Here is a 57,671-nt window from a genome sequence, read left to right as displayed (position 1 = left end):
ACAAGGGATTGTTAAAATTTAACGTCGATGATGAGGGCAATATTGTCTACGGCATCGGCGCGATTAAAGGGGTCGGTGATGGGCCGGTAGAGTCAATTTTGTCGGCTCGAAAAGATGGTCCATTTAAAGACCTGTTTGATTTTTGTGCTCGCGTGGATCTGAAGAAACTCAATAAACGCATCATGGAAAAGCTTATCTGTGCCGGTGCGCTGGATAATCTCGGACCTCATCGCGCCGCTATGTTAGCGACCTTACCCGAGGCGATAAGGGCGGCGGATCAAAATGCTAAGGCCGAAGCCATCGGTCAACATGATATGTTTGGTTTGCTCAATAGCGATCCAGAAGATGTGAAACAACAATTTGTTGAATGCACCCCCTGGCCCGATAAGGTGTGGCTGGAAGGGGAGAGAGAGACTTTAGGTCTGTATCTGACGGGCCACCCGATTAATCAGTACCTGAAAGAGCTGAAGCATTACACTTCGGGACGCCTTAAGGATGTGCATCCTACCGAGCGAGGCAAGACCATGAAGGCGGCAGGCTTAGTGGTAGCGACTCGTGTGATGATGACCAAACGTGGCTCTAAGATGGGCTTGGTGACGCTGGACGATAAGAGTGCTCGTTTAGAGGTGATGTTATTTACCGAGGCGTTTGAAAAGTTTAACCATCTGCTGGAAAAAGACCGCATTTTAATCATCGAAGGTGAGGTGAGCTTCGACGATTTTTCCGGTGGAAACCGCATGACGGCCAGAAATATCATCGATATGGGGGAGGCCAGAAGCCATTTCGCCAATGGTGTCGAGGTCGATATCGATGCTGACACTATCGATCAGACCTGGTTGGATAGATTTAAAGAAGCCGTTGAACCATGGAAAAATGGCGCTGTGCCCGTGGTCGTTAATTACGCTCAATCTCAAGCCAAGGCCCGGTACAGGCTCGGTGAGAGTTGGCGTGTTAACCCGACCGATGAGTTGATGCTGGCGTTGGAAACCTTAACCGGGGCCGGTAAGGTGAGGATCCTTTTTTAGATGAGTAAGCGCACCCCTGTCCCGGATTTTGATGTCAGCAGTTTAATAGCAGACTGTGTGGCTAAGGCGTCTGTCGACTCTGGCTCTCAGTTAGTACTCGCTTACAGTGGCGGGGTCGATTCAGAGGTGTTGGCGCTGGGCTTAGCCAACTTTGCCAGGGATAACCCTCAATATCGGTATCTGCTGGTTCATGTCCATCATGGGTTGAGCTCAAATGCCGATGCTTGGGCAGCGCATTGTCAGTCCCAGGCTGCAAAATATAATTTACCTATCGAAATAAAACGGGTAGAGGTAAAAATTGGTCCCAGACTCAGTATTGAAGCCCAGGCCCGCAATGCCCGCTATGAGGCGATAACGTCCTTGATGGCAGCGGGTGACGGCCTGTTAACCGCCCATCATTTAGATGACCAATTAGAGACCGTTTTGCTTGCTCTCAAAAGAGGGCTGGGGCCTAAGGGGTTATCTGCTATGGGGGAAGTTCAGACATTCGATAACAACAAACAGCTACTCAGGCCGCTGCTGTCGATTAGTCGCGAACAGATTGAGTCGCTGGCAGCCAGTCAGGCGATAGTTCATATTGAAGACGAGAGTAATCAAGACAGTAAGTTTGACCGTAATTTTTTGCGCCTGGAGATAATCCCTAAGCTCAAGGCCCGCTGGAGCTCCATTGCCGTGACGGCGAGTCGAAGCGCTGCCTTATGTGCCCAGCAGCAGGCTGTTATCGACGAGGAGGTGAGTAAACGCTTACCTTCATATATTGTGCCTGTCAGTCAGGGGAACGGCACCGCTTTCGAACTCTCAGACTTAAGTGAGCAAGATCTCAATTGGCAACTCTTGCTGCTCAGGGGTTATATCGAATACCTTGGTTTTGCGCCCCTGTCGCAAGTCCAACTGGAGCAGGCGCTATATCAGTTACTCGATGCTAAGCCTGATGCCAAAATCGAGCTTAGGTTAGGCGATACCCTTATCAGACGCTTCAGGGGACGGGCTTATCTCTCCTCGGTTGAAGCTGAACACGCGGAGCGAATAGCAAAATCTGTGTTCGAGTTGGATTTAACCTCTTTGCTATCATCTGCTTCCGTTCGCGCAGGGGAGTGTGTTAAAGCTGGTAATGCTGAAACAAGGCTAGGCTTTGGAGTTTCTGAGTTGGCCACACTTTGGGTGTGTAGCTCCGCCAAGTCCGATAGAGTCCGTTTTCCTAATACTGATGAGAAGGTGAGTGTTCGTTTTTCCGTTGCGGGTAGTACGCGTTGCTCTCCCCATAACAGACAGAAGGGGCGAGAGCTTAAGAAGTTGTGGCAGGAGTATGGCATTCCTCCTTGGGAGCGAGAGAAGGTGCCGTTTATCTTTTACAATGATGTGTTGGTCTGCGCCGTCGGCTACTGGATTGAGAAGGCGTTTATCTGTAGAGATGTCAGTGCTGGTTTAAGCTTTAAAGTCGTAGCTAGTAACTAGTTACTTGACGTTTCCTCTTACTCACCATCAACCCTGAAGCATTGTCGTCCAGCCGCTTTAGCTCGATACAGCGCCCTGTCTGCACGTTCATACAGTGAGGTCGGGGCTTCACCGTTAATCCATTGAGAGACACCTAAACTGGTTTGGATTTCATGTTTTTCAAACAAAGGCAGTGATGCCATAGAGGCTAAAATTCGTTCACATAAGATGCTGGCGGCCTGTTTGTCTCCTCGCACCACGACAACAAATTCATCCCCACCGATACGAAATGCCTGATCGGTATTTCGTATTGCATTGGTTAAAAGTTGGCCAAAGTCAGATAGCACGGTATCGCCAAATTGGTGGCCATATCGGTCATTAAGCTTCTTGAAATTATCTAAATCAAGCACCACTAATGAGAGGTCGTTACAATAGCGCTCAGCCGTTGCAATCGCTTTTTTAAGGCTCTCGGTATAATAGTGACGATTGCCTAACTTAGTGAGAGAGTCGTACATGGCTTGCTGAGACATCTCATGGAACTGGGTTGCATTAAACAGCGGCAAGAGAACCAGAGTCTGTAGTAACTGTAATCGCTGTGCTTGTGATGGCGTTAATGGGGACTTCAAGCTGTATTGAAGGCTTGCGGCCTCACCGGAGCATACCAGTTGTTGCTTAATAACTAGCCCCTGACGTCTTCCCCAGCTAAACTGATAGTGTTTGTAGTTTAGCGTTACACCATGCATCGGCAAATGTTGTCCCATGACTTTGCCGAAACAGGCAAAAACTGTCCTGGGATCTAAACTTTCGTGTAGTTGCTGAATAATTTCCACTAGATCGAGTTCAGTATTATTAACGCTAAATAATTCAGGTTGATACTGATGTTCTTCGGGATAAAACTCTGTCGCTAGGCCAAAGTCCATAATTAGTACTCCATCAATGCCAGTCTTGCTGAGGTTAAGAAACCTCTCAATTGAATGTTTACTAGCAATTAGTATGCCTAATATTTTGTTAATTAAATTTGTCTTTATTTGTCATTGAGTTAATCTTTCTGTAATCAGTACTAAAAATGATGTGTCAGTTATTTGACTTGGAGCCAAAATTTAAATGGAACACAGTTTTCTTATTCAAATTCTTTTGATGCTTGTGGTGGCAATTATCTCGATTGCGTTGCTGAGACGGGCAGGCTTGCCCGCTATCTTGGCCTACCTGCTCACGGGTGTTATCAGTGGTCCTTCAGGTTTCAATTGGTTTAGCCAACATCAGATGCAGTCCGTTGCCGAGCTCGGCGTCGTGTTACTCATGTTCAGTTTAGGTTTGGAATTTTCTCTTCCCAGATTATGGGCGATGAGAAGAACGGTATTTGGTCTGGGTAGTGCTCAGGTCGTCATTACCACTTTACTGGCAACCGGGATCTCATATATGGGGTCACTCACCTTAGTCGAATCTATAGTGGTTGGCTCGGCCATCGCACTATCTTCCACCGCTATCGTACTTAAGTTGCTCAATGAACAAGGCTGGTTAAGGCGGCGTCACGGTGAGCTTTCGGTCAGTGTATTGTTATTCCAGGATCTTGCCGTCGTTCCTCTACTGATCTTGCTGCCACTGCTGGCCTCCGGTGGAGAGGTGTTGTCGGTGAAGACCATAGGCTATGCCATGGCTGAAGGCGTGCTGGCCTTCGTGGCCTTGATGGCTTTTGGTAAGTGGGGCTTGCCGCGCCTATTCGATGAAGTTGCTCGCTCACGCTCCAATGAGCTATTTATGCTGTCTACCCTAGTGGTGGCACTTTTAACCGGAGCCTTGACTCAATGGCTGGGCTTGTCCATGGCACTTGGTGCTTTTATGGCGGGTATGTTGTTAGGAGAAAGCCAATATAAACGTCAACTCGAGGCAGATATCAGGCCGTTTCGTGATCTATTGATGGGATTGTTTTTTATCTCTATCGGTATGCTGCTCGACTTTACGCTCGTTTTTCAGTTTTGGTGGCAGATTTTAGTTCTGCTGGTGGCGGTGATTCTCGGAAAGGCACTCGTTATCTTTGGCCTGTTACGTGCTGCCCGTGAATCATTCAGAACCTCAGTGTCGACGGCCCTGAGCTTGGCTCAGGTGGGGGAGTTCAGCTTCGTAGTGCTGGCGTTGGCGGTGAATTATCGACTACTCGATATCGCCCTGAGTACTAAACTGGTTATGGTCGCGGTGCTCTCGATGGCGGTCGCCCCCTGGTTAGTGAGGCACAGCGTCGATATTGCTCGTTACTTGCAGGGGGTTCGGCCTAAGGTCGAGAAGCCGCCTGCCATTGAGCCGAATATAGAGCATGAAAACGATCTGGTGTTAATTCTGGGCTATGGCCGCGTTGGTCAGACTATTGCCCGGTTTATGAAAACGGAAGCGGTACCATTTTTGGTGCTGGATCTGGATCCCACCCGGGTGTCGGAGGCGAGAAAAGCGGGGGAACCGGTTTATTTTGGTGATGTCTGTAAACGTAGCATTCTTAAACAGGCCAAAATCCGGGAGGCTAAGCTGATTGTATTAACCTTTAGTAATGGTCGGATCCTCGAAGAGGTGTTGCCCTTGTGTCGCCAGCTTGCGCCAGAGTCAAAAATATTGGTCAGAACCCGTGACGATACCGGAATGGAGGAGCTTGAGGAAGCGGGAGCGAGCCAGGTTATCCCCGAAACACTCGAGGGCAGTTTAATGCTGGTTTCTCAAGTGCTGTATCAATGCGGCGTTCCGCTGACGAGAATTTTAAAGCGACTGGAATATGAAAGACGTAACCATTACCAGTACCTCCATGGTTTCTTCTCCGGAGCCGAGACCGACTTCACCCTTGAGCACCTGCATGCTGTGGCGTTACCCAAGGGAGCCAACGCCGTAGGCTTGACCTTAGCCGAGATACCCTGGGAGAAACTCAGAGTAGAAATCCGGGCCGTGAGACGTTCAGGCTCAGAGGTTGAAAGTCCTGAGTTAGATTGGAATATTCGCCCGGGTGATATATTGATTATCTTGGGTAAGCCTCGACGAATCGAGAAGGCCGAACATTTTTTGTTGCAAGGCTAGGGGCTAGGGGCTAGGGGCTAGGGATAGAGGAGTGGCATGTTGCACAATATAATCCTTATTTTGCTGGCGCCCTTATTGGTATTACAGGGGCGATATGTGCGTCGAGTGACCCCCAAGCTACCTGAAGCGGCGGGTGACAGAGATGGAAGCCTAGGTGAGGGAAGGCGACTTAGGGTGTTAGTGGTGGGCGATTCTGCCGCGGCCGGAGTCGGTGTCGATACCCAATCACAAGCCTTATCCGGCTGTCTGTCCCGCGAGCTTGCTAAACAGTATCGGGTTGACTGGCTGCTTATCGCTCAGTCCGGTAATACAACAGAGGATCTTATCCAGACGCTGAAGCAGTTGGAGCCTTGTGAGTTTGATGTGGTATTAAGCTCTTTAGGGGTTAATGATGTGCTCAGTCCGGTTCGGGTGGGTCGCTGGAAAGAGCGGCAAGCGGTACTGATTCAACTGCTAAGGTCGCAATTTGCCGTGAAGCATATTTTGCTCACCCATGTGCCGCCTATGGAGCAGTTTCCTGCTTTGCCTCAGCCACTGAGATGGTGTCTGGGTCAAAGGGCTAAGGCGTTCAATACCCGTCTCGTTGAGTTAAGTCTGGCTGATGATGACTGCGAGCTGGTTAATATTGAGCAGGCCTTGGAGCGCCAGGATATGGCTGTGGACGGTTTTCACCCCGGTGGCAGGATATATCAGGTGTGGGGCGAGAACGCCGCGGGTTTGATTGTCCGGCGCGCGGAGCTATTGGGCTGAATAGATTTTCACAATAGGAGCTAAGAACTGTTTCTTAGCTCTGTTTCCGCTGGCGCTTCAATACAAGAATACATCGAACGCTTTATTCCTGATTATTTTTTTATCTCAAAAAAGTCCCGGATTTCATCAATCTGACACATGGCATCCTGATATCCTAAGTCGATAAGCGCGCTGCAATAAGCCTGTTCGAATAGTAGGTAAGAGACAATACTCGAATCGGTTTGTTGCTTAATCCCTAAGGGTCTCAGCATAGACTTAACCGCAAAGGGCATTTCATTGTAATACTGGGACGCCAATTGACTGAGATCCTCACTGGGCTTGATGACTAAGGTTTGAATATTAGTCAGCGGGAGCTTTTCACAATCCTCTTTGGGGATGAGGGAGAGGGTGTTGTTAATACGCTCTAGCCGCTCGAGATCGCTGTTAAGTGTATCTGAAAATATGGTATCGAGCAGGTGACCCGTAATCGTCGCTGTCTTGGGATGATGCTCCAACTCTTGGGGCATCTGTTTATGGGGACTCTCCAGGTTGATCACCATGATTTTTTTGGCCCCTAAGTGAATAGGGCTGCTCAAGGGCGCGAGTTGGTGCACCGAGCCATCTCCGTAATAACCTTGATTGAGCTTGATCGAAGGAAATATGAGAGGGATAGCGCTGCTTGCCAGCAGGTGTTCAGTATTTAGCTGGGTTCTTTGTCCCCTTCGTCTATCCCTGTGCCACTCCTGGATATCTCGACTGGCTTGAAAAAAGGTGATTGAACGCGAGGTGTTATAGCAGGAGGTATCTATGCTCAGGGCATTGAGTGCACCGCTCGCAATATTCCTGTCTATTCGAACAAAATTGATCAGCTGGTTAAGCAGCACTCGTAAAGGGTCGCTATTAAACAAGCTGCCCGCATTGGTGTTAACCCTATCCTCCTGAATACTCATCAACAGCATCTTACTTAGATGAGCCAGTATTCCAATTGCAGAGGAGCTATAAATTTTACTGGTATGAAAGTTACGCCATACCCATTCCAGTTTTCTTACGCCAAGATGAAAGCAGGAGGCATGAGTTGCAATCGAGGTGCCATTGATTGCCCCGGCAGATGTACCACAGATGATTTTAAAGGGGATCCCATGATTTCTGGGGTAGAACTGCACTATGGCTTTAAGCACACCGACCTGATATGCCGCACGCGCACCACCACCGCCAAGAACTAATGCTGTTTTATCAGGCAAAGTAATCTCCTAATAGTCAATGCGTTGTGTTGAAAAACTGTCATGTCGGAAACATGGGAACCTCAATCCAGAATATGTGAGACTTTGTTAATGTACAAGTGGCTGTGGTAAATTTAATCAACTCTCAGGTGGTTGGATGTTTAATAACCATATCTTCAAAGCCATTATCGACGAGTCCCTTGACCCTAAATGGGTAGTAACGCCGACAAAACAGCTCTGATTAGATATTCAGGACTAGTTAATAAGTCTATATCTCAGGTCGTCAGCTTGCTTTTATTTATCATCTTGGCTTACTTAAGTTGTTATAACAAAAGAAGTTTGCTTTTGTTTTTGCGAATATTGCAACCCGTTGAGAGCTAGGTTGTTATTCTCAGGGTTTCCGTTAGACTGAATTTCGCTCATTAACGAGGAGTTAACAATGTTGCAGCCACTTAAAATAATAATAGCTGATGACCATCCACTGTTCCGCCAGGCCCTAATCAATATATTAGCGCCTAATTTCGACGATGTGCTCCTCTTTGAGGCCGAAACCATATCTGAGTTAGACAAGCTATTGTCCGAGCATGATGATGCGGATCTACTGCTACTTGATTTGAACATTCCTAAAGCACACGGCTTTAATACCTTAATCAGCATCCGAAACTGTTTTCCTCAGATGGGGGTGATAGTGATCTCGGGTCAGGAGGATAAAGTCACCGTGTCCAAGAGTATGTCTTTTGGCGCCGCAGGATTCATTCCCAAATCGACTACCGCAGCGATGATGCTACAGGCGATACAGAGCGTACTCGCCGGTAAACAGTGGCTACCCGAAGGCTGCAGTAACTTCGATACGGTAGAAGCCGATAGTATGAGCAGTAAGATCATGAGCCTATCACCGCGTCAACATCGCATATTAATGATGTTTGCCGATGGGATGTTAAATAAACAGATCGCTTACGATCTAGGACTATCGGAAGCCACTATCAAGGCTCACGCCAGTGCGATATTTTTGAAGCTAGGGGTGCACACCCGTACCCAGGCGGTGATAGCCATGAGTCAACTTCAGTTGGATAAAGCCACTTTCTCACTCGAAGCGCAGTAGTTTTTACGTAAGCTTTGAGCCAGTGTTGCACTCATTAATGCCCTCAATGCAATAGGTTTAATGATTTTGCGAAGGTAGCCATAACCCAATGCCTTTGCTTGCTGAACCACGGCTTCATCTATGGTCGCCGTGATCAAAATACCGGGTAAGGGCAAGTCCGATAGCCCTTGTAATTCATCCATCAAGGCGAGTCCATCCAGTCTGTCATCGAGTTGGTAGTCCACTAACATGATATCTATCTCACTGGCGTGCTTTTTAAATTGCCGCTTGGCCTGTTGCACAGAGTTAGCGCCGTAGACCTTACATTTCCAACCACTGAGCAGCTCAGTCATGCCGGCCAGCACATTGGGGTCATTATCAATACACAGCACATTGACGCCGTGCAGGGTTAAGATGTCGGCCTCACTCTTCTCTATTCGGGCGGTAATCGGCGCTACGATATCTAAGGTGAGACTAAAGATACTGCCGTGACCGACACGAGAAGAGAGGGTTAGCTGCTGCTTTAATAGAGAGGCGAGTCCCTGAGCTATATTGAGCCCAAGACCCAGCCCGTTGACTCCCAGGTGTCCTGAGGGCTGCAGGCGGGTAAATTGTTCAAATATCACTGCCTGCTTATCAAGGGGGATCCCCGGTCCATTATCTACGACTTGAATCTTGAGTTGAGTGCCATGTCGGCGACAGCCGAGAAGAATTTTCCCCTCCCCGGCATACCTGAAGGCATTGCTGATCAGATTTTGCAGAATTCGCCTTAACATCACCTTGTCGCTCGTGACCCAGAGTTCGGTGTCGATATGATGGAAGTCCACATTCGCGCTAGCGGATATTGCGCCGTATTCGTCGACGATGGAATCTAAAACTTCTTGCAGTGGAAAGCGCTCAATTTCGGGAACTAAGGTGCCACTCTCGATACGTGAGATTTCATTGAGATCAAGCAGCAACTCATTGGCCACTTTAAGTGAGTTATCAATATAGCCTATCTGCTGCTTCTGTTTTTTTGATAGCTGGCTGCTCTGTACGAAAGCGGAGGAGAACAGGCGAGCTGCAGACAGAGGTTGCAACAGGTCGTGGCTGCAGGCTTTGAGATATTGACTCTTCTTCTGGTGGGCCTGCTCTACTTTTTGAATAGCGTCGGCAAGCTCTGCATTGGTTTGCTCCAGGCTTAGGTTAGCCTGCTCCAGTTTCCTGGTGCGCTCATAGACCCGGGCTTCAAGATCAAGATTTTTCTCTTTCAGCAAATTTTCGGCTTCCCGGTACATGGTAATGTCCGAGAAGATCATCACGAAGCCACCATCGGGAATGGGGTTGCCCTCGATACGAATAGTTTTTCCATCACCCTGTACCCGCTCGGTACTATGGCGGCTACCCTGACGTAAAAATGCCAGACGCCGTTCGACTTTCTGTTCGATATTCTTATTAAACTTGCCCCCATGACTCAGGTTATATTGGATGAGCTGTTTTACCGGACAGCCGATATAGATGAGATCGTCCGGGTAGTCGAACAGCTCAAGATAATGTTTATTCCAGGCGACCAGTTTCAGATCGCTATCTATAACCGATATGCCCTCACTGGCATTTTCGATTGCGCTGTGAAGTACCGAGCGGCTGAATTCCATTCTATGACTGGAGGCATCCTCGACCAGCTGCGCGACCTCGTTGATGGCGATATCCCGGCCATTTAGGGCGCAGGAGATCACCAGTCGGGCAGAAGCCGAGCCCATCACACTCGCGAGCATGTTTTCGGTGTAAAAAATCAGTGCCTGGTTATGGCTGTTCTTGTCTGAGGGAGGTGACTCTTGTTGACTGAAAAAATCCCTGAATCCTTGCAGTGCCCGCTCTTCCCCCACGAAACGCGCGACAAGCAACTCCAGATCTTCAGGTTTAATATTTTTTTGGACCCCGGAGGGCAAGTTATCGAAATCCGGCCTCTGAATGAAGTGCTCGCTCTGCATCTGCTCATGCACGCTTTGGCGTGTGAGCAGTGAAACCAGCCATACCATCAGAATATTGACGAGCAGGCCTATCAAGGTTGCCATGGTGGTCATCGAATATTCGCTGCCCGCCAGAGGGTGAGGGTAAAAGCCCAGTTGAGGGAGCATATTGAGCACAAGCCAGAGGCTGAAGCCACTGGAGATCCCTAATATTGCCCCGACCAGGGTCACCCTTCGCCACAGAAAAGCGGCAAACAGGGTGGGACCTATCTGGGCTATAGCACCAAATGCGACTTCACCTAATGAAGCAAGCGTATCAGGCGGTGCCAGTAAAAACATCCCATAGCTTAAGAAGATGACGAGCAACACCAGTGCCTTGCGTATACTCAACAGGTGCGAGCGAAAGCGGTGAAAGTTGGTACTTTGAATATTGCTGAATTTAAACAGTGTGGGGAATAGCACCTCATTACTGAGCATGGTGCTCAAGGCTATCGTGGATATGATAACCATAGAGCTGGCCGCAGAAATAGCCCCCAAAAAGCTGAATAAGCCCAGCCAGGCCTGACCATTGAAGGCCGGCAGAAACAGCACGTAGGCATCACTCTTGAGTGAATCGCCATAGAGCAGATTACCGGCCTGTCCCAGAGGAGTGGCAAAGAAGGCGAATACCAAGATATAGATGGGGAAGGTCCAGCGACTCCATATGGCATGTTTCTGCTCTTTCAGTTCGACGATGAGTACCTGAAATTGGCGGGGCAGACAGAGAAACGCGGAGAGGACGATAAAGAGCAGTCCAAACATAGAGACCAGATTCGGATAACTGAATTCAGTTGATGCCGGTAAGCTCTCATTCGCTAAGGTCCAGATTTGCAGTGGAGAATCGAACAGAAAAAATGAGACAAATATGCCGACTGTCAGGTAGGCGATAAGCTTAACGAAGGACTCGAAGGCGATCGCTAACATCATGCCCGGGTGGCGCTCGGTGACGTCTATGGCCCTGACGCCGAAGATAATGGTAAAACCCGCAAGAATAACACTTACAACGGCACCTATCTGCCATGAAGACATGAGATGGTCTTGTCGCAAAATTTCGTAGGAGTTCACGATGGCTTTCAATTGCAACGCGATATAGGGCAAGGTACCAAACAGGGCGACTAAGGTCACGATGAAGGCCAGCAGTTGTGATTTCCCAAATCGGGCAGCGAGCAGATCCGCGATTGAGGTAATGTTAAGCTTCAGGCTGACACGGATAAGCCTTTGAATAAATGGCCAGGCAAAAATAAACAGCAGTATGGGAGCTATATATACCGGCAGGTATGAAAACGAGTTACTGGCTGCTTGCCCGGCGGTGCCTAAAAATCCCCACGAGGTGCAATAGACTCCCAGAGAAAGCGCGTAGATAACGGTGTGTTGCCGATTGACTAACCTGTCCCGGTATCTGTCACCCAGAAAAGCCATCAGGAAGAGTAAGCCGATATAGCTGATACTGATGGTGACTAACAGCCAGTTGGGAAACATACGCTTTAATGGACCTTATTATGAGTTTCTCTTTCGGTGGCGGGCAGAGGAGGTTGAAACCCTATTTGTTATAAAATTTAACATATCATATTTCAGAGCCAATTTTTCGCTAATTACTATCGACTTAAGTATTACCCCCTTTGTCTTGCTACTTCCGTATTAAGACTGCTGCACTAATACCTATTCCCAATTGAGTCAATGGCAGGATTTCTCCATCTTGGCTGCAGACATTAAAGGGGATAGAAGATGCTCATTTCTAAAATTAAAAAGATCGCGTTAGCAGGTTCAATGTGTTTATTTGCCGGTTCAGCCATGGCCGGATACGATTTTACAGTTGGTGAAGATGGCAAGATTAGTTTCGGTGGTTATCTTAAGGTCGATGCACGTTATGTTAACGGTGACGTTGCCTATCGGGATTTCTGGATCGGTACCGGCACGCCGCTGGCCGAAGACGCATCACAATTCAGAATATTTGCCAACGAATCACGTTTTAATACCAAGTACGTCCATGGCGACGTGACCGGTTTTATCGAGATGGACTTTCTCGGCGGCGGCGGTAACCAGGTTGTATCTAACTCGGCCAACCCGCGAATTCGTCACGCCTTCATCAAGTACCAAGGGATCACGGCAGGCCAGACCTGGACGACCTTCATGAATACCAGTGCGATCCCTGAATCTGCAGACTTCGCCGGGGCCACCGTTGGTTTAGCCTTCATTCGTCAGGGACAGGTACGTTTCGATGCCGGAAATTTCCAGGTATCAATTGAAAACCCTGAGAGTGTCGGTGGCGATACCGCCAACGACGATCTACCGGACGTGGTCGCTCGCTACAACCTTAAGGGCGATTGGGGCAACGTGTCGCTATCAGCTCTGGGTCGCAGCCTCAATACAACTACGGGCAATAGTGAAACCGCCTTAGGTGGATCGATAGCCGGCCGTATCAAGACCTTCGGTAAAGATGACTTCAGATTTCAACTCCATCTGGGCGAAGTGGGTCGATATGTCGGCGTAGGTACCGCCTCAGATCTTATCGGTGAAGAGGTTGAGAGTACCACCTCCTACCTCGCTGCATACCGCCACTATTGGACCGATACCTTAAGAAGCACCGTCCTGTATGGCCGTGTTGAAACCGATATTGCCGATGCAGAACGCACTCAATGGAGTGTCAACCTGTTCCAAAACCTGACTCCCCAACTTGCCGTCGGATTCGAAGTCGGCAACTTTGAAATGGGCGATAAGAATGTTGACTCAGATTATGCACAGCTGTCGATGAGATACGCACTCTAAACGCTCCATTTAGGGGTGGGGTAACCCACCTCTCTTTTTTTTAAGAACGACTAGCGCAATTGTGAGCGGCCAGAAAAAGATAATTCAGGTTATCTCAGCAATATGGGGCTAGTGCCAATCATCACTGTGACATCACTGTTGTGTCGTTAATGAATCGAACTGAAGTTCAAGGAGTACGGGTGTGACAGAAACTATCCTGAAAGTAGACCAGATATCTCTCGCATTTGGTGGTGTTAAGGCACTGACCGATGTGAGCTTCGATGTAAACAAAGGCGAAGTGTTTTCCATCATTGGTCCTAACGGGGCTGGAAAAACATCGATGTTGAATTGCATCTCCGGCCGTTATCGCCCCAACAAAGGGGCCATTCATTTTGATAATACCGATGTGACCAATTTAAGGCCCAATGACAGGGCCGACTTAGGCATAGGCCGTACTTTCCAGAACCTTGCTCTCTTCGGTCATATGTCGGTGTTGGATAACATCATGGTTGGCCGACATCACCTGATGAAAAATAACTGGTTAACCGGCCCGCTCTACTGGGCTTCTCCGGCGCAAAAAGAGGAGCTGGTTCATCGCCGTCAGGTTGAAGAGATCATCGACTTCCTGGATATCTCTCATGTGCGTAAGGCGGTTGCAGGCACACTTTCATACGGTCTGCGCAAACGTGTCGAGCTGGCACGCGCCATCGCTCTTAAGCCCAAGCTTATCTTGCTCGACGAGCCCATGGCCGGCATGAACCTGGAAGAGAAAGAGGATATGGCGCGCTACATACTCGACCTCAACGAAGAGTTCGGCATCACTGTGGTCATGATTGAACATGATATGGGGGTGGTAATGGATATCTCTCATCAGGTCATGGTGTTGGATTTTGGTAAGAAACTTATCTGTGGCCTCCCCGATGAGGTGATGGCAGATGAACATGTAAGACAGGCTTACCTTGGATTAGAAGAAGATGAGCAGTTACAGGAGGTGGGCTAATGAATATGCCAAATGAATTGTCAGCCAATCGATTCGATATGGGTGATATGGATACCTTTCCTAAGATCCTCAGGCATAACGCCACGCTCTGGCCCGATGATATTGCCATGCGGGAGAAAGAGTTTGGGATCTGGAGCGAGTTTACCTGGTTAGATTATCACAACCGGGTGAAGTGGATGACCCTTGCCCTTTCATCTATGGGAATAGAAGCAAGCAGCACCATTGCCCTGCTTGGAGACAACAGACCCGAGTGGGTATGGGGCGAGGTAGCGGCTCATGCCATGAGCTGTTTCTCTCTGGGGGTCTATCAGGACTCGTTGCATGAAGAGGTGGCCTACCTTCTCAATCGAAGCAATGCCAGCGTGGTGATTGCTGAGGATGAAGAGCAGTGTGACAAGCTACTTGAACTCGAAGACAGCATTCCCAGCGTCAAGTGTATCGTCTATTGCGACCCCAGAGGCATGCGCAAATATGATGATCCCCGCCTTATCAGTGTTGAAGAGATCTATACATTAGGGCAGCGTATCGATAAAGAGACACCCAGACTCTATGATGCCTTTGTCGATGCCGGTAGGGCCGAGAATATCGCCATCTACTGCACCACATCCGGTACCACCTCAAAGCCGAAAATTGTGCTGCTGCAAGGCAGTAAATTTATCGACCATTGCTGCTCATACCTGCGCGCCGATCCACGAGCACCGGGTGACAACTATGTCTCCGTTCTTCCTCTTCCCTGGATCATGGAGCAGGTATATGCGGTGGGTCAGGCGCTGATCGCCAGACAGATAGTGAACTTTGTCGAAGAGCAGGAAACCATGATGGCCGATCTTCGTGAAATTGGCCCCAGCTTTGTACTGCTTGCTCCAAGAGTATGGGAAGGAATACTGGCCGATGTGCAGGCGCGAATGATGGACTCCTCACGTTTGAAACAGGCGCTGTTTAACTTCGCCATGGACAGAGCGCAGAAAAGTTTACAGCAGGGCCGAAAGTCCCGTCTGGCCGATATTATATTGATGAGGGCGCTGCGAGACCGGCTCGGTTTCTCATTTTTAAAGTCTGCCGCAACCGGTGGCGCCGCCATGGGACCCGATACCTTCCGGTTCTTCCAGAGTATCGGCGTACCACTGCGTCAACTCTATGGGCAGACCGAGATGTGTGGGGCGTACACAATACACATGGAAGATGATGTGGATTACGACAGCGTCGGTGTGGCTTTCGACAGCGCCGAGGTCAAGGTTATCAACTGTGACAGCGAAGGGGTGGGCGAGGTGATCGCCAAAACCTTAGGCATGTTCAACGGCTACCTTGGCGATCAGGAGGCGTTCGATGAAGATGTGAAACAGGGGTGGATGCATACCGGAGATGCGGGCTATTTTAAGCCGTCGGGGCACCTTGTAGTTATCGACAGAATAAAAGACTTAGCCAAGACGAGTCAGGGTATTCAATACTCGCCACAATACATTGAGAACAAGCTTAAGTTTTCCTCCTTTATCGGAGAGGCGGTGATCTTAGGCAAAGAGAAACCTTACCTGTCGGCCATCTTATGCATTCGTTTCAGTATCGTCTCTAAGTGGGCCGAGCAACGTGGCCTCGCCTTTACCAATTACACCAACCTGTCATCACTCCCCGAGGTCTATGAAAAGCTGTCTGAGGAGGTTGAGATAGTGAATGAGTCTCTGCCAGATGCGCAGAAGATCAGTAAATTTATCCTGCTCTATAAAGAACTCGATGCCGATGATGGCGAGTTAACCCGAACACGTAAGGTCAGGCGTGGCGTGATAGCCGATAAGTACGGTGACATCATCTCATCAATCTATAACGATGAACCTCATGTGGATATTGATACCGTGATCACCTTCCAGGATGGCAGTAAGTCACGAATACAGACTCAACTCAAGGTGGCATCGGTCATAGAGACGACAAGCGTATCCGAGTCAGAAATAGAGCAAAGGAGAGCGTCATGAATTTTGAATTACTACTGCAACTCATCATCAATGGCCTGATTGTGGGCCTCTTGTATGGTGTTGTGGGCATGTGTTTTGTTCTGGTCTATAAATCGACTCAGATCGTTAACTTCGCTCAGGGAGAGTTCCTGCTGGTGGGCGCCTGGGTGTGTTGGGCATTCCTAATTTATATGGAGTTGCCGTTTGTGGTCGGCTTCCTGTTGACCCTCTGCTTTATGGCCGTGTTTGGTGTGCTGCTGCAGATGATAGTCCTGCGCCCCATGATAGGTGAGCCGATTATCTCGGTCATCATGGTGACGATTGGCTTGTCGATATTCTTTCAGTCGCTAACGAAATGGATATTTGGCGTCTCGCCTCAGAGCTACCCTAAAGTTTTTGATACTCAGTCAGTCTCAGTTTTTGGCCTCAATATCGAGCTGGCCTATCTGATGAGTACCATCATAGCCCTGTGCATCATGGTTGGCTTTTTCTTCTTCTTTAAATATTCCAAGCATGGCCTGGCGATGCGGGCGACGGCGTTCGATCAGCAGGTGGCTCAGAGTCTGGGGATCTCAGTTAAACAGGTCTTCGCCATGAGCTGGGGTATTGCTGCCACGGTTTCGGCAACGGCCGGCGTGGTGATTGGCATGGTTAACGGGGTTTCAGACTCATTATCTTCTATCGGTATTAAGGTGTTCCCTGCAGTGATATTAGGCGGTTTAGACTCCATCGTCGGCGCCATCGTTGGCGGTGTGATCATCGGCGTGTTAGAGAATGTTGCCGAGTTTTTTGACAGTCAGTATTTACACATTGGCAATATGTATGACATAGCGCCGTTTTACGTGCTGTTAGTCATCCTCTGGTTTAAACCCTATGGCCTGTTTGGTACCCGGGATATCGAGCGCATCTAGGCTCATGTGAAAACATTCTCAGGTAAATTCATGCTTTTAAAGCAGGTTGTAAATACAGTTCAAGGAGTTTTTTATGTCTAGTTTGGCAATGCGTCCATGCGGAGATTTCAGGACCAGTTACAAGAAAGACAACACGATTTTCGAAACTAAGACCATACGTTTGGTGGCCACATTAGCCATCGCAGCCGCTTGTTTTGCACCGCTGGTGTTAGATGGCTATTTTTTAACCCTGTTTATCCAGATCTCATATTTGGGAATAGCGGCGCTGGGACTGAATATCTTAGTGGGTTTCACCGGACAGATATCTTTAGGTCATGGTGCCTTCTTCGGCTTCGGCGCCTTTGCATCGGCCTGGCTCAACACCAGCTTTAACATACCGGTAGCCCTGTGTATCCCGTTAGCAGGTTTTCTGACTATGGCGGTCGGCATGATGTTTGGTATGCCAGCTGCGCGCATTAAGGGCCTTTACCTGGCGATCGCGACACTGGCGGCTCAGTTTATCATTGAAGACTTTTTTGCCCGTGCCGAGTGGTTCTCCGGAGGGTCATCGGGTTCGATGGCGGCGCCGGTGAACCTGTTGGGTTTCGAGTTCGATACAGATCAAAGCTTCTACTATATCGCCCTGTTTGCCCTGGTCTTTATGTACATCTGGGGTTGTAACCTGATGCGTAGCCGCGATGGTCGTGCCTTTGTGGCGGTACGCGACCATTATCTTTCGGCCGAGATCATGGGGGTTAAGTTAAACAAGTATCGTTTGCTGTCATTCGGCATATCCTCTTTCTATGCGGGGATCGGCGGGGCGTTATACGCGCACTATCTCGGTTATGTATCGGCAGAAGGATTTACCATTTTTATGTCGATACAGTTTCTGGCCATGATCATTATCGGTGGCCTGGGCTCGATTAAGGGAACCTTGATGGGAGTCATCTTCATGGTGCTCTTACCGGAGATGTTAGAGACGGGGGTCGGCCTGATGAAATATACAGATTGGGGCAACATCCCTATGGTGACCGACGGTTTAGCCTATATCAAAGAGATGGCGATTGGCCTGGTTATTATCCTGTTTCTTATCTTCGAGCCTGAGGGGCTAGCCCACCGCTGGGCGCAGATTAAGAACTATTGGAAATTTTACCCTTTCTCTTATTAAGAGTTATCCATTCTCTTATTAAGAGCTAACCATTTTCTTATCAGCAATGAAAATTAAGCAGGATCAGGCTCGAGGGGAGTGAGTGAGAGGGCTCCCCAAGAGGCTGCAGCAGTTCGTTTCAAGCAGTGTAAAAGCAAGCCGCAGAAGGACTTTGTTATGCAGTCGAAGCCATTTGCTAACGATTAACTCGTCACGACAAACGTCTAACTAAAAAATACCGGCTAACAGCCACTATATTGAAGGAATATGACATGTATAAAAAATTGATTCTCGCCTCATCTATCGCAAGCGGTGTGTTTGGCATCAGTAGTCAGGCCAATGCCGAAGAGACTATCTTCGTCGGTCATCTTGCCGATATGTCCGGTCCTACGGCATTTGTGGGTAAACCCTATGCCGATGGTGTGAGAGACTCACTCGCCTACATCAACTCCCATGGCGGCATAAGCGGGACTAAGCTCGAATATGAGACTATAGATTATGCCTACAAGGTGCCTCAGGCCATCGCCTCTTATAAGAAGTGGCAGTCACGTAAGAATATGGTCGCCATGCAGGGATGGGGAACCGCCGATACCGAGGCGCTTATCTCTTTCGCCGCTAAAGATCAGACCCCTATCTTCTCCGCCTCGTATTCAGGCCACCTGACCGATCCTAAGGGGCTTAATCCCAACACCAAGAAACCAGCACCCTATAACTTCTTCTATGGGGCGTCCTATTCCGACTCCTGTCGTGGTCTGGTTCAGTGGGCAGCCAAAGACTGGCAGGCTAAAGGCACCAAGGGAAAACCTAAATTTACCCATATCGGTGCTAACCATCCCTTCCCGAATGCGCCTAAGGCGGCTTGCGCCGAGTATGCGACCGAACTTGGGTTTGATGTACAACCTGCAGTGGTTATTTCGATGAAACCGGGAGATTTTAAGGCTCAGTGTTTGAGTCTGAAGAGCTCGGGAACCAACTATGGCTACATAGGTAACTTAGGTGGCTCGGTGCAATCACTGATTAAATCCTGTAATACGGTCGGCACAGAGATCCAGTTTATGTCCAATATCTGGGGCGGTGACAAACTGGTGTTTAAAGCGGCGGGCGAGGGGATTAAGGATTATGTCTTCCCGACCATGACGCCATTTTGGACCGATCAAGTGCCGGGCATGAAGCTGGTTCGCGAGATCTCGAAGATGTCTGATAGCTCAGGCAGTGAAGAGCGTTTGCACCATTACATTCGCGGGATCTGCTCAACCTTCTTCATGAAAGAGTCGATGGAGTGGGCCAAGGCCAATGGTGGCGTGACCGGAGAAAATGTTAAGAAAGGCATGTATGCCCAGAAAAATTGGGTACCAAAAGGCCTCGAAGGTGTGTGCCTCGCCGCAACCTGGACCCCGGAAGATCACCGTGGCATCAACCAGGTGAATATCTATAAGGGTAATTTCAACGGTGGTGATATTCGTGTCGAGAAGGCCGATCAGGTGACGCTTGAACGTCGTGTTGACTGGTTAGGTTATTAATCTTTTTGGGGCGCAAGTTGCGCCCCTCATTTTTGTAGGGGGTATCTATGACACAAGCAGCTCAGATCCAACAGGCAGCGCCCGTGTTATCCATTAACAATATCGAAGTCGTCTACGATGATGTTATCCAGGTGCTAAGAGGCGTGAGTATTGAGGTTCCAAAGGGAAAGATTGTCACCTTGTTAGGACCTAATGGCGCCGGAAAGTCTACCACGCTCAAGGCGATCTCCGGGTTGTTGAAAACAGAAAACGGCGATGTTACCCGCGGTGATATTAGTTTTATGGGACAGCAGATAGACAGAAAAAATGCCGATGAGATCGTTCGTTCCGGTGTATTTCAGGTCATGGAGGGGCGTCGTATCGTTGAAGATATGACAGTGATAGAAAACCTTAAGTTAGGTGCCTATACCCGCAGTGATAATCAGATCAATCAGGATATCGAGATGGTCTTCAGTTATTTTCCGCGCCTAAAAGAGCGGACTGGACTGGCTGGATACCTCTCTGGCGGAGAGCAGCAGATGCTGGCCATTGGCCGCGCGCTGATGGCACGCCCTAAGATGATCTGTCTCGATGAGCCTTCTATGGGGTTATCGCCGTTGTTGGTAAAAGAGGTCTTCGGCATCATAGATAAGATCAATAAAGAGCAGGGGATCACCATGCTGCTGGTGGAGCAAAATGCCAACTATGCCCTTAAGGCCGCCGATTACGGATATATCATGGAGTCAGGGAAAATCGTATTGGACGGTACCAGCGAGCAACTGCTGAGTAACGAAGATGTGAAAGAGTTTTACTTAGGTGGTGGTAACGATAAGAGAAAAAGTTTCAAGAATTTAAAATCTTATAAGCGTCGTAAGCGCTGGTTGTAGCCTTGGTTTTAACCTTGGCAGTATAAAAAAGAATAGTAAGAGGATGGTGATATGAATAGCGTATATGATCCTAATGAGTTGCAGAGCCCAACACAGCGAGAGGGCGATCTGCTCGCTCGTTTACCGACGTTTCTGGCTTATGCCAAACAGGAGTGTGACCACTATCGACATATCCTTAATGATATCGATGTGACCGCTATTTCGAGTCGACAGGTATTAGCCTCGGTGCCTGTCACCAGAAAATCGGATCTGATAGGCCTGCAGGCCAAGAACATGCCGTTTGCCGGGCTTAATGCGTCAAGTTCGACCCCTGACCGTATTTTTCAATCACCCGGCCCCATTTTTGAGCCCGAGCATGACAGCAAAGATTGGTGGCGTATGGGCGCCGCCTTCTATGCGGCGGGATTTCGCGCGGGGGAGCGGGTGCAAAACTGCCTCTCTTATCATCTCAGCCCCGGCGGTTTTATTATGGACTCGGGTGCCAAGGCCTGTGGCTGCAGCGTGATCCCCGCAGGTCCAGGGCAAACGGAACAACAACTGGATATTATCGAGCACCTCAGACCCCAAGGTTACTGTGGCACGCCGTCATTTCTGAATATTTTACTGCAGAAGGCGAAGGAGCAGGGGAGGGATATCTCCTCGATTAACAAGGCGCTGGTATCGGGGGAAGCATTGACACCACCGCTGCAAGCCGCATTCAAAGCGGCGGGAATATCGGTTAGCCAAGCCTATGCCACCGCCGATATCGGTTTAATCGCCTATGAGGCCTGCCCCGGGAGTGGTCTTGTCATAGCCGAAGATATTCTGGTGGAGATAGTCAGGCCGGGTAGTCAGGAGGTGGTTGCCGATGGTGAGATTGGCGAAGTGGTGGTGACCAGCTTTAACCCCGACTACCCACTTATTCGCTTCGCCACCGGCGACCTGTCATCAATCATGCCCGGACTCAGCCCGTGTGGCACAACCAATATGCGTATCAGAGGCTGGCAAGGGCGCGCAGACCAGACCACTAAGGTCAAAGGGATGTTCATCCATCCAGAGCAGGTCGAGCGCATCAGGCTATCTCATAGCGAAGTCGCTAAGGTGAGATTAGTGGTGACAAATATCGATAACAGGGATCAGATGACGCTCCACTGTGAGGTGAGTGACGCCGAGCGCAATGATATCGAGAGTAATGGTGTCGATATGACCCGGATCGCGCAGACTATGAAGGACATCACTAAACTCACGGGTTATGTTGAGCTTGTGAGCGCCGGTAGCCTAAGGGATGATGGAATCGTGATTGAAGATCTGAGATAGCTCTTGGCGACCTGTGGTTATTTGAGCTAAATCCAGTCATAAAAAAACGCCCTCAGAAACCTGAGGGCGTTTTAATGACTCTTCTCTTCAGTCTTGTTTAAGTAAAGCTCTTACTTAGCAGACTTAAGGAAGTCGATAATTTGATCGAATGGGATCTCTTGCTTCTCACCCGTGCGGCGGTTCTTGTACTCGAACACACCGTTATCGATATTACGATCGCCAATTACGACAACGTGTGGCAGACCGACAAGCTCCATATCGGCAAACATCACACCTGCACGCTCTTTACGGTCATCGAATAATACTTCGAAACCTGCGTCCTGCATGTCTTGATAGAGCTTTTCTGCCATATCTTTAACACGATGAGACTTATGCATGTTCATCGGTAAGATACCGACTTTGAATGGTGCAATCGCATCGGGCCAGGTGATGCCGCGGTCATCGTGGTTCTGCTCAATTGCAGCGGCAACCATACGGCTAACGCCTACGCCATAACAACCCATCAATAAGGTTTTCGCCTTACCATTTTGGTCGAGTACGTTAGCATTCATCGCTTTAGAGTAGTTATCACCAAGCTGGAAGATATGACCCACTTCGATACCGCGAAGTAGAGCAATGGTGCCTTGACCACAAGGGCTGGCTTCGCCTTCGATGATGTTACGCAAATCGAATGCTTCAGCTTGTGGAAGATCGCGCTCCCAGTTGATGCCAAAGTAGTGCTTATCATCTTGGTTTGCACCGGCGCCGAAATCGCTCATCACGCTAACGCCATGGTCGATATAGACAGGGATCTCGAGGCCGACTGGACCGATAGAACCTGGACCTGCACCAACAACCTTACGGATATCGGCTTCGTCTGCAAACTCAAATGGAGCCAGTACAGCAGGGACCTTCTCGGCTTTGACTTCGTTAAGCTCATGATCGCCACGAACAACCAGGGCAACCAGAGGAGCCTCTTCAGTTGCGCCTTTAACGATAAGGGTCTTAACCGTCTTTTCGATGGCGATACCGTGATGCTCAACCAACTCGGCGATGGTCTTAGCATTAGGTGTGTTAACCAGGCTCATCTCAAGCGTAGGCGCTTGACGAGTCTCAGTTGGCATAGGCGCTTCGGCTTTTTCGATGTTGGCCGCGTAATCGCTCTCGGTAGAGTAGGCGATCAGGTCTTCACCGCTGTTCGCCAGTACGTGGAACTCGTGTGACATGCTGCCACCGATAGAACCCGTGTCTGCAATAACCGGGCGGAATTCTAAACCTAAACGAGTAAGAATGTTGCTGTATGCCTGGAACATAGACTCGTAAGTCTCGTCCATGGTCTCTTGATCTAAGTGGAAAGAGTAAGCATCTTTCATCAGGAATTCACGTGAACGCATCACACCGAAACGTGGACGTACTTCATCACGGAACTTAGTCTGGATCTGGAACAGGTTCAGTGGCAACTGCTTATAAGAGTTAACCTCTTTACGCACGATATCCGTGATCACTTCTTCGTGAGTTGGGCCAAGAACGAAGTCACGGTTATGGCGATCCTGAAAACGTAGCAGCTCGGGGCCAAATTTTTCAAAGCGACCCGTCTCAACCCAAAGGTCAGCAGGCTGAACCATAGGCATCAGGATTTCAACAGAACCGGCTTTATTCATCTCTTCACGGACGATAGCTTCTATCTTGCGCAGAACACGAAGCCCCGTCGGCAACCAGCTGTAAAGGCCTGAAGCGTTACGACGGATCATGCCGGCACGTAACATTAATTGATGACTGATCACCTCTGCATCAGCAGGGGTCTCTTTTTGTGTTGAAAGCAGGTACTTGCTAACGCGCATTACCGATATCCAGTTGTTGAAATAAATAGGGCGACATTTTAGCATCTGTGGTGTTTCTGTCTACCAAGTTTATTGCCCCTTGGAATGAAGGGACGTTTCATTTTTGTTTGGTGCAGTTGGCATAGTTGGTTTCAATCACTTGAGGTTATTGCTAACAAAGAATGCCATCTTGCAATTGAGGGTAACTGCTTTGAGTGCAAGTCTGTTCGTTAAGATCGTTTTTATTTTCATATTTGCTATTGTATGCAAGGATATACAGAGAAAACCCAATATTAAAAGCGAGTAAATGGGCGACTAGTCGTGCTTTAAACGGTGGGTTATCTCAACGATAGAATTCAATGGTTATTTAAGTGTTCATTTTACCGCAAAAATCTATTGCTACTAAGCGTTAGCTATTCTAAAACAGCAAAGGAAAAACCATGAGTATCATAAAGGTCAAGACAAAGCTTGATGAGTATAAGCATCGGGCTTATTCAAGTGATATCAATGAATTGTCAGGCCGTACTAACAGAAGCGATATCACTTTCTTTGTCAATAATGAAATATCTAAACGCATGGATTTTAAGCCGGACGATGTATTAGTTGACATTGGATGTGGCGATGGAACTTTGTTAGAAATAGCTGAAAATAAAGGATCTTCTTGTATAGGAATACTTCCAAGTGAAGAGGAAGTTACTCGGGTTCGAGAGCGATTTTTAACAAAACCTGACCTAATTAACATTGAACAAGGTTTAGCATCAAAAACTGACTTGCCTGACGAAGTAGCTGATAAAGTCGTATGCAATGGTGTGTTTCTTCTACTGGATGAGGAAGATGTCAATCTTGCGTTAAAAGAGATAAGCAGAATCACAAAGCCAAACTCACTGGTATACATCGGAGAGTTATGCTTCCGGGATGAAACTGAAGGTAAGAATTATGGTGATTCAATATTAAAATGGCTAATGTGGGTTCTCTTGAATCAAGGGACTGGTGAATTCCTGTCGCGATGTAAACAGACTCTACGAGCTCTTTTTACAACAGAACAAATGCTGATTCTTCCGAAAAATCATTATTATTGTACTCCTGAGGAGTTTATATCCAGAGCTAAGTCATATGGTCTTAATATTAATGAACATTTCCCACATAAGTCCATATCTTCAAATAATGAAGTGATAGTAAGTGCCAGCAGACAAGATTATATCTTCATTAAAGTCTAGCAAGCTTGCATCCCTAATCCATTTTGCAACAGATATGACACCAATGTAGAACAAAACATCTGGAGCTAATGCGGCGAATGCCTTCCGTGGCATTATTTTATTGGCGGTAAGCCGGCCTCAGAGCACTTTAGATTTTAGCTCTCCATCGAGAAGCCGTGTGGTGATCGTATCGCCGGTCTGGGTATCCTTCGAGCTAAGTAGTACCTTTCCGCTTTCATCCTGGGTGATGCTGTAGCCGCGACTCAGGGTAGCCAGGGGGCTGACTGTTTCCAGTTGATGAGCGCTGTTTTTAAGGCTCATCTCGACATCATTGAGTTTCCCCTTTATCCCTTCATTTAAACGGGTTGTCAGATAATCGAGTCGCTTCGACTCTAAGGTTAACCTGTGCTGCGGTGACTGCTGATTAAGCCTGTGGCTTAAATTTTGCTGCTGCAGAGCCGATTTGTGCAATTTGTCGTTGAGTGCGGCGTTGAGGCGTATCTGCATCTCATCGAAGCTCTGCTGAAACTGCTCCAGTTTTCGCTTAGGATCTTGTCTGTGGAGTCTATTTTCCAGCGAGCGGCTGCGCTGCTCGGTTTTCAACTGGTAATGCTGCCAGCTCTGTTTAAGTCGTGCGACGAAGGTGGCGAGCTTTTCGGATTTATTCTCGGCATCCCCGGAGAGGAGCTCTGCGCCCGCTGAAGGCGTCGGCGCTCTGACATCGGCAACATAGTCACTGATGGTGGTATCTACTTCGTGACCAACTGCTGAAACGACGGGGAGGGCGCTGTTATATATCTCATGGGCGAGGTCTTCACTGTTGAAACACCAAAGGTCTTCCAACGAGCCGCCACCTCGGGTCAGTAGCAGTACATCGACCTCCTGTCTTGCATTGGCTATTTGGATGGCCCTGCAGATGCTTTTGGACGCCGATTCACCTTGGACCTGAGTCGGGTAGATGACAACTTCGATGCTCGAGTCTCGCCTTGCCAACACATGGAGAACATCTTTTATGGCGGCGCCGGTTGCCGAGGTGATTACCCCAATTTTTTGAATGTTCGCCGGCAATGGGCGCTTAGTATCCGCCGCAAAGAGACCTTCTGCGGCCAGCTTCATCTTCAGTGCTTCATATTGCTGCGCGAGCAGGCCATCTCCGGCGGGAAGCATGGATTCGATGATGAGCTGATAGTCGCCTCTGGGTTCATAGACGCTAATTGAACCTTTCACCAGAACCTGCTGACCATTGACTGGCTTAAAGGTCACACTGCGGTTTCGCCCTTTGAACATGGCCGAGCGGACCTGAGCGAAGTTGTCCTTCAGTGTCAGATACCAGTGTCCGGAGCCGGGAGCGGCAAAGTTTGAAATTTCGGCATTCAGCCAAATCTTTCCCAATTCACCTTCGAGTAGTTGACGCACTTCGCCATTGAGGCGGGATACGGTATAAACGTTATTTTTTGGCATTTTCATACTAATTTGGCGTCTAATGGCACTTTTTTACCATTTTCCATTTACCAAGTCGAATATGCAAGGTATAATCCCGCCGCAATATTTCACCACCAATCCTACCTATATGGGGAGATGTTGCTAAATGCTACGTTTAAAGAAAGATGCGCTTACCTTTGATGATGTGTTACTTGTTCCTGCACATTCGACTGTACTCCCTAATACTGCCATTCTCAAAACTCGTCTGACCACTAAAATAGAACTTAATACCCCAATTGTGTCTGCGGCTATGGATACCGTGACCGAAGGACGCCTGGCGATTGCTATCGCCCAGGAAGGTGGTTTAGGTTTTATTCATAAGAATATGACGATTGAGCAGCAGGCCGAAGAAGTTCGTAAAGTTAAAAGCTATGAAGCCGGTATCGTTCATAAGCCTGTAACTGTTACGCCGACAACGACACTTGCCGACCTTAAAGTGTTAACTCTGAAAAACGGTTTTGCCGGTTACCCTGTTGTTAATGAGGCTCATGAGCTTGTCGGTATCATTACCGGTCGTGACGTTCGCTTCGTGACAGACTGGAGCCTTACCGTCGATGAGGTGATGACCCCGAAAGATCGTTTGGTGACGGTACCTGAAGGAACTAAGTTAGATGAAGTTCAGGCACTGATGCATTCTCATCGTGTTGAGAAGGTGCTCGTTGTCGATGGTGACTTTAAGCTTAAGGGCTTGATCACGGTTAAGGATTTCCAAAAAGCCGAGCGTAAACCTAATGCATGTAAAGATGAGTTAGGCCGCTTGCGTGTGGGTGCTGCCGTTGGTGCCGGTGCCGGCAACGAAGAGCGTGTCGATGCCTTAGTTCAAGCGGGTGTAGATGTTCTGCTTATCGACTCCTCACATGGCCACTCCGAAGGGGTTTTACAGCGTATTCGTGCAACCCGTGCTAAATATCCTGAACTGCAGATAGTTGGCGGAAACGTTGCAACTGCAGAAGGTGCCTTAGCCTTAGTCGAAGCCGGTGTTAACGCTGTTAAGGTGGGTATCGGTCCTGGTTCTATCTGTACAACCCGTATCGTTACCGGTGTTGGTGTACCGCAAATTACCGCCGTTTCTGACGCAGCTGCCGCAGTTAAGCACTTAGATATCCCTGTTATTGCCGATGGCGGAATTCGATTCTCTGGTGATCTGGCTAAAGCATTAGCCGCCGGTGCATCTTGCATCATGGCAGGTTCTATGTTCGCCGGTACCGATGAGGCACCGGGTGAAACTGAACTTCATAATGGTCGTGCATATAAGTCATACCGTGGTATGGGCTCGTTAGGCGCGATGAACCAGACTCAAGGTTCATCAGACCGTTACTTCCAGAGTGATAATGCGGCTGACAAGCTGGTACCCGAAGGTATCGAAGGTCGCGTAGCATACAAAGGTAAGTTGAAAGAGATCATTCATCAGCATATGGGCGGTTTGCGTTCTTGTATGGGCCTCACTGGCTGTGCAACCATTAAAGATATGAATGAAAAAGCAGAGTTTGTAAAAATCACCTCTGCGGGCATGGGTGAGTCACACGTTCATGATGTGACCATCAGTAAAGAAGCCCCGAACTACAGCCCTGGTTCATAGAAACAGGTGATAATGGGCGACAATGTGTCGCCCATTCTTTATCCCCTTTTTATGCCAATCTCAGGGTTTTTATCTAAACCTGAGATTGATACCAACAAATTAGATAGAAGAATTAAAGGTTCCCCATGAGCAATATTCATGAGCATAAGATACTGATCCTGGACTTTGGATCTCAGTACACTCAGTTAATCGCCCGTCGTATCCGTGAAATCGGTGTTTATTGTGAGCTGTGGGCTTGGGATGTTTCCGAAGCACAAATTAAAGAGTTTGCCCCTAACGGTATCATCTTAGCCGGCGGCCCTGAAAGCGTGACCGCCGATGAGTCACCACGCGCCCCTGAGTATGTTTTCAATGCAGGTGTTCCTGTATTGGGTATCTGTTACGGCATGCAGACCATGTCAGAGCAGCTGGGTGGTAAGGTTATCCAGGGTGTGGGGGAGGGCGAATTTGGTTATGCCCAGATTGAAGTTCAGGCTCCCACTGAGTTATTTAAGAGTATCGAAGATGCTATCAGCGAGTCTGGTAAGCCACTACTCGATGTTTGGATGAGCCACGGCGATAAGGTCTCTGAAATCCCGGAAGGGTTTGTTACAGTCGCAAACACAGAAACTTGCCCTTTCGCTGCAATGGCCAATGAAGATAAGAAGTTCTATGGCGTGCAGTTCCACCCTGAAGTGACACATACCCGTCAGGGTAAACGTATGTTGGAGCACTTCGCTCTGGACATCTGTGAATGTGAGGCTAACTGGAAACCGACATCGATTATCGAAGATGCCGTCGAGCGTTTGAAGAAGCAGATAGGCGATGATGAAGTGATCTTGGGTCTGTCTGGTGGGGTTGATTCATCGGTTGTCGCTATGCTGCTGCACCGTGCTATCGGTGACAAGCTGACCTGTGTATTTGTCGATAATGGTTTACTTCGTCTAAACGAAGCTAACCAGGTGATGGATATGTTCGGCGATCACTTCGGACTCAATATTGTTCATGTAAATGCTGAAAATCGTTTTCTTGAGGCGATGAAGGGCGAAGCCGATCCAGAAGCTAAACGTAAAATTATCGGCCATGTCTTCGTTGAGATCTTCGATGAAGAATCAAAGAAGTGCAAGAATGCCAAATGGTTGGCACAAGGCACCATCTACCCAGATGTGATTGAATCAGCCGGTAGTGCGACAGGCAAGGCGCATGTCATTAAGTCACATCATAACGTGGGTGGCTTGCCGGATGATATGGAACTGGGCCTTGTGGAGCCGCTTCGTGAACTGTTTAAAGATGAAGTTCGTAAGATAGGTCTGGAGTTAGGTCTGCCTTACGACATGCTTTACCGTCATCCATTCCCTGGACCGGGCCTTGGTGTCCGAGTTCTTGGCGAAGTGAAGAAAGAGTACTGCGATCTGCTACGTTTGGCTGATGCTATCTTTATCGAAGAGCTACACAAAGCCGAGCTTTACCATAAAGTGAGTCAGGCATTTACGGTATTTTTGCCCGTACGATCTGTAGGCGTTATGGGCGATGGCCGTAAATATGATTGGGTGGTTTCACTGCGCGCGGTTGAAACTATTGACTTTATGACGGCTCATTGGGCGCACTTGCCTTATGACTTCCTGGGCCGCGTGTCGAACCGGATCATTAATGAAATTGATGGCATCTCCCGTGTTGTTTACGATATCTCAGGTAAGCCACCAGCGACTATCGAATGGGAATAATTAATTTTAAGTAGTATTAAAGGGCTGACGTATCTCATACGCCAGCCCTTTTTTCTACATTAATCATGTTTTTACTTGTGTAGAGCTCACCTGCTCCTCTCCTGTTAAGCCCAACTCTGTTAACTATTTTTATCTGACGCCGATTCGCTAAGCCCTAAAACCTCTCTTATAATTAAACCAATTTCGTTTGCTATTTAGTCAAATAAGTATCATTCAAACAATTTAATTTAAGGCGCATCTATAAGAAGTAAAATAGCTACACATTAATAGACTTGGGGAGCAGAATAGTGAAATATCGTCCGGAAATCGATGGCTTACGAGCCTTAGCTGTTGTCCCAGTTATTCTGTTTCACGCAGGCTTTCATAGCTTCAGTGGCGGCTTTGTCGGTGTTGATGTGTTTTTCGTGATCAGTGGTTATCTGATCACTAGCATCATACTTGCTGAGTTGGAGGATGGAAGGTTCAGCATAGTTAACTTCTATGAACGCAGAGCAAGAAGAATATTACCTGTGCTCTTCTTCGTGATGGCAGCCTGCTTCCCTTTCGCCTGGTTCTACCTGATGCCGGTCGATATGAAAGACTTCATTCAAAGTTTACTGGCCGTATCTACCTTCTCATCGAATATTCTATTTTGGCTGGAGAGTGACTACTTTGATACTGCCGCCGAATTAAAACCCCTGTTACATACCTGGAGTCTCGCGGTTGAAGAGCAATATTACATCTTCTTTCCCCTGTTTCTTATGTTCACCTGGCGTATGGGGAAAGCTTGGGTATTAGCGACACTGGTATTGATATTTTTGGTGAGTTTAGGCATGGGACAGTGGGGAGCGTATCACTCTCCTACGGCCGCATTCTACCTGCTGCCAACCAGAGGATGGGAGTTATTAATTGGTGTGTTTGCGGCATTTTACTTTAATCGACAAGTCCCGGTATTGACTAATGTATGGCTCAATAATCTATTAAGTTTGGCAGGGCTGAGTCTCATCGGATTTTCAATCTTTGCTTTTGACGAAACGGTTCCTTTTCCTGGTGTTTTTGCCCTGGTGCCTACCGTGGGAACCTTGCTTATCATACTGTTTGCACAGCAGGGCACTCTGGTTAATCGTATGCTCAGTCTTAAGCTGTTCGTTGGTATAGGGCTGATAAGCTACAGTGCCTATCTCTGGCATCAGCCAATCTTTGCATTCGTAAAGTACACAAGTTTTACTGAACCTTCAGCGGAGTTGATGATAAGTTTGTGTATGGGTATAGGTTTACTGGCTTACCTGAGCTGGCGATTTGTCGAGAAGCCATTTCGTAATAAATCAGTTTATAGCCGCCAGTTTATTTTTACCTCATCGGCGGTGGTTACTATGGCTTTTATCTCTACGGCCGGCATTTTAAACTTAAGTGATGGATTTAAATCTCGTGATATCTATGCCCGGTCGATGATAGGTGGCTATCAGCCCGATAACCGGGAGTTAGGTGCCGATAGCTGGCGTTACTTGAGGGAGCTAAGTGGTGATGAGAATTATGGCGTGGAGCAAAATAGATATGATCGTACCTTATGGTTTGATGAATCTGACAAAAGGATTCGCTTACTTCTAGTTGGGAACTCACACTCTAAAGATATGTTTAATGTGCTGACCAGTAGCGAGATGACGATGAGTCAGTTTCAGGTTGCCCGCTTTGGCGCCGAGATCTCAAACATAGACGATAACCTCTTTGAGTCGCCAAATTACCGCCTGGCCGATGTGGTCATGTTTGTATCTCAGTATAAGCCTATGGATCTTGATGTATTTGGTCAGGTGATTGAGCGCGCTATCTCAGACGGAAAGAGAACTGCCTTAGTGAAGAATATCTATGAGTTTGAGGAGTTTGGACAGAGAACCTATGCGGATTTCTTATTTAACCTGTTACTAAAGAATGACGGTGCCGAAAATATCTCCTCCGGTGATATCCATAAGATCAATCAAAAACATTTCGAACAATTTTTAGAACGGGATCCCAGCCAATATAGAAAGCAGATAAACACAGAAATAAATACTATGGCACTGAAATATGATCAGGTGTTGGTACTGGACCGCATGGATTATGTGTGTGATAGACCTAAAGAGGTCTGCTATGCCATTACTGATAGCTATCATAAACTTTTCTATGATTATGGTCATCACACGGTCGAAGGTGCCAAGTTCTTTGGATCACGCATCGATAGTGTCAATTGGTTAATGGCGTTATAGATTGTCTGCAGGGTGAACAGTCAGCGAAATATTCATTTAAGTAAAGTGTTACCTGCAGGTCTGAAAAGCAGTAAAGCTAAGCTAAGAGGGGCGCAGAGAGCCCTTTTTATTGAGCCATCTGCACGTAATCTCTGCCCGCAGCCTTTGCCTGATATAAGGCTGTATCGGCATGTTTGATCGCTTCGAATAGAGAGAATTCCTCTGCAGAGTAGGTGCTTACACCGATGCTGACGGTAACCTTGATTGGGGTGGTATCATAACTAAAAGGGTGATGACAGATTTTATACTTGAGAGATAGTGCGAGATCTAAACACTCCTCCTTCGAATTGGCTCTGTGATAGACCAGAAACTCCTCTCCTCCCCAGCGCGCAATGATGCAATCATTTTGACTCTGTTGCTGCAAAAGACTCGAGATGTCACAGAGTAACTTGTCCCCTGCATCATGACCTAAGGTGTCATTCACCCCCTTAAAGTGGTCTAAGTCCAGTATCATTACGCAGTGTACCGACTTTTCTGTTTCGCCGGATGACTTATGATTGCCATTACCTGAGTCTATAGTGTATTCCTTAACATACTCCATAATTGTGGCTATGGCTGCTCGTCTATTGAGTAGGCCGGTTAAAGGGTCGACTCTTGATAGTTTTAAAAGATGTTTGATCTGGTTTCGATGGTGCTGAGCCCACAATGTGACTCCGACTAAGACGCTGATTAACCCGGCGGTTTCAAACAGATCTTCAATAAGGGCGAGCTGTGGTTGGTCTAAATCATAAAAATCATCCAACAAATTGAGCAGATTACCCAGGTAAAGCGCACTGATGCCCAGTAAAAGGGGTGTGTAGATCTGTCGCTGATCATTGGTCGATTCAATTAAAAACAGCAAGCATAAGCAGATGATTACCCTAACGGCCTCCATGCTCGACTCGATACTGACAAGAGCATCAACTAAGGCAGTATTTCGGATAATAATCAAGGTCAGTATTGCAGAGAAGGCGAGTATCAAAAATTGTTTGCTGTAACGAGTGAGCATCTGACTGCCTTTAGCGAAATTCTCTTATCAGTATAGTTAGGATTTAATCGTTCGATTGAGCAGGTATCATTGGTATAATAAAAGATAAGGTTTTTTTGGAGAGTAAAGCTTGACTCAACTTGATAGAGATATCCATTTTATGACACTCGCTATGCAGCAGGCTGACGAGGCCGAAGCGAGGGGAGAGGTGCCTGTGGGCGCCGTTCTGGTAAAGGACGATAAGGTGGTAGCGGTTGGCTCTAATGATTGTATTGGTCAGCACGATCCCAGTGCTCATGCGGAAATGCAATGCTTGCGTGAGGCAGGCAAGTTAGTTGAGAATTATCGCCTACTCGATACCACCCTCTATGTGACGCTTGAGCCCTGTGCTATGTGTGCGGGGGCCATGGTGCATTCACGAGTCTCCCGATTGGTTTTTGGTGCTAAAGATGAAAAAACCGGGGCAGCAGGTTCTGTTGTCGATCTAGTCAGGCACCCGAGGTTTAACCATCAACTGGAAGTGAACAATGGTGTACTCGAGCAAGAATGTAGTGAGCAGCTGAGTCAGTTTTTCCGTCGGCGCCGCAAGGAGAAGAAAGAGCAGAAGAGGGAGTTGAAGCGGCTAGAGGCATTGAAAAACGATAACAATGACCCGACTAGCTAGTCCCTTTTAGCCGTCATTCTGAACTTGTTTAGAATCCACGGCTTTATGCTTGAGGGGCTTACAGCCCTCCAAGCTTTACAGCAGGTTTGCTTTTAAGCATTGGGCTTAGTTAGATGGTTGAATAAACACGAAAAACTGCTTCTGTCGGTTCATCGTACGAAGATGTTTTGATTTCAGTTGTGTTCTGCGTCTCGATGACACCTTGTTCATCAGTTTTCTTTTCATGACAATCATCCTTGTTAGTTATTGTTATTTATTGTTCGTGGCTTGATTTGAGCTATGAGGCTTATCGTTTTTCCGTTCCGTTATCAATCTGTTTCGTGGCCTCAGTTACTCAAGCTTACATATTATAGTAGCCTCAGATAGTGTCAGTTTTATTAATTTATTGAGCACAGTCTCAATTACCAGCCTCGTCAATTAATGATTGTTACGTGGGGAGCCTATTGGGGCTGGGCACCCGAGATATTCTCTTGCTCGCCTCCCATCTTCTCAGCGAGCTGAGATTCTTCAGTTGATGCTTTTTCATCTAGCAGGAGTTGGTTCTGGTTGTCTACCCAGACTAACGTATCATAGTAGCGCCTGATACTGTCGACATAGTGAACGGCCTCATTACCTCTGGCATAGCCGTACCGGGTGCGTTGATAGTATTTACGTTTGTGAAGCAGGGGGAGGACCTCTTTCAGATCCCTCCAGGCGCTGGGATTCAGCCCCATAGATTGCGCCAGCTTACGTGCGTCTTCGACATGTCCATAGCCGATATTATAGGAGGCTAAGGCAAACCACATCCGCTGGTTATCAGGGATAGAGTCGGGTAACCGGTTCAGTATATCATTGAGATACTTGGCCCCACCCTTGATACTTTGTATCGGGTCGAGTCGATTCTGTATACCAACCTGTTTTGCTGTCGGGAGCGTTAGCATCATCAAGCCTCTAACCCCGGTAGGGGAGCGGGCATTTGGATTCCAGTGAGACTCCTGATAAGCGGTGGCGGCTAGTTTTCGCCAGTCGATACCATCGGCATAATGTTGAAAACTTTCTTTATATTTCGGTAGCTTGTTATCGATAGCCCTGAGAAATGCACGGGTATCGACATAATCGAAGCGTTTTACATGGGCGAAATATTTTTCATTGAGGTGCGCCAGGGTTCCCGAGCGTTTTTCATAGTGCCAGAATGTGAGCAGATCACTCATGAGTTGGTCACTGTTTTTCGGTGGCAATAGCCAGACTATTGCCTGCTTCTCTTTAAGTATGGGGCCGGCCCTTAGCTCAGGCATATAGCGCCTGTTGATCTCAAAGGTGCTCGAATCAGCTATTGTATAGGTGATCTCCCCTCTGGCAATCATGGCCATTAGCTCTTCGCTGTCCTTCTCTTTCTCCTGCTCCCATACCAGTTCAGGATAGAGTTTTTGCAGCTGAGATAGGGTTTCAACAAAAGAGGAGTCGGTAATAACGGTAATATTATCTTCCAGCGTCGAGACATCTTTAGGTATCGGCGTACCTTGCTTATAGACCAGGACCTGATTAACCCGATACAGAGGTGGGCCTAAGCGGAATTTCTCCCGGCGAGACGGGGTATCGGCCAATCCTGCTGCAAGCAGGTCTACTTCGCCACTCTCTAGTGCTTTATAAAGCTCACTGATATTGGAGTAAGGTTTCATCTTAAGTTCTAATTTAAGATATTTTGCAAATCGACTTGCCATCTCATAGTCGAACCCGGCCTCACCTTGCCCAGTGGTGACAAATATCTGTGCGCCATAGAGAGTGCCGACATTCAGAGTGGTTTTCTTTATGGGTTCTGGCATCACCTTTGTTTGCTCCACACTCACTTTCTGGCAGGACGCCAGTAAGGTCATAGTGAGTAAGACAAACAAAAGTTTTTTCATGGTGAATTTTAAGGACCTGTTTATTTATTCAGTGATTTTTATCGAGCAAGCCAGCGATTATATCATAATCAGTGCCAAGTGAATAAAAACTCCATTTTTGGCGGCATTTGAGTGATTTAGGCCGATATCTTGTGAAATATTCTTTACTAATTATGGTCGATTTTATTGGTTTGTTGGTATTAAGCCTAAAATTTTTAGCGAGACCTTTTTTAATTAACAGGAAACACTGTTTTCGACAGCGACTACGGATGATTTGTCACTCACATTTCCCTATAATGGCGCCAGATCTGACCCTGCAATTATAATATAAATATATAAGGTGAAATGACGTGATGGAGATCATCCGCGGAGCCCCTGCTTTATCAGCGTTTAGAGTTCAAAAATTAATGGAAGCTTGCGATCATGCAGCGCTCCCAGTAAGTGGAATCTATGCTGAGTATATTCATTTAGTCGATTTGTCTGAGTCGTTAGATGAAAGTGAGACCCAACAACTCGAGAAACTCCTGACTTATGGTCCCGCTATCGAAGCGCACGCACCACAAGGTTCACTTCATTTTGTTACCCCACGCCCGGGCACTATCTCACCTTGGTCATCCAAGGCTACCGATATTGCACACAACTGTGGCCTGGACAAGGTAAAACGTTTAGAGCGTGGTGTTGCTTATTATGTTGAATCTGCAGCACTTAACAGCGAGCAACAAAAGACGTTAAATTCACTGGTGCATGACCGTATGGTCGAAGTAATTTTGACCAGTTTCGATAAGGCTGAGGTGTTGTTTGCCCGCACCGAACCTGCCGAAGTAAAAAGCGTTAATATTTTAGGTGAAGGTCGCCGGGCACTGGAGTTGGCCAATACTGAACTCGGTCTCGCACTCGCGCCCGATGAGATTGATTATCTGGTCGAAAACTTTGTTCGTTTAGGGCGTAACCCCAACGATGTCGAGTTGATGATGTTTGCTCAGGCGAACTCAGAGCATTGTCGTCACAAAATTTTCAATGCCGATTGGACAATCGATGGTGAGGTACAGCCAAAATCATTGTTCAAGATGATTAAGAACACCTTTGAAACCACACCTGAAAACGTATTGTCGGCCTATAAAGATAACGCCGCGGTAATGACAGGCTCAACCGCGGGTCGTTTCTTCCCCAAGCAAGATGGCGTCTACGACTATCACAGCGAACCCATGCATATCTTGATGAAGGTTGAGACTCACAACCATCCTACCGCTATCAGCCCATACCCGGGTGCAGCAACTGGTTCCGGTGGAGAAATTCGTGATGAAGGTGCTACCGGTCGTGGCTCTAAGCCAAAAGCGGGCTTAACTGGGTTTAGTGTTTCAAACCTTAAGATCCCTGGGTTTGTACAGCCTTGGGAAGCCGATTACGGCAAACCTGACCGTATCGTTACAGCATTAGATATTATGACTGAAGGTCCATTGGGCGGCGCTGCGTTTAACAACGAGTTTGGCCGTCCTGCGCTGGTTGGATATTTCCGTACCTACGAGCAGGAAGTCTGCAGTCACAATGGCACCGAGGTTCGTGGTTACCATAAACCTATCATGCTTGCCGGCGGGTTAGGCAACATCCGCGAAGAGCATGTGCAGAAGGGTGAGATCACCGTTGGCGCTAAGCTAATCGTACTGGGTGGACCAGCGATGAATATCGGTCTGGGCGGCGGCGCCGCTTCATCGATGGCATCGGGCCAGTCCAGTGAAGACTTAGACTTTGCCTCTGTCCAGCGTGAAAACCCAGAGATGGAACGTCGCTGTCAGGAGGTGATCGACCGTTGCTGGCAGATGGGTGATGAAAATCCAATCCAGTTTATTCACGATGTCGGTGCTGGTGGACTATCAAATGCCTTACCTGAGTTGGTTAATGATGGCGAACGCGGTGGTAAGTTTGAATTAAGACATGTGCCGTCAGATGAGCCAGGCATGAGCCCACTGGAGATCTGGTGTAACGAATCACAGGAACGATATGTGATGTCAGTTGCGCCTGAAAACTTAGCAACATTTACAGCTATCTGTGAACGTGAACGTGCGCCATTTGCAGTTGTCGGTGTTGCAACTGAAGAGAAAGAATTGATCCTTTCCGATGAGCACTTCGAAAATCATCCAATCGATCTCCCTCTGGAGGTCTTGCTAGGTAAAGCACCTAAGATGAGCCGCGATGTCGTAAGCGCAAAGGCTGATTCGGCCGCGCTTGACCAAAGTGTCATCGAAGTGCGCGAAGCGGCGCATCGTATCTTGCGTCTACCGACGGTCGCCGAGAAGACATTCCTTATCACTATCGGTGACAGATCGGTAACGGGTCTGGTTAATCGTGACCAGATGGTCGGCCCATGGCAGGTGCCAGTTGCCGATTGTGCGGTTACTGCATCCAGTTATGATTCATACACAGGTGAAGCCATGTCCATGGGTGAGCGTACTCCGCTTGCACTATTAGACTTTGGTGCCTCGGCGCGTATGGCGGTTGCCGAGTCTATTATGAACATAGCCGGAACAGACATAGGTTCGTTCAAGCGTATTAAGTTGTCCGCTAACTGGATGTCCCCTGCGGGTCACCCTGGTGAAGATGCCGGTCTTTATGAAGCAGTAAAAGCCATAGGTGAAGAGCTGTGCCCCGAGTTGTCATTGACGATCCCTGTGGGTAAAGATTCGATGTCGATGAAGACGGCGTGGGAAGATAACGGTGAGCAAAAGACCGTGACCTCTCCTATGTCTCTGGTTATCACCGCATTCGGTGTGGTTCAAGACATTCGAAATACCGTGACTCCGGAGCTTCGCAGCGATAAGGGTGAGACAGATCTGCTACTGATTGACTTAGGCCTTGGCCAAAATCGTCTGGGCGGCTCTTGCTTAGCACAGGTTTATAGTGAGCTGGGTGATATAGCGCCAGATCTTGATAAGGCTTCCACGCTGAAAGGTTTCTTCGAAGTCATCCAGCCATTGGTTGCTGACCAGTCCATTATTGCTTATCACGATAGAAGTGACGGCGGCCTTTATACCACATTGGTAGAGATGGCATTTGCGGGTCATACCGGGCTGAATGTCGATATCGGCGCATTGAATGGTAACGATGTCGAGCGTTTGTTTAACGAAGAGCTTGGCGCTGTGATCCAGGTTAGCCGCGAAAACGTCGATGCAATCATTAGTCAGTTTGCAGCTGTCGGAGTACCGTGTCATAAGGTCGCAGAGCTTACACCCGCCGATGTGATCACTATTTGTGACGGAGAGCGTGAAGTATTGAGTGAGTCTCGCACTTCACTGCGTACTATCTGGGCTGAAACCACTCATCAGATGCAAACACTGCGTGACAACCCTGAGTGTGCACTGGAAGAGTTTAAACTTAAACAGGACACGGCCGATCAGGGTCTGACCGTTAATTTGAGTTTCGACCCGAGTGAAGACGTTGCTGCGCCTTATATCCTCAAAGGTGCTGCACCTAAGATGGCTATCTTACGTGAGCAAGGGGTTAATTCACATATTGAGATGGCAGCGGCGTTTGACCGAGCTGGTTTTGAGTCCCGTGATGTTCACATGAGTGACATCTTGAGCGGTCGTATTAGCCTGAAAGAGTTCCAGGGGCTGGTAGCTTGTGGTGGCTTCTCTTACGGTGACGTATTGGGGGCTGGTGAAGGTTGGGCTAAATCTATTTTGTTCAACCAGCGTGCTCGTGAGCAATTCAGTGGTTTCTTCGAACGAAGTGACAGCTTCTCTCTGGGTGTGTGTAATGGCTGCCAGATGTTATCTAATCTTAAACAGATCATACCGGGTACAGAGCATTGGCCACATTTCGTGCGCAATCGCTCAGAGCGGTTTGAAGCTCGTTTTAGCTTGGTTGAAGTTCAGAAGAGCCCATCTTTGTTCTTTGAAGGCATGGCAGGTTCACGTATGCCTATCGCCGTTTCACATGGTGAAGGACGTGCCGAATTTGCATCGCCAGAGGCGTTAGCCGCTGCTGAAGCCTCTGGCACAGTTGCATTGCGTTATGTCGATGGTAACGGCCAGATTGCTACACAGTACCCACAAAATCCAAACGGCTCGCCTAATGCTATTACCGCATTAAGCTCAACCGATGGACGGGTGACGATTATGATGCCACATCCTGAGCGTGTATTCAGAACCGTGGCTAACTCATGGCATCCGGATGAGTGGGGCGAAAATAGCCCTTGGATGAGAATGTTCAGAAACGTTCGTGTTGCCATAGGCTAATACGTTAAAGGGCAAGATACCTTCATTCAAGCTTTCTGAGGGAATATTGGTCATGTAGCGTAATGTTACAGAAAGTAAGAGTTAAGTTAGACTAATTTAACGTTTACTAAAGCCAGAATCATTAAAAAGAGCATCGTAAATTTCGATGCTCTTTTTTTTTGGTTTTTTTACGGTGAAAAAAAGTAATAATAAATAGAAGCTTATAACAGCATTAGAAAACAATGGGGTTCTAAAGTTGGGAAAATGAGTCGTTCGGCGCACTATTAGGAGCAATAAGTATAAATGGGGAGTTCAATAAGGATAAATGGTGAGTTCGCAGAAGTTATTAAGAGGGAAAGGTGCTCATCATCAGTGGTTTATTTGCCGGTAATGAAGAGGGAGGGATCCCTGAAATGAAAAAGCCACCTAGCTCTAAGAGCTAAGTGGCCGTTTTGCGCTAACAAAACTTTAAAATCAATTGGGTCGCAAAAAAACGGTTTATAGCTCTCTTGCAGTATAAAGTTCAACAAAAACACGCTGGTAGTTGCAAACTAGACGATCGAATAAGTTTTTCATATTGGTATCTCCACACAGTAATTAGATGATGTGAGCGGAGTTAGGCTTTTCCGGGCTACTTCACCGGGTTAACAAGCTGCCTCCTCAACACAGGACGTATATTAAGTTGTAATTGATTTCTTATCAAACGAGAAAAATTTCATTAATGGATTACAAAAACTAATCTATAATTATCTGTATTTTATTGCGTTCGGTTGCGTCTTTAGGTTAATCTTATTTGAAACAGTAATTTAGCGTTAGGCTGCAAATGATCTTAAAATGTTACGAGTCAGATTAAATAATCTGTTCATTGATGTTTTGTTGTGTTTTTTGGTTTTTTTGCTGAATGTGCTTGAGTTGGGTTAAAAGAGGTGAAAACTTGATGAAACATACGCCCCTACCATGTCGCTTTGTGGTTGTCAATCTCGGGTTGGGTGTAACTGTGTCCTTAACCACAAAAACCGCTTTGGACAGAGTGTTTGATTGATTTGAATCAATTTTGAATGGTATAAAATAGGGGCGGGAAAGAGCATGTATTTGAGTTAAGTTTTTGAAAAATAATATTTAGCTCACTTTTTAGATATCTTATCTGTATTGATGTCACAAATAAAATAAATAGTGTGAAGTTCGTCGTGAAATCGTGCCGAGTTTGGAATGTTTGCTCAATAACTCGGCGAATTAACAAAAAAATGATGTTTAGCCATTTATGTTGCTTGATTGCGTATAAATGTAACTAAAACAAAATTCCTAAATAGGCATTTATCATAATCGATGGGGATCTCATTATGATAAATGGATGCACCACCTAAGGAGTCACTAATGATTTTAGAAGAGGTTGTTGAGCTGTCGCGCTTTCAGTTTGCGTTGACTGCTATGTATCACTTCTTGTTTGTTCCCTTAACTTTGGGTTTAGCTTTCTTGCTGGCTATCATGGAGTCACTTTATGTGATGACGGATAAACAGATCTATAAAGATATGACCAAGTTCTGGGGTAAGTTATTCGGTATTAACTTTGCTCTGGGTGTGGCCACTGGTCTTGCCATGGAGTTCCAGTTCGGTACTAACTGGTCATATTATTCTCATTATGTTGGGGATATCTTTGGCGCACCGCTAGCCATTGAAGGTTTGATGGCCTTCTTCCTGGAATCTACCTTAGTTGGTATGTTCTTCTTCGGTTGGGACAGATTCAGTAAGCGTCAGCATCTGGCGGTTACCTGGTTAGTCGCACTGGGTTCTAACATGTCTGCATTGTGGATCTTGGTTGCTAACGGCTGGATGCAAAACCCGGTCGGCAGCGTATTCAACTATGAAACCATGCGCATGGAGATGACCAGTTTCGGTGAAGTGCTATTTAACCCAGTTGCTCAGGTGAAGTTCGTTCATACAGTAGCATCGGGTTATGTTGCCGGAGCCATGTTCGTACTTGCGATCAGCTCATATTATATTATTAAGAAACGCGATCTTCCATTTGCACGTCGCTCGTTCGCGATTGCCGCAAGTTTTGGTATGGCATCGATTCTTTCTGTTATCGTCCTTGGGGATGAATCAGGCTACAAAGTGGGTGAGGCTCAACGTGTTAAATTAGCTGCAATTGAAGCTGAATGGCACACAGAACCAGCTCCTGCAGCCTTTACAGCCGTAGGCTTCCCGAATCAAGAGACGATGGAAACCGATTTCGCCATTAAAATCCCATACGCTATGGGTATTATTGCGACTCGCTCTCTCGATGAGCAGGTGACAGGTATTCATGACCTTATCGAAGAGCATGAAGTTCGTATTCGTAATGGTATGAAAGCTTACGCTATGTTGACTGAATTGCGTGCGGGTAATGAAACTCCTGAATTACGTGCAGCGTTCGATGAAGCGAAAGTCGATTTAGGTTACGGTCTGTTGCTGAAGCGTTATACCGATAAGGTTGTCGATGCGACTGAAGAGCAGATTGTTGCAGCAGCAAAAGATTCTATCCCGAGTGTAGCGCCTATGTTCTGGACATTCAGAGTCATGGTTGGTGCCGGTATGGTGATGCTATTAGTATTCGCCGCAGCATTCTGGCAGAGCACTCGTCATCAAATTGATGAGAAACCATGGGTATTGAAAGCGGCGTTATTTAGCTTACCTCTTCCGTGGATTGCTATCGAATGTGGTTGGTTTGTCGCCGAATATGGTCGTCAGCCATGGACTATTTCAGAAGTCCTGCCGACCTTTATGTCTGCATCTAGCTTATCTGTGGGTGATTTGTGGTTCAGTATTATCTCTATCACCTTGTTCTACACAGTGTTACTCGTGATTGAAGCTTACTTGATGATTAAGTTTGCTCGCCAGGGTCCAAGTTGTCTTAAGACTGGCCGATATCACTTTGAAAAGCTTGATGCCTAAGCGGGAGATCTGATTATGTTTGATTATGAAATGTTAAGATTGATCTGGTGGGCACTGATTGGTGTGCTATTCATCGGGTTTGCTGTAACTGATGGTTTCGATATGGGAGTTGGAGCACTTTTGCCTATCATAGGTAAAGATGACACCGAACGCCGTATCATGATCAACTCGATTGCTCCCCATTGGGATGGTAACCAGGTTTGGTTAATCACAGCCGGTGGCGCGCTGTTCGCTGCTTGGCCTATGGTCTATGGTGTTTCGTTTTCAGGGTTCTACGTCGCTATGATGCTGACCTTGTTTGCGTTATTCCTTCGTCCTGTTGGCTTCGATTACCGTTCAAAAATTGAAGATCCAAGATGGCGTAAGTCTTGGGATTGGGCGCTGTTTGTTGGTGGCTTTGTTCCTCCGCTGATCATTGGTGTTGCGTTTGGTAACTTGCTGCAAGGTGTGCCGTTTAACTTCGATGAATACCTGCGTGCAACTTACCACGGTGGTTTCTTCGGGCTGCTGAACCCGTTTGGTCTATTAGCAGGCCTGGTGTGTGTCAGCATGTTTATGTTACAAGGTGCGACCTGGTTACAGATGAAGACAGAAGGCGAGCTACGTGTTCGTGCTGCTAAGGTGTCTCAGTTGTTATCTGTGCTGCTATTTGTTTTGTTTGGCGCTGCAGGTGTCTGGTTAGTCAATGGTATCGACGGTTATGTGATCACATCAACGATAGATACCTATGGTATCTCAGATCCAACGCTTAAGACCGTTGCCATCGAGGCAGGTGCATGGTTGGCTAATTACGACAAGTACCCAGTTACTATGTTGTTCCCTGTACTTGGACTGGCTATGCCACTCTTAGTGCTGCTGTCGAGCCGTCTGAACCGCAGTGGTTTTGCCTTCTTGTTCAGTTCACTGGGGATTGCTGCTGTTATCTTAACTTGTGGCGCGGCGATGTTCCCATTTGTTATGCCATCCTCACTGGAGCCAAACGTGAGTTTGACTATGTGGGATTCGACTGCAAGTGAAATGTCGTTGACTGTTATGACCTGGGCTGCAATCATCTTCGTACCAATTGTACTTAGCTACACTGTGTACACTTATTTGAAGATGTTTGGTCGTCTGTCTCGTAACTTCATCGAGAATAACAAGACATCACTTTACTGATTAGGAGCCAACATCATGTGGTATTTTGCTTGGATTTTAGGTATTTTGCTGGCTTGTTCTTTCGGTATTATCAATGCGTTATGGCTTGAAAATACTGAAAACATGGACAGAGAAGCAGATAAGTAAACTAATGAAAGTGTGAGTTAGTTTTTACTGAATAGCCCCGCAATGTATTAACCTGGCGGGGCTTTTTTGTGCCTCTATTTTGTACTTCTATAGTGTAGAAGCTGCTTTAGTCGCGAAGCTATTACCTGTTACATCTAAAAAACCATAGCTTTATGGATTATCTCATCGAACATTCATCATTCCCGGCTGAAGCCGGTCCTACATGACGTCATTCTAGCTTCTCAAGCTCGCGGGCTGCATCGAGCGCCAATACAAGCTCGGCCTTGCGCGTTCGTGCGACCTCTTGCCAGTGAATGCCCTCAATCGCCCCCACAAGCGCGTAGAGCATGTTTAGTCCGGGCGTTATACCTGCACGCTCCAATCTGACCATAATCGTGACTGGAGCCGATGTGATTAAATCCTCCCTTGTGAAAATATTAATCTCATTGAGCCACTTTGCAGACTTAGGCCCAAGCCCTGGAAGATTTTCAACTTGCATGTGATTCCGATAAAAGTCAGCTAATCATAGGTCGATATTAGCAGCATTGGCATCGGGGAGTATTGAAGTGCGGGATTATTTGCTGTTCCCGGCTGAAGCCGGTCCTACTCATTGGGTCGTCCAGTTGTCGTCAATGCTAGGAGCGGCTTTAGCCGCGAAGCTTGTTGCTTGTTTCAGGATCTAGCTTCAATGTGCGAGGTGCGAGGTGCGAGGTGCGAGGTGCGAGGTGCGAGGTGCGAGGTGCGAGGTGCGAGGTGCGAGATATGAGGTTTGAGCTGTCATTGCGAACTCGTTTCAGAATCCATGCTTTTCATGCTTGAGAGGAGGGGGGAAGTTTGAAAGTTTAAAAGCTTGAGAGCCCAGATGCTTCACGCACTCAGGCTCTCTCAATAGAAATTTTCTATTTAAGCTTTAAATACACTAATCTTCTGCTTTATCTCTATAGCCAGATCTGACAAGCCCTGGGCAGCATCGACGTTTTCACCGGCTCTCTGCTCACCTTCCCGTGCCAGCTCTGTTATCAGGTGCAGATTACGGGTTATCTCATCGGCTACGGCGCTTTGCTGCTCAGTTGCACTGGCAATACTGCTCGATGAGATAGCCAACTCACCGATACTCTCGGTGATCTGGTTCAGTTGAATGCCGGCTTCTTCCCCTTGAGTGGCCGATGCCATACCCAATTGATGGCTCTGTCCCATCTGTTCTGCCGTCGTCTTGACCTGGGACTGGAGTTGAGTGATGGTCAGGCCAATCTCATGAATTGATGTTTGCGTTCTCTGTGCCAGCGTTCTGACCTCATCGGCGACCACGGCAAACCCACGGCCCTGTTCACCCGCTCGTGCGGCTTCGATCGCGGCGTTGAGGGCAAGCAGGTTTGTCTGCTCGGCGATTCCATTGATCACTTCGGTGACCTGACTGATAGCTTCACTCTCTTTGGTCACGTTCTCGACGCTGACATGACTGTTATTAAGTTGGTGACTGAGCTCTGCTAAGCCATTAACCACTTGAGTCAATTGGTTATGGCCTTGACGTGAAGCGGTATCAACCTGCTGGCTCTTGTTTGCACCTTCACTGGCATGGCTGGCTACATCACGAATGGAGGTAGACATCTCTTCGATTGCCGTAGCGATCTGGTCAGTCTGCGCCATCAATGACTGCGCTTCCTCGCCGTTAAGCCTTGCAGTTTGCTGGGCTTCAGAAGCTTGGGTCTCCAAGGTGCTCACGGACTGCTGCAGCGCCATTATCAATTGTCTTAAACTATCGGCCATCTGAGAGGTACTGATGGTTATCATGTCGACTTCATTCTTGCTGTCATTACTTGCTCTGTTGAAGCTTTGTGAAAGGTCGCCTCTACCAAGCAGGTCCAGCTGCTGTTGAAGCTTTTTCAGCGGGCGAAGGCTTTTCATTAGCACAAGGAATAGCATTAGGGTGATTAAGAAAATCCCTACGGCGGACACTGCGACATTGATGCTGAGTAGCTTCAGACTCTCTTCATTAAGCTCGCTGACCTTAGCGAAGCCAACCAATGCCCAATCCCAGCCGGGAATATTGACGCTATAGGCGTACATAGGCTCGTTGTTATCGTTGATGTATTCCCAGGAACCATTGTTGGTTAATGCTTGTTCAATTGTCAGGCCTCCGAGCATCTGAGGAGTCATCTTCTCTCCCGAATTGACGCTGGGGTGGGCGACGACTGATTGGTTACTCTTTCGCATGATCATGAAATAACCCGACTCTTCGATCTTAAGTTTATTCATCGCCTGCTGGAGTTGAGTCAGGGACTCTGTGATATCGAAGCCAATATAGAGGATACCGATAATTTCTCCCTGAACATCGGTAATTGGTCGATATACTGTCATGTAGTCTTTGCCAAACAACTTGGCATAGCCCTCATAGTTTTGACCACTCATTAACGCCGTGTACCCCGGATGACTTTTGCCCAGATAAGTGCCCAGTGCGCGTTTGCCATTGGCTTTTTTGAGTGATGTCGAGATCCGCAGGAAATCGTCGCCATCGCGGACAAATACGGTTGCCGTACCACCGGTCAGATTGGAGAAACGATCTACTTTACTCTTCGAGGCGTTGATCTGCTCTTTCTCATGGGCGAGAGCGGGTGTTATCTTGCCTAAGACTTTGACTGTTTTGTTGGGTTTTCTGAACTGGCCGGGGTACATGGCGCGCAAGACATCGGCGCTGCGACGGGCAAGGGTCAATAAGCTACCGTATTGCACCTCAATCAGATCGGATGTTCCATGCATCTGTGCCTGCATGGCGGTTACGGCTTTCTCTTCGAGAACATCGGCTGCGGTAAAGTAAGAGATACTCCCCGTTATTCCGAATACGAGTACGGTTAATATCAGGGCTAATGTGCCTATCTGTTGTGAAATTGGCCAGTTTTTATAATTCATTTTTTTGGTCCGCTTTTTATTATGTTAAGCGATAATGTAAATCACATTAACTATCAATGATTTGATATAGGTCTAAAAGCGACATTAATTAGGGCAAAATACACTTTTTTCATAAGATTTTTTGCAAGTATGTGAGAAGAGTTTAGAGGGGGATAAGGTAACTGGAACGTACGTACAGCACTATGAGATACAATACTATCTGCACAGAACATATGCACAGAGCTATATGCACAGAATCATGAATACAAGAATGTGAGTGATGAAGCCCCCGATCGAGCTTCATCACAGGTGTAAAGTTAGACCTCTATCTTAGCTTCTTTGCCCAACTGAGAAGGTGTTAACTGCTGTTTCTTTGCCGGTTTCATAATGAGTTGATACATAGTCGGCACCCAAACCAGCGAGAGCAATGTCGTCAGTAGTGTCCCGCCCGCAATAGCGATGGCAAAGGGCGGCCAAAAACCGCCACCGGCAATGATAAGGGGTAGAAAACCACCAATCGTGGTAATGGTCGTGGAACCTATATGTCTGCCACAGCCGGAGACGACGCTGACAATCGATTCTATCTTGCCTGATCTCGCATCGGGCAGCTCTTCGAGTTCAGCCAGAATAACGATCGCCGCATTGATGGCCAGACCCATAAGTCCGAGCAGGCCGATGATCACGGTGAAACCAAATGGATAGCCAAAGGTATATACCGCCAGCAGCCCAAGGCCTGCCGATTGCAAGGCACTGAAGAGAATGATGGCCGTTAACCTAAAAGAGTTAAAGGAGAGCACTACGGTTGCCAGCAGTAAGGTCACGACTAATACGACATTTGAAAGCAGGTTGCCCACGGCTTCATTTCGTTTCGCACTCTCGCCACCCACCTCAATATGATAGCCGGCAGGAAGCACCAGTTTATCTATGTTAACTTTGGCATCGTCGAGCACCTGTTGTGGCAGGACTCCGCTGACTAAGTACGCTTCTATGGTATTGACTCTGTGACCATCTCTGCGGGGGATTGCGCCGCGGCTGACTTCGATTCGGTTGGTGGACAGGGCTGAAAGGGGGATCTCAGAGCCCGAAGGCGAGACGAGATTGATTTCCGACAGTTTAGTTTGCTGCTCCCGTGTGGTGTCATGTAGTCGAACCCTGACTGACAGAGATTCTGTCTGCTCCAGTATACTTCCCCCTTTAATGCCTGTGGTGGCCATCTGGATCTGATTGGCTATCTCAGTCAAATTGAGTCCACTCATTAAGCTGGCATCTTCATTTATTTGAAACCACACCTTAGGCGCGCCGGCACTTAAGGTGGCTCGCGTATGAATAACGTCAGCGGTATTGGATAATATGCGTCTGACTTCATCTCCGATGAGTCTGAGTTGGTCTAAATTCGGGCCAAATACTCTTAACTCTACGGGGGCGTTGAAAGGGGGACCCTGTTCTAACTTCCTCACCAATATCTGTGCCTCGGGGAAATCGAGATCCAGACTTTTCTGAAGCTGTGGAATTAAACGGTTTGCAGTATCGAAGTCGGTAACCTTAACCATGGCCTGGGCATAGTTACCGGCTCCTTGCTGTCGCTGTAACAGGTTGTAATAAAAAGAGGGGGTATTACCACCTACGACCCAATCTATACGGTCTACACCTGGCGTTGTACGTAGTTGTTTATCTATCTCTTCTACGCGACTTCGGGTGCTCTCTATACTCGCATGGGGAGAGAGGTAAACTTCAATCTGGAACATATCTCGATCAGATGGCGGAAAGAACTGCTCTGTCATCTGACCCGCAGCGATAAACCCTAAGATGGGGAAGATACCGATAAAGAGACCGGATAACAGCGGACGTTTCAATGCGGTTCTTAAGCTGAATTTAAATAGCTTGCTGACCAAGGGGAGTTGAATACCCGCCTGATACCATTTTTGCTGTTCACCTTCGACACCAAAGCGCCCGGCAAGACCGGCAATTAAGGTGTGTGAAATAAGATATGACCCCACTAAGGCGAACATCACTGAGATAGCTATGCCACCGACGAACTCACCTGCTGCCCCCGGCATCAATACGATAGGTGCGAAGGCGAGCATGGTGGTGATGGTGGAGCCTGCTAAGGGTAACCACAGGTGATGCAGCGTCTTACTTACCGCATCTAGCCTTGTCATCCCCTGTTGTCTGCGCTGTGAAATGGCATCGACGATAACAATCGCATTATCGACCATGATACCGAGCGCTACCACCAGACCCGTGACCGACATTTGATGAATGGGCAGACCGATATATTTCATGCAGGCAAGGGTGAAGAGTGCCGTGAGCGGCAGAGAAAGGGAGACGATGACCGCATTACGTAGCCCAAGGGTCAGCATCAAGACGATTAATATTATGATAAAACCTAAGAGAAGGCTTCCAACCAGATCACTCAGACGCTCGCTTGTATAACTTTCTTGATCGAACAGCCATTGAATTTCGATGTTTGCGGGAATACTGGCTTGTAGTGCCTCAACTTCATTTCTGACCTTGGCTAACCAGAGGTCGACCCTGGTATTGTTGAGCATGCGGGCCGCGACCATCACCCCTTGCTCTTGTTCGATTAGCGCTATGGAGCTTGCCGGAGATTTGGCTTGCCTTGAGATTGTGGCGATATCCCCTAAGCGGATGATCTGTCCCTGCTCATCTATTTTTAGCGGGACTTGACGCACCCGGGATACCGAGTCTAATTCGCCGGAGACTTCAATGAGTGCTCTGAAGTTATTGTTATTGATCTCGCCCGCAGAGACTTTAGTGTCGGCATTGCCGAGAATTTGGGCAACTGCGGCCGGTGATAGCCTCAGGCGGTTAACTTTGTCCCCATCTAACTGGACTAAGATTTCTTCGGTTGGAGCGCCATAGAGCTTGACGAAATTAGTGCCGCTAAGCAGTCTTAACCTGCTCTGCAGCTCTTTAGCGTAGCGGTTGAGCATATCGGTACGAGCTTCACCGCCACCTTTCCATACAAGCCCCAGGATTGCAGTGCTGGCATAACCGATCTGGTCGTCCAATATGGCATTTTGAGCCTGTTGTGGTAGCAAAGGTTTTGAGTCGGCAACGAGATCTCTCGCTCTTGACCAAACGGGATCGGTATCTATGACACTGTCTTTTAACTCGAGTTGTATCACTGATATTCCGGGGCGTGAGGTAGATTGCACCAGCTTGAGCTCTTCGAGGCGTCTGAGTTGGTTTTCCAATACCTCGGTCACCAGGGCTTCAACGCGTTCGGCCGACGCGCCCGGATAGTGAGTGATCACCGATGAGAAGCGATTGGTAATATCCGGATCTTCCATTCTCGGCAGGCTGGAAATTGCACCAAAACCGGCGACAATGAGTAGTGCGATTACTAAGCTTGCAAGACGTCCGTTCTCTACAAATGCCTTTATCATTGTCTACCTCGATGCCACAGTAGTATTGCGCTTAACTTTTTGCCCCACGACGAGTTTATGCAGTCCCTGACTGATAAACTCATCACCACTGTTCACCGCCCCTCGAATGTATGCCAGATCATTTTTTGTATAGACAATTTCAACATCTCTGCGTTCAATACTAAGAGTCTCCGACTCTTCCGCCGCTTCAGTGGCAGTGATGACATATAGGTTCCACAGCCCCCTGATCCCATCGGTCAGCGATGAGATTGGTACCCAATAACCTGCTTGTTCAATCTCATTTTCATAGGCCAGGTAGGTCAGCTCGCCATTAATGACTGTCGCATCTTGAGGTAACATTAGCCTTAATGGCACTGTGCGTGTAATAGGGTTGACTTCGGCGCCAATCCCGGCAATTTGTGCTGTGTAGTGGGTATCTGCAACCCTGAGCGAGATATCTTGCGTAGCCTTCAGGCTTTGAGCGACTTTAATCGGGACACCGACAAATGCTTGTGGATTGTTATTTTGGATGAGGGTGAATACCGGAGTACCCAGTGCGATCACTTCACCTAAGTTGTTATTCCTTTTGCTTATCACACCGCTAAATGGCGCAAGCAGTGAAGATTTTTCGATTCTCAGTGTATTGGCATGAATGGATGCCTTGAGTCTTTTTTGGGCCGCAAGCAAACTGGCCAGCTGCCCCTTGAGTTCATCGAGTTGCTGCTCTGATGTGTAACCTTGCTGCTTTAATTTCAGACTCCGATTCAGTGTGTTGGTGGCCAACTTAAGATCGGCACTATTTTGTGACAAACTTGCATCCAGCTCCTGCTTCTCAGCCTCCAATAAGCGGGTATCCAGTCGGGCTAACAACTGCCCCTCTTTTACCTGATCGCCGCTATCGACGGCAAGTTGTCTGATTTTTCCTGAAAGCTCGAACCCAATCCCGGTGGTGTTACCTGCTCTAATCGTACCCGTGAACTCCTGGGTATGCAGATAGGAAGTTGAAGGGGTTAACGTCATGGTCGTTACTGCTTGCAACTCCGGCTGTGTTGCATGAGCAGTCACTTCTGCTTCGCATGCGCAGAGAAAGCTAACAAGCAAGAGACTTGTTAATACCTTTTTACTGGCGTTGGCTCTGAAAATACTCATCCTGATACGCATTCCCTGGTTAATCATAAGTAACAAAATCGTTAAACTAGACTGTCTAGTCTATTTTGGAAAAACTAGACTGTCTAGTCTACTTTGTGATTAAATGTGTCTAAGTTATAAGTGTTGTGTTACCAAAGGGTGAATAATGAGCGCCGAACTCTCCTGTTTAAACTTGAGTCGTAGTGAACAAAAAAGGGCGCAGATCCTCGAAGCTGCGATAGAGCTCTTTTGCGGGCATGGTTTTCCTAACACAAGTATGGATGAGGTAGCCCGAAAGGCCGGCGTCTCGAAACAAACCGTGTATTCGCACTTTGGATGTAAAGATGATCTTTTCATTGCCTCAATTAAGTCTAAATGTGTTGTCAGCCAACTCACCGATGAGCTGTTTGGCGATGCCAGTGAACCGGAAAAGACGCTGACTAATTTTGGTGAATACTTCGGCACTATGATTGTGAGTCCTGAGGCGATAACCGTGTTTACTGCTTGTGTTGCACAAGCCGAAACACATCCTGAAATTTCTGCGCTGTTTTTCGATGCCGGTCCACAGCATCTGCTCGATATGTTATCTGGTTATCTGGAAGAGGTGGGTAAACAAGGGGTATACCGTTTCGACAAGCCTCGTGATTGTGCGGTCCGACTCTGTTTGATGATGTTTGGTGAGATGCGAATGAAGCTGGAGCTGGGACTTCCTATTGACGATTTAATTGAAGGACGGTCTGGTTACACTCAAGAGTGTGTGGCAATGTTTTTAAGGGCTTATAGGGTTGCTAACTTTTAATCGAGGAAGATAGAAAGACTGGTCGTGATTTTTCAGGCTAGTCTAAAACTTGATATCTCTTGAGCTCAAAGAAGTTACTCTGCCATCGGTCGTTAGAACGATGGGCATAAAACAATAAAGCTTAAGGAGTAAGCATGGGAAACAGGTTTGATTTACGCGCGCCTTCATTACTACTTACTCTTCTTTTATCTCTGCTCTACTCGTTTCAAGCTTTCGCTGATAGACCAAAAGGTCATTATCCTTTCAGTATTAGCGCATCAAGGATCGGTACTGCCGAAGCCGATGTTGGTGGTGGACCGCAGTCACTTCAAAGGGAGTCATGGCTATTCGATGCCAAAGCTAAGTATTCTGTGAACCGCCAATGGTCATTAGGTGTTAACTTAGGTTACGCAGATCTTGACTACGACTGGGGGAACAGAGGTTCTACACTATTCGATGGTAACCTCAGCAGCTGGCAACAGGTTCAACGATACAGTGCCGGGCTCTCTGTGAGTTACCGTCCTGATAAACATTGGATGTTTCTGTTGGCACCAAAGTTACAATATGCCTCTGCCGATACGGCGCCTGTCAGTGATGCAGCCAGTTATGGTGTGGTCGCATCCGCGATGTACCGATTTGATAATGGTAACTTATTGGGAGTAGGTGTGGCTTATCTGAATGATATTTCTGAGGTCAGAACCGTGCCATACCTTGCAGTTAATTGGCGGATAAATGAATCGTGGCGGTTAGGCAATCCATTTTCCGCTGGTTTTACAGGTCCTGCTGGTTTAGAGCTGAGTTATCGATTGAATCCAAGTATCGACTTTGGCTTGGGCAGTTCGAAGCGTACGCAACGATTCTTGGTTGAAGATGATGATGTTACCGTTGAAATCGATGAGTGGGTAAGCTTTCTTCGGGTAGGCTGGAAGCTTAATGGTTCATTATCCTTCAATGCCTATGCGGGTTACTACTTCAATGGAGAGTTGGAGCTCAGTGAGGCGCCAATCGAAAATGGAGAGCGTGCTGAGGAGATAGAAAATCAAAGTGCGTTTGCGCTGGCGGTCGAATATAAGTTCTAAATAAATGTCAGGCAAGAATGAAAAGATAAAGGTATTAGTATCACTAATACCTTTTTTGATTCTTCACAGGCTTGGCTTGTTGTTAAACTAGTTTAAAATCATAGTTTAATCTGAGGCTTTAAGCGGTAAAAGTCTAAATGAACTTAAGCTATCTACCAAGCATGGCTTTTTTTAGACTGCCCTGAGCCGGACTGTCTCCGAGCCAGATTTGTAATAGCGCCTGCCTGAACGCTTCACCTTCGATAGTGGCCTGTGCTTCACCATTCTTATATGCGGTTACACCTAAGGCTTTATCGGTCGCGAGTGTAAATTGATCACCCTCTTTAATCTCATCGCTGAACAGTGCCATGAAGGCGTCTATTTCAGTCTGAATTTCGGCCGTGCTGCCATCGGTCGCATCCTCGAAACCATCATTGATTGCATCACGCATCTTATCGCTGGTGATCATACCTGAGGTGATGTTTAACCGAACCGCCGAAGTCGGAGCGTCGAGAATTGTGGTGATATCATCAGTGGTTGAGGGCAGATACAGGCTACCGACATAGAGGTCGATAAAGAACTTACTGCGAACGCCTGCACCATTGAGCTGAAGCTGCGTCGACTCGATCGCAATATGTTCGGCTACGTCAACACTCGATATCTCTTTGGCACTGGCTGAGCCGCTAAGTAACAGACCGCCTGCAAGCAATAAGCCGGTGGATACTAAGCTTGTGAGGGACTTCATAAAACCTCTTTTATTTTTATTCTTGATAGTATGCTGACGAGCTACGAGCTACGAGCTACGAGCTACGAGCTACGAGCTACGAGCTACGAGCTACGAGCTACGAGCTACGAGCTACGAGCTACGAGCTACGAGCTACGAGCTACGAGCTAGCCTCGTTGGCCTAATTGGTACTGACCATTTTGATGAATGAAAGCGGCTTGCTTCTGCTTTGGTGAGATAAGCAGTGGGCCGTCATCAAAGAAGAGGAAACACTTCCAGTTTCGAACGAATACATCCCATCGAGTCTCGATCACCTGATATTTCTCATAACAAAAATAGACAGTTACATCGTCTTTCCAGTCAAAGAACTCGGCAAACATCTCAGGAAGCGCAGGATCTTCGCTGTCCCAGGCACTCTGCCAATCATCCGGTTCGCTCCACACGTCACCTTTAGCCGCCCAGTCCCCTTTAGAAAACTGTTCAGAGAGATTGCTGCGATTGCTTATCCACTTCTTCCATATTTCCATCGAACCCTTCTGATCCAGTGGCTTTATCTGCGCCTTATCTTCTTCGGTCACAGGCAGATCTTTATGGTTAAAGATCCATTTACGTTTGTATTGCTCGAGCGGAATATAGGTGTGTGACACAGGACCTCGTTGTATATCTAACTTAAAATATGCTGCAGTATTATAAAGGCGTGAGTACAACAAAAGAAATAGAGTGAGGAGGATTTTCTTGAATAAGAGAGAAAACAGAACGAAAAAGATCAATATTACTGCCAGTCTCTATAGCCATTAAATGTTGGGAAGTACTGGATAGACAATCGGGCTGAGCTGCTTGGTTGTATTCGTTACCATATTCACCTCAATAATGAGATGATCATACCTTATTAAAGTGTCCTGCAAATCTAACCATAATGGTTTTCTCGGGACTAAGCTTGCGGTGGATGAAGGGCGTTACTATATGCTTTATCCTTACACTATTTGCCGCTTTGATGCTGCCTTTTGAACTCACACATAGCAACCCAATGACCGCTAATACGACTATAATTTTCGACGAAACACTTTGGTTGAGGCTATCCAGGAGATAATCGCAAAAATGAAATGGGATCCCAGATTGAGTCACAAAGTGAGTTGAACCATTAAATTGAGCGAGGTGAAGGAATAGTTCCTCAGTTGAAGTTACAAGGCTTGTATCTGCGAAAGAAGGGCATGTTTCAACAGGTGTTAATTCGGCTAAACGTGCTCGAATCTAACTGAAGCCTGAGGTTTGCAGTGAATCTGCAATACCTGCTCTGATAGGGTTTAAATCAACAAAAATCATGTGCGCCAACAGAGCTTGCTCATAGAGTAGAGCTTGTGACTTAAAGCGTCCTTCTCAAAAAAACTTATACTCATCTTCTCGATTAGCCTTTTACGCGCTATATCTTCATTGAGGCACCTCATAAACCAAGAGATGCTGGAAAAGTGCTCGTGCCATTTGGCAAGTAGACCACCTTGCAGAAAACGTTAACCTTGAATTAACTTCCCCCATTCATGTATTTAGTCGCCATAGCATGGTCCTTGAGCCTTACAACGATGGCTAACGATCTCACTATGATTTAATGGCTTGACTTTATCCGTGTCAATTTCAAGGAATAAATGATAGAGATTGTTTATTACTGCATAGGCGCAGGTATCGATACAATAAACGGACGAAAGTGCTTTGACCTTTATCGACAATCCAACCACGCCTATGCTAGAAACTTTGGCCTGTCAGCTCATCTTCGCCACAAAGGTATGGCTGTCCATTCTTTTCTCATGCTATGACATTGATTCTTAGGCGGCTTTCTAATATGTTAGCTTGAACAAAATAGAACTTTCTTGGGGAAGCTCAAAATGAGTATAAAGAGTAATATAGGTAAAGCCGAGGCATTATTTCGTCAAACAGAGTATGCTGAGTCACTCTCCCTGTGTACAAAAATTCTTGATAAAAAACCAAGGCTTGCAGATGCGATCCACTTAATGGCTTTAAATTACTATGCACTTGGAGAATTTGACACGGCTATAGTTGAATTTAAAAAAGCCATTGCGATTAACAGCCAACAGCCATCATTCCATAGTAACTTGGGCAATGTTTATCTGGACCAAGAAAAATTCATTGAAGCGAGTCGCTACTTTGAAAAAGCGCTTAATCTCGATCCACTTCTGCCAGCGCCTAACTACAATCTCTCAATTTGCTTACACCGCAGGCGCGACTACTTATCAGCGGAAAGCTATTGCAAGAAAGCGATCCTGCAAGACGCCACCAATTCAGATTACTATCTTCATCTAGGTGTGATTTACTTTGATCGAGGCCAGTTTGACCATGCTGCTAAAACATTCCTTACGGCACTTCAGGTAGAGAATAAATACAAGAGTGGCAGAACACAAGTAGATGTCTATTGGCAACTGTTTAGCTTACACCTCAGCCAACATCGCTACCAAGATGCGCTTGAAGTGGCCGACCTTGGTATACAGAGCCAACAGCTTTCAGAACAACAACTCTGCGCTTTGCTCATCGGCAAGGTGATCATCTATTTTTTATTTGACCATCTAGAGGAAGCCAAGCAAGCAATACAACTGAGTGAAGTTGTTTATCAATTTCAAAATCCGACTACATTTTTGAAAAACATCACTGTATTTCATACTTACATTAAAAATTTAATAGCGATATATGAGAGTGGTGAATATAAAGATTGTTACAACCTTGGCAACGACGCCGAAAAAATGTACTTCATCTCAGAAAGTCATGGATTTGCGCCTAACCGTACATCGATAAAATATAAAGAGCTAGACTATGAGATAAACTCTCTGTTCATCATGGGCGCTAAGGTCATCCACTTTGTCGCCGAGGAGGAAAACAAGTACCAAGTGAGCCTAGTCTCATTACTACGAGACCTTGCCCCAGGCTCCAAGGTGGTCATTGCATTTGGAGAGATCGATTGCCGAACGGACGAAGGTATTTACCCCTATAGCGTAAAGTCAAATAGTGATTATAAGGACGTTATAGATGATATGGTGCCGAAGTATGTCAACGCACTAAAAAATATTGCGGACTCTTTTAAAATTGAGATTATTCTCTACGGCGTACCAGCCCCATACCCTCAAAGCATTGAGCTATTATCGGAGAGTGAACAGCAAACCTTCAAAGATGTCATTGCATACTATAACCTTTCGCTTGCAAATACTTGTCTCTCCCTAAACATGACATTACTGGATGTATACGCACTGACGAACAAAAATGGCCAAAGTAACTTGGACTACCATATTGATTATCATCATTTATCACCGAGAACGGTACCGACATTGTTCAATAATATTTAAGATATACATATTTATTCGTCAAATAAGTCTGTGAGCGTGCCACGTTCAAAGTTGAAAAGGTTTGGCTGTCCCGTTTTTTCTGCCCTTAAAGCTAAATCGAAGAGATGATCTTCTTTTGAATTATCGGTGTAGATGCGGCTGTGACCGTCCGTGACGAGGCCGCTCTATGACATCCATGTCACCGCGGCATTTGTGAATCCATTCACATCAGATGTCACGGCCGAGGCTATAGGGATATACCCACAAAGGTATCCATACCTAAAAGCCAGTTCGGCATCCATGCCTCTCGTTCATAAGCACAGAAACCTTTGGTTTCTATTCACCGTGTCACAGATGAATCAGCACATAAGCCTGCTGCAAGTAATAAACGACAAGTAAGTTTTGGCTTCGGAGAAACTGACTAGACACTATTAAAGTGAAGGTAGCGAGCGGGTTGGAGAGTGGTAATTAATGAAAGCGTGGATAAGCGCATGGCACTTATGGTCTCCCCACAGGGACTCGAACCCCGATC

At 47.2% G+C, this 57,671-nt stretch carries 38 protein-coding genes and 1 tRNA gene (2 of these 39 running past the window's edge); 25 read left to right on the top strand and 14 right to left on the bottom strand.

What is annotated here, in order from left to right; translation table 11 throughout:
- Both dnaE and tilS read left to right on the top strand, forming a co-directional pair.
- On the top strand, window positions 1-1,025 hold the 3' end of the coding sequence (gene dnaE, locus EKG39_RS09715) for a DNA polymerase III subunit alpha (protein WP_126505549.1). 2,449 nt of this gene lie to the left of the window's left edge; the window shows 1,025 of its 3,474 coding nt (coding positions 2,450-3,474); its start codon lies off the left edge, out of view; its stop codon occupies window positions 1,023-1,025.
- Entirely contained in the window at window positions 1,026-2,480 is a 1,455-nt protein-coding gene (gene tilS, locus EKG39_RS09710; protein ID WP_126505548.1) for a tRNA lysidine(34) synthetase TilS, read from the top strand.
- 17 nt (window positions 2,481-2,497) lie between these two features.
- Here the strand turns inward: tilS and dgcS are convergent, their stop codons facing one another.
- Window positions 2,498-3,379, bottom strand: a complete 882-nt coding sequence (gene dgcS / locus EKG39_RS09705; protein WP_126505547.1) for a diguanylate cyclase DgcS — start codon at window positions 3,377-3,379, stop codon at window positions 2,498-2,500.
- Between the two features lie 184 nt (window positions 3,380-3,563).
- Between dgcS and EKG39_RS09700 the strand changes: the two genes are divergently transcribed.
- Window positions 3,564-5,513, top strand: a complete 1,950-nt coding sequence (locus EKG39_RS09700; protein WP_126505546.1) for a monovalent cation:proton antiporter family protein — start codon at window positions 3,564-3,566, stop codon at window positions 5,511-5,513.
- A 36-nt stretch (window positions 5,514-5,549) separates the two neighbouring features.
- Entirely contained in the window at window positions 5,550-6,263 is a 714-nt protein-coding gene (locus tag EKG39_RS09695) for an SGNH/GDSL hydrolase family protein (protein ID WP_126505545.1), read from the top strand.
- Between the two features lie 92 nt (window positions 6,264-6,355).
- Here the strand turns inward: EKG39_RS09695 and EKG39_RS09690 are convergent, their stop codons facing one another.
- On the bottom strand, window positions 6,356-7,483 hold the full coding sequence (locus tag EKG39_RS09690; protein ID WP_126505544.1) for a patatin-like phospholipase family protein: 1,128 nt from the start codon (window positions 7,481-7,483) through the stop codon (window positions 6,356-6,358).
- A 418-nt stretch (window positions 7,484-7,901) separates the two neighbouring features.
- Between EKG39_RS09690 and EKG39_RS09685 the strand changes: the two genes are divergently transcribed.
- The gene (locus EKG39_RS09685; RefSeq protein ID WP_126505543.1) at window positions 7,902-8,564 is read left to right on the top strand and encodes a response regulator; all 663 of its coding nucleotides are present in this window, start codon (window positions 7,902-7,904) and stop codon (window positions 8,562-8,564) included.
- On the opposite strand, the gene EKG39_RS09680 is transcribed toward EKG39_RS09685, so the two are convergent.
- Window positions 8,525-12,010: a hybrid sensor histidine kinase/response regulator gene (locus tag EKG39_RS09680; RefSeq protein WP_126505542.1), complete on the bottom strand. Its 3,486-nt coding sequence runs from the start codon at window positions 12,008-12,010 to the stop codon at window positions 8,525-8,527. The genes EKG39_RS09685 and EKG39_RS09680 overlap by 40 nt on opposite strands.
- Before the next feature lie 246 nt (window positions 12,011-12,256).
- Here EKG39_RS09680 and EKG39_RS09675 point away from each other — a divergent pair, with 246 nt between their 5' ends.
- From EKG39_RS09675 to EKG39_RS09640, 8 genes are all read left to right on the top strand, one after another.
- Entirely contained in the window at window positions 12,257-13,297 is a 1,041-nt protein-coding gene (locus EKG39_RS09675) for a DcaP family trimeric outer membrane transporter (protein ID WP_126505541.1), read from the top strand.
- A gap of 181 nt (window positions 13,298-13,478) precedes the next feature.
- Window positions 13,479-14,276 carry an ABC transporter ATP-binding protein gene (locus EKG39_RS09670; RefSeq protein WP_126505540.1) on the top strand — a complete coding sequence of 266 codons (798 nt, stop codon included), beginning with the start codon at window positions 13,479-13,481 and terminating at the stop codon, window positions 14,274-14,276.
- Window positions 14,276-16,240, top strand: coding sequence for a long-chain fatty acid--CoA ligase (locus EKG39_RS09665; RefSeq protein WP_126505539.1), 1,965 nt, complete (start codon window positions 14,276-14,278; stop codon window positions 16,238-16,240). Before EKG39_RS09670 ends, EKG39_RS09665 begins: the two co-directional genes overlap by 1 nt.
- Complete coding sequence (locus EKG39_RS09660; protein ID WP_126505538.1) at window positions 16,237-17,130, top strand: branched-chain amino acid ABC transporter permease; 894 nt, start codon at window positions 16,237-16,239, stop codon at window positions 17,128-17,130. The genes EKG39_RS09665 and EKG39_RS09660 overlap by 4 nt, the downstream gene beginning before the upstream one ends.
- 73 nt (window positions 17,131-17,203) lie before the next feature.
- A complete protein-coding gene (locus tag EKG39_RS09655) occupies window positions 17,204-18,277 on the top strand; it encodes a branched-chain amino acid ABC transporter permease (RefSeq protein WP_126505537.1) in 1,074 nt (357 codons plus the stop codon).
- Between the two features lie 251 nt (window positions 18,278-18,528).
- Entirely contained in the window at window positions 18,529-19,776 is a 1,248-nt protein-coding gene (locus EKG39_RS09650; RefSeq protein WP_126505536.1) for an ABC transporter substrate-binding protein, read from the top strand.
- Window positions 19,777-19,823: 47 nt separating this feature from the next.
- Entirely contained in the window at window positions 19,824-20,642 is an 819-nt protein-coding gene (locus tag EKG39_RS09645; RefSeq protein WP_126505535.1) for an ABC transporter ATP-binding protein, read from the top strand.
- Between the two features lie 51 nt (window positions 20,643-20,693).
- Window positions 20,694-21,938, top strand: coding sequence for a phenylacetate--CoA ligase family protein (locus tag EKG39_RS09640; RefSeq protein ID WP_126505534.1), 1,245 nt, complete (start codon window positions 20,694-20,696; stop codon window positions 21,936-21,938).
- 110 nt (window positions 21,939-22,048) lie between these two features.
- Here the strand turns inward: EKG39_RS09640 and EKG39_RS09635 are convergent, their stop codons facing one another.
- A complete protein-coding gene (locus tag EKG39_RS09635; protein WP_126505533.1) occupies window positions 22,049-23,758 on the bottom strand; it encodes a proline--tRNA ligase in 1,710 nt (569 codons plus the stop codon).
- Between the two features lie 419 nt (window positions 23,759-24,177).
- Here EKG39_RS09635 and EKG39_RS09630 point away from each other — a divergent pair, with 419 nt between their 5' ends.
- A complete protein-coding gene (locus EKG39_RS09630; RefSeq protein ID WP_126505532.1) occupies window positions 24,178-24,954 on the top strand; it encodes a class I SAM-dependent methyltransferase in 777 nt (258 codons plus the stop codon).
- A gap of 117 nt (window positions 24,955-25,071) precedes the next feature.
- On the opposite strand, the gene xseA is transcribed toward EKG39_RS09630, so the two are convergent.
- Complete coding sequence (xseA, locus tag EKG39_RS09625) at window positions 25,072-26,400, bottom strand: exodeoxyribonuclease VII large subunit (protein WP_126505531.1); 1,329 nt, start codon at window positions 26,398-26,400, stop codon at window positions 25,072-25,074.
- A gap of 121 nt (window positions 26,401-26,521) precedes the next feature.
- Here xseA and guaB point away from each other — a divergent pair, with 121 nt between their 5' ends.
- The 3 genes from guaB (at window position 26,522) to EKG39_RS09610 (ending at window position 31,916) form a co-directional block, all read left to right on the top strand.
- On the top strand, window positions 26,522-27,994 hold the full coding sequence (gene guaB / locus EKG39_RS09620; protein WP_126505530.1) for an IMP dehydrogenase: 1,473 nt from the start codon (window positions 26,522-26,524) through the stop codon (window positions 27,992-27,994).
- Between the two features lie 125 nt (window positions 27,995-28,119).
- Window positions 28,120-29,697, top strand: coding sequence for a glutamine-hydrolyzing GMP synthase (gene guaA / locus EKG39_RS09615; protein WP_126505529.1), 1,578 nt, complete (start codon window positions 28,120-28,122; stop codon window positions 29,695-29,697).
- Between the two features lie 287 nt (window positions 29,698-29,984).
- On the top strand, window positions 29,985-31,916 hold the full coding sequence (locus EKG39_RS09610; RefSeq protein WP_126505528.1) for an acyltransferase family protein: 1,932 nt from the start codon (window positions 29,985-29,987) through the stop codon (window positions 31,914-31,916).
- A 106-nt stretch (window positions 31,917-32,022) separates the two neighbouring features.
- Here EKG39_RS09610 and EKG39_RS09605 read toward each other — a convergent pair whose 3' ends face one another.
- Window positions 32,023-32,943 (bottom strand): GGDEF domain-containing protein, encoded by a 921-nt coding sequence (locus tag EKG39_RS09605; RefSeq protein WP_126505527.1) that lies wholly within the window; start codon window positions 32,941-32,943, stop codon window positions 32,023-32,025.
- Between the two features lie 109 nt (window positions 32,944-33,052).
- Here EKG39_RS09605 and tadA point away from each other — a divergent pair, with 109 nt between their 5' ends.
- Complete coding sequence (gene tadA / locus EKG39_RS09600; protein WP_126505526.1) at window positions 33,053-33,586, top strand: tRNA adenosine(34) deaminase TadA; 534 nt, start codon at window positions 33,053-33,055, stop codon at window positions 33,584-33,586.
- A 440-nt stretch (window positions 33,587-34,026) separates the two neighbouring features.
- Here the strand turns inward: tadA and mltF are convergent, their stop codons facing one another.
- On the bottom strand, window positions 34,027-35,493 hold the full coding sequence (mltF, locus tag EKG39_RS09595; RefSeq protein WP_342775524.1) for a membrane-bound lytic murein transglycosylase MltF: 1,467 nt from the start codon (window positions 35,491-35,493) through the stop codon (window positions 34,027-34,029).
- A 308-nt stretch (window positions 35,494-35,801) separates the two neighbouring features.
- Between mltF and purL the strand changes: the two genes are divergently transcribed.
- From purL to cydX, 4 genes are all read left to right on the top strand, one after another.
- A complete protein-coding gene (gene purL / locus EKG39_RS09590; protein WP_126505827.1) occupies window positions 35,802-39,683 on the top strand; it encodes a phosphoribosylformylglycinamidine synthase in 3,882 nt (1,293 codons plus the stop codon).
- 1,353 nt (window positions 39,684-41,036) lie between these two features.
- A complete protein-coding gene (locus EKG39_RS09585; RefSeq protein ID WP_126505524.1) occupies window positions 41,037-42,593 on the top strand; it encodes a cytochrome ubiquinol oxidase subunit I in 1,557 nt (518 codons plus the stop codon).
- A 15-nt stretch (window positions 42,594-42,608) separates the two neighbouring features.
- On the top strand, window positions 42,609-43,748 hold the full coding sequence (gene cydB, locus EKG39_RS09580; protein ID WP_126505523.1) for a cytochrome d ubiquinol oxidase subunit II: 1,140 nt from the start codon (window positions 42,609-42,611) through the stop codon (window positions 43,746-43,748).
- Between the two features lie 15 nt (window positions 43,749-43,763).
- Complete coding sequence (gene cydX, locus EKG39_RS09575; RefSeq protein ID WP_126505522.1) at window positions 43,764-43,874, top strand: cytochrome bd-I oxidase subunit CydX; 111 nt, start codon at window positions 43,764-43,766, stop codon at window positions 43,872-43,874.
- Window positions 43,875-44,082: 208 nt separating this feature from the next.
- On the opposite strand, the gene EKG39_RS09570 is transcribed toward cydX, so the two are convergent.
- From EKG39_RS09570 to EKG39_RS09555, 4 genes are all read right to left on the bottom strand, one after another.
- Entirely contained in the window at window positions 44,083-44,352 is a 270-nt protein-coding gene (locus tag EKG39_RS09570) for a TfoX/Sxy family DNA transformation protein (protein ID WP_126505521.1), read from the bottom strand.
- A 404-nt stretch (window positions 44,353-44,756) separates the two neighbouring features.
- Window positions 44,757-46,760 (bottom strand): methyl-accepting chemotaxis protein, encoded by a 2,004-nt coding sequence (locus tag EKG39_RS09565; RefSeq protein ID WP_126505520.1) that lies wholly within the window; start codon window positions 46,758-46,760, stop codon window positions 44,757-44,759.
- 296 nt (window positions 46,761-47,056) lie between these two features.
- On the bottom strand, window positions 47,057-50,149 hold the full coding sequence (locus EKG39_RS09560; RefSeq protein WP_126505519.1) for an efflux RND transporter permease subunit: 3,093 nt from the start codon (window positions 50,147-50,149) through the stop codon (window positions 47,057-47,059).
- 3 nt (window positions 50,150-50,152) lie between these two features.
- The gene (locus EKG39_RS09555; protein WP_126505518.1) at window positions 50,153-51,277 is read right to left on the bottom strand and encodes an efflux RND transporter periplasmic adaptor subunit; all 1,125 of its coding nucleotides are present in this window, start codon (window positions 51,275-51,277) and stop codon (window positions 50,153-50,155) included.
- A 145-nt stretch (window positions 51,278-51,422) separates the two neighbouring features.
- Here EKG39_RS09555 and EKG39_RS09550 point away from each other — a divergent pair, with 145 nt between their 5' ends.
- Both EKG39_RS09550 and EKG39_RS09545 read left to right on the top strand, forming a co-directional pair.
- The gene (locus tag EKG39_RS09550) at window positions 51,423-52,055 is read left to right on the top strand and encodes a TetR/AcrR family transcriptional regulator (RefSeq protein ID WP_126505517.1); all 633 of its coding nucleotides are present in this window, start codon (window positions 51,423-51,425) and stop codon (window positions 52,053-52,055) included.
- 134 nt (window positions 52,056-52,189) lie between these two features.
- Window positions 52,190-53,113 (top strand): DUF6268 family outer membrane beta-barrel protein, encoded by a 924-nt coding sequence (locus EKG39_RS09545; protein WP_126505516.1) that lies wholly within the window; start codon window positions 52,190-52,192, stop codon window positions 53,111-53,113.
- A gap of 148 nt (window positions 53,114-53,261) precedes the next feature.
- On the opposite strand, the gene EKG39_RS09540 is transcribed toward EKG39_RS09545, so the two are convergent.
- Both EKG39_RS09540 and EKG39_RS09535 read right to left on the bottom strand, forming a co-directional pair.
- Window positions 53,262-53,837: a chalcone isomerase family protein gene (locus tag EKG39_RS09540; RefSeq protein WP_126505515.1), complete on the bottom strand. Its 576-nt coding sequence runs from the start codon at window positions 53,835-53,837 to the stop codon at window positions 53,262-53,264.
- 146 nt (window positions 53,838-53,983) lie between these two features.
- Window positions 53,984-54,463, bottom strand: coding sequence for a DUF2947 domain-containing protein (locus EKG39_RS09535; protein ID WP_126505514.1), 480 nt, complete (start codon window positions 54,461-54,463; stop codon window positions 53,984-53,986).
- A gap of 1,230 nt (window positions 54,464-55,693) precedes the next feature.
- Between EKG39_RS09535 and EKG39_RS09525 the strand changes: the two genes are divergently transcribed.
- Window positions 55,694-57,160, top strand: coding sequence for a tetratricopeptide repeat protein (locus tag EKG39_RS09525; RefSeq protein WP_126505513.1), 1,467 nt, complete (start codon window positions 55,694-55,696; stop codon window positions 57,158-57,160).
- Window positions 57,161-57,640: 480 nt separating this feature from the next.
- Here the strand turns inward: EKG39_RS09525 and EKG39_RS09520 are convergent.
- Window positions 57,641-57,671, bottom strand: a tRNA-Arg gene (locus tag EKG39_RS09520) (it continues 45 nt past the right edge of the window).

Origin of the sequence: Shewanella atlantica, assembly GCF_003966265.1 — a bacterium.
Lineage (GTDB): Bacteria > Pseudomonadota > Gammaproteobacteria > Enterobacterales > Shewanellaceae > Shewanella > Shewanella atlantica.
Note: the sequence above shows the minus strand (reverse complement) of the source record. Positions and strands in the feature narration are given on the sequence as shown.

What these genes read in the sequence shown, in the direction of transcription:
- tilS (WP_126505548.1), top strand. Translation starts at nt 1,026, where the DNA reads ATGAGTAAGCGCACCCCTGTCCCGGATTTTGATGTCAGCAGTTTAATA.
- dgcS (WP_126505547.1), bottom strand. Translation starts at nt 3,379, where the DNA reads ATGGACTTTGGCCTAGCGACAGAGTTTTATCCCGAAGAACATCAGTAT.
- EKG39_RS09700 (WP_126505546.1), top strand. Translation starts at nt 3,564, where the DNA reads ATGGAACACAGTTTTCTTATTCAAATTCTTTTGATGCTTGTGGTGGCA.
- EKG39_RS09695 (WP_126505545.1), top strand. Translation starts at nt 5,550, where the DNA reads ATGTTGCACAATATAATCCTTATTTTGCTGGCGCCCTTATTGGTATTA.
- EKG39_RS09685 (WP_126505543.1), top strand. Translation starts at nt 7,902, where the DNA reads ATGTTGCAGCCACTTAAAATAATAATAGCTGATGACCATCCACTGTTC.
- EKG39_RS09680 (WP_126505542.1), bottom strand. Translation starts at nt 12,010, where the DNA reads ATGTTTCCCAACTGGCTGTTAGTCACCATCAGTATCAGCTATATCGGC.
- EKG39_RS09675 (WP_126505541.1), top strand. Translation starts at nt 12,257, where the DNA reads ATGCTCATTTCTAAAATTAAAAAGATCGCGTTAGCAGGTTCAATGTGT.
- EKG39_RS09665 (WP_126505539.1), top strand. Translation starts at nt 14,276, where the DNA reads ATGAATATGCCAAATGAATTGTCAGCCAATCGATTCGATATGGGTGAT.
- EKG39_RS09660 (WP_126505538.1), top strand. Translation starts at nt 16,237, where the DNA reads ATGAATTTTGAATTACTACTGCAACTCATCATCAATGGCCTGATTGTG.
- EKG39_RS09655 (WP_126505537.1), top strand. Translation starts at nt 17,204, where the DNA reads ATGTCTAGTTTGGCAATGCGTCCATGCGGAGATTTCAGGACCAGTTAC.
- EKG39_RS09650 (WP_126505536.1), top strand. Translation starts at nt 18,529, where the DNA reads ATGTATAAAAAATTGATTCTCGCCTCATCTATCGCAAGCGGTGTGTTT.
- EKG39_RS09645 (WP_126505535.1), top strand. Translation starts at nt 19,824, where the DNA reads ATGACACAAGCAGCTCAGATCCAACAGGCAGCGCCCGTGTTATCCATT.
- EKG39_RS09640 (WP_126505534.1), top strand. Translation starts at nt 20,694, where the DNA reads ATGAATAGCGTATATGATCCTAATGAGTTGCAGAGCCCAACACAGCGA.
- EKG39_RS09635 (WP_126505533.1), bottom strand. Translation starts at nt 23,758, where the DNA reads ATGCGCGTTAGCAAGTACCTGCTTTCAACACAAAAAGAGACCCCTGCT.
- EKG39_RS09630 (WP_126505532.1), top strand. Translation starts at nt 24,178, where the DNA reads ATGAGTATCATAAAGGTCAAGACAAAGCTTGATGAGTATAAGCATCGG.
- xseA (WP_126505531.1), bottom strand. Translation starts at nt 26,400, where the DNA reads ATGAAAATGCCAAAAAATAACGTTTATACCGTATCCCGCCTCAATGGC.
- guaB (WP_126505530.1), top strand. Translation starts at nt 26,522, where the DNA reads ATGCTACGTTTAAAGAAAGATGCGCTTACCTTTGATGATGTGTTACTT.
- guaA (WP_126505529.1), top strand. Translation starts at nt 28,120, where the DNA reads ATGAGCAATATTCATGAGCATAAGATACTGATCCTGGACTTTGGATCT.
- EKG39_RS09605 (WP_126505527.1), bottom strand. Translation starts at nt 32,943, where the DNA reads ATGCTCACTCGTTACAGCAAACAATTTTTGATACTCGCCTTCTCTGCA.
- purL (WP_126505827.1), top strand. Translation starts at nt 35,802, where the DNA reads ATGGAGATCATCCGCGGAGCCCCTGCTTTATCAGCGTTTAGAGTTCAA.
- EKG39_RS09585 (WP_126505524.1), top strand. Translation starts at nt 41,037, where the DNA reads ATGATTTTAGAAGAGGTTGTTGAGCTGTCGCGCTTTCAGTTTGCGTTG.
- cydB (WP_126505523.1), top strand. Translation starts at nt 42,609, where the DNA reads ATGTTTGATTATGAAATGTTAAGATTGATCTGGTGGGCACTGATTGGT.
- cydX (WP_126505522.1), top strand. Translation starts at nt 43,764, where the DNA reads ATGTGGTATTTTGCTTGGATTTTAGGTATTTTGCTGGCTTGTTCTTTC.
- EKG39_RS09570 (WP_126505521.1), bottom strand. Translation starts at nt 44,352, where the DNA reads ATGCAAGTTGAAAATCTTCCAGGGCTTGGGCCTAAGTCTGCAAAGTGG.
- EKG39_RS09565 (WP_126505520.1), bottom strand. Translation starts at nt 46,760, where the DNA reads ATGAATTATAAAAACTGGCCAATTTCACAACAGATAGGCACATTAGCC.
- EKG39_RS09560 (WP_126505519.1), bottom strand. Translation starts at nt 50,149, where the DNA reads ATGATAAAGGCATTTGTAGAGAACGGACGTCTTGCAAGCTTAGTAATC.
- EKG39_RS09555 (WP_126505518.1), bottom strand. Translation starts at nt 51,277, where the DNA reads ATGAGTATTTTCAGAGCCAACGCCAGTAAAAAGGTATTAACAAGTCTC.
- EKG39_RS09550 (WP_126505517.1), top strand. Translation starts at nt 51,423, where the DNA reads ATGAGCGCCGAACTCTCCTGTTTAAACTTGAGTCGTAGTGAACAAAAA.
- EKG39_RS09545 (WP_126505516.1), top strand. Translation starts at nt 52,190, where the DNA reads ATGGGAAACAGGTTTGATTTACGCGCGCCTTCATTACTACTTACTCTT.
- EKG39_RS09540 (WP_126505515.1), bottom strand. Translation starts at nt 53,837, where the DNA reads ATGAAGTCCCTCACAAGCTTAGTATCCACCGGCTTATTGCTTGCAGGC.
- EKG39_RS09525 (WP_126505513.1), top strand. Translation starts at nt 55,694, where the DNA reads ATGAGTATAAAGAGTAATATAGGTAAAGCCGAGGCATTATTTCGTCAA.